This is a genomic window from Modicisalibacter tunisiensis, from assembly GCF_020148005.1.
Lineage (GTDB): Bacteria > Pseudomonadota > Gammaproteobacteria > Pseudomonadales > Halomonadaceae > Modicisalibacter > Modicisalibacter tunisiensis.
Window position 1 is genome coordinate 2,121,875 of the sequence record NZ_JAGXFD010000001.1, and the last position, 57,232, is coordinate 2,179,106.

The following is a 57,232-nucleotide window of genomic DNA, read 5'->3' on the forward strand; positions in this document are numbered from 1 at the left end:
GCATGCGCACGCCGAGCCGGTGCAGGGCCTGGCCGAGCTCCAGGCCGATCACTCCGGGGCCGAAGACCGCCACCGACTCGGGCAGCGTCTCCCACTCGAAGAGGTCGTCGCTGGTCACCAGCCGGTCGCCGGCGGCCTCGAAGAGGCCGGGATACTTCGGCCGGGAGCCGCTGGCGATGATGACTCGCCGCGCGATGACCCGGGTATGGTCGTCGACCTGCAGGGTGTCGGGAGCGACGAAGCGGGCATGGCCCCGCAGCCGGTCGGTGTCGGGGATGCCGTCGATCGATTCGATGACGAGGCCCACGAAGCGGTCGCGCTCGCGGCGGACCCGGTCCATCACCGCCCGGCCGTCGACCTGCACCTCGCCGGTCACGTTGATGCCGAAGGGGGCGGTGTGACGGGCCTGATGGGCCGCCTCGGCGGCGGCGATCAGCAGCTTGGAGGGCATGCAGCCGACCCGCGCACAGGTGGTCCCGTAGGGGCCGCCCTCGATCAGCAGCACGGAATCGGTGTGGGCTCGGGCGGCGCGATAGGCGCCGAGGCCGGCACTGCCGGCCCCGATGATGGCAACGTCGACGTGGCGTGTCTCCATGAGGCGTCATTCCTCCCATGTTCGATGACAAGATAGCGTGTTGTGGCCAGCAGTGCCGGTACGCCGGACAGGCGAAGGGACACCCCCTTGTCTGCGCGATGTGCCGCCACCATTGTAGGTATCAGGCAAGGTCAGTATGTCGGGAGCACTGTCGCCAGGAAATTCGATTGATTGAAAATTCCTGATAATCATTTTCGATGGTTGGGGTGGTGACGCGAGGGCCATCCCGAAAGAGGAGGTCTCCATGGATGCTCGAGAGTATCTCGCCAGGCAGGGCGTGAGCCTGGACCGCGAGGAGGATCGCCCCAATACCCTGGAGGAGCTGGCCTGGGAGCGGGCGCGCCAGGCCGGGGCGCAGCGGCCGCGTACCGGCACGCCCCACGACTGGGAAGACTGGGAGCGTTACCATGACCAGCTGGCCGGCGACGCGGACCGGCTGGCCCGCAAGATCGACCCGGCGGCGCACGGGCGCGGCGCTCGCGATGCCGCGGCGCCCCGGGACGACGAGGGCACCGGCAACGGCGCCTGATCACCAAGGAAAGGAAACAGGGGAAAACGCATGGACGTGATTCGCATCATTCTGGCCATCATTCTGCCGCCGGTCGGGGTGTTCCTGCAGGTCGGTTTCGGTCTGCACTTCTGGCTGAACATCCTGCTGACGCTGCTGGGCTACATCCCCGGCATCGTGCATGCCGTCTGGATCATCGCCCGGCGCTGACGGCCGGACAACGCAAGACCCCGGCGCCGCAAGGCACCGGGGTCTGAATGGCGGATTCGACTCGACCTCGTGTCCGCGTCAGTAGGGCGCGACACTCATGCTGGAACCACTGCCGACCAGCTTGACCCGCTGACCGACCTGCCAGTTGCGGTCGGCCTTCTGGACCACCACGACCGTGTCGCCGCTGTCGCGCCGCACTTCCAGTTCGTAGGCATTGACCTGATTGGCGCGGTCCTCGATCTTCTTGCCGGCCACGCTGCCGCCGATCGCGCCGGCAGCGGTCGCGATCTGCTTGCCGGAGCCGCCACCGATCTGATTGCCGAGCAGGCCGCCAATGACCGCACCGCCGACCCCGCCGATGAGACCGCTGCCCTGGTCGTCCGCCTGGATACGCACGGGGCGGACCGAGACGATGGTGCCGTAGGTGACGGTCTGGCCGGTCTTGGCCTGGCTGCCCCGATAGACGTCGCCGGAATAGAGGTCACTGTTGGCGCAGCCGCCCAGAGTCAGAAGGCCCAGCGCCAGTACAGGCAGGTAACGCGTCAGCTTCATTGCCAGTTCTCCCTCTCGTTTTAAAAACACTGTTTGATAACCCAGTCTAGCCGACAACCGCGGGTTTGACCATGACGCCGGATGAGGGTTCAGCGTGTGACCAGTGTAGCCGGGCGCCCGGGTGGCAACGCAAGCGCGGGGAGGCCGTGGCCTCCCCGCGGGGCATTGCGGTGCGCGGCGGTGCGATCAGCCGAACTGGTTCATGGTATTGGCCTGGCCGCCGGCCTTCAGGGCCCCCTCGCCGGAGAAGTACTCCTTGTGGTCATCGCCGAGGTTGGAGCCGGCCATGTCCTGGTGCTTGACGCAGGCCAGGCCCTGGCGGATCTCCTGGCGCTGCACGCCGGTCACGTAGGCCAGCATACCCTCTTCGCCGAAATAGCCGCGCGCCAGGTTATCGGTGGACAGTGCCGCGGTGTGGTAGGTGGGCAGGGTGATCAGGTGATGGAAGATGCCGGCTTCCCGTGATCCCTTGCGCTGGAAGTCGCGGGTCCACTCGTCGGCCAGCTCGGCCAGCGGGGTGTCGTCGTACTCGGCACTCATCAGCTGGCCGCGATCGTAGGCCGAGAGGTCCTTGCCTTCCTGCTCCCAAGCGTCGAACACTTGCTGGCGGAAGTTGAGCGTCCAGTTGAACGACGGCGAGTTGTTGTAGACCAGCTTGGCATCCGGCACCACCTCGCGGATACGCTCGACCATGCCCGCGATCTGGCCCACATGGGGTTTTTCGGTCTCGATCCACAGCAGGTCGGCGCCGTTTTGCAGGGCGGTGATGCAGTCGAGCACCACCCGGTCCTCGCCGGTGTCGGGGCGGAAACGATACAGGCCGTTGGCCAGTCGCAGCGGCTTGCGCAGTTCACCGTCGATCTTGATCACGGTGTCGCCCTCGTCGATATCCTCGGCGCTGGCCACCGGCACGGTGTTGAGGAAGCTGTTGTACTGCCAGGCTAGATCGCCGGGTTCCTGGCTGACCGGTATCTTCTGGGTCAGGCCGGCGCCCAGGGAGTCGGTACGGGCGACGATCACGCCGTCCTCCACGCCCAGTTCGAGGAAGGCATAGCGCACCGCATTGAGCTTGGCGATGAAGTCCTCGTGGGGCACCGTGACCTTGCCGTCCTGGTGGCCGCACTGCTTGGCATCGGAGACCTGGTTCTCGATCTGGATGCAGCAGGCGCCGGCCTCGATCATGCGCCTGGCCAGCAGGTAGGTGGCCTCTTCATTGCCGAACCCGGCGTCGATATCGGCGATGATCGGCACCACGTGGGTCTCGAAGCTGTCGATGCGCTCCTGTGCGGCCTTGGCGGCGACCTCGTCGCCCTTGGCGCGGGCGGCATCGAGCTCGCGGAACAGATGACCGAGTTCGCGGGCGTCCGCCTGGCGCAGGAAGGTGTAGAGCTCCTCGATCAGTGCCGGCACGGCGGTCTTCTCGTGCATCGACTGGTCGGGCAGGGGGCCGAACTGGCTGCGCATGGCGGCGACCATCCAGCCCGAGAGGTAGAGGTAGCGCTTGGCGGTGGTGCCGTGGTGGCGCTTGACGGCGAGCATCTTCTGCTGGCCGATGAAGCCGTGCCAGCACCCCAGCGACTGGGTGTAGCGGCTGGGGTCGGCATCGTACTCGGCCATGTCGCGGCGCATGACGCCCGCCGTGTAGCGGGCGATGTCCAGCCCCGTGCGGAAGCGGTTCTGCAGCCGCATGCGGGTGGCGTACTCGGGGTTGATGTTGTCCCACTTGCCGCCCTGCTGGTCGCGCAGCTGGCTGAACGTGGTGAGCGTGTCCTGATAGCGGGTCATGGCGCATCCTCGTCAGTGGTGGCCTTGCGGCCTGTCGTGGTGAGTCGCGGTGGCGTCGGGGCCATATGCTGCAGTCGCGAGATTCGCAGTGGCTTTTCGGCGATGATGCCTTGCCGTGCTGGGAATCATGGCGGCGATTCACGACAGGATTTCGGTGACGATCGTTCACTACATGGTGGCTGTAAAACGATCGTTTTAACCCTGTCTTGCAATGCAATATGGCCCACAACCACGGGGCTCAACAATCATCACTTGGGGTAAGCGCGGGTTGTAGCATGACTACAGAATCGCGCGAATCGCACGATTTCTGTAGTCGATTTTCGCGGGTGGGGAAAACCGTCGTAAAATCAGTCGCTCAGCACCAGGCGCATATTGCGGTGCAAAATGCCGGCGTCGAGGAAGGTGCCGCCGTAGGCCTCGAAACCCAGGCGGCGATAGAAGTCCAGCGCCTGGGTCTGGGCGGCGAGTTCGACGTGGGCATGGCCCTGGTCGCGGGCGGCGCGGATGGCCTCGCGCATCAGTGCCAGGCCGATGCCTCGCCCGCGGGCGTCGGGGAGCACGGCGACGCGCCCCACGTGGCCGTCGGGCAGCAGGCGGGCGGTGCCCACGGGCGTGCCGTCGAGCCGGGCGAGCAGGTGCAGGCACTCCGGGTCACGCCCGTCCCACTCCTCGTCCTCGGGCACCGCCTGCTCGTCGATGAACACCCGTCGGCGGATGTCGCCGGCCGGTGGCCCCAGGCGCTGCCAGTCGCCGCGTTCGATATGCAGGGTCGGCTCGTTCATGCGTCCTCCGCGTCGTCTGCCGCCTCGTCCGGCCAGACCAGGCTGCCGCGATCGAGCAGGCCGGTCACGATCCCGACCGCCTCGGGGAAGGCCAGCAGCTCAGCGTCGAGCGGGGCGTCGCCGGCGAGGTGGCGGGCCAGGCGGGCGTCGCAGGTGACGGCGTCGCCGTCGACGAACAGGGTGGCGCGGCCCGCGTCGTGGTCCCGGCAGGCGAAGCGCGAGCCCGGGGTGCGCTCGAGCGTGAGACCGGCGTGTAGTGCCGCGACAAGGGTGTCACCGTCCGCCGGTACCTCGGCGGCGATCGGGTGGTCCGGGTACTTGGGCTGGGTCATCGCCCGGCCGAACCACTGAAGCAGCTGCGCCGGATCATCCAGGGTCTCGAGGATCAGGGTGCGCATGCGGGCCAGTGCCGCATCGTCGATCTCGCCGGGATGGGCCGCCGGCGTCAGGTCCGGGTCCGCGTAGCGCAGCGAGTCGGGCAGCTGCTCGCCGAGATAGTCGGCGAACGAGGTAATCGACTCGTCGGCCGACAGCGCCCGGAAGCCCACCGAGTAGGTCATGCAGTCCGCGGATTCGCTGACCCCGTGGTGGGCGATGCCGGGGGGCAGGTAGAGCATGTCGCCGGGTTCCAGGCGCCAGTCCTGACCGGGCTCGACCGTGAAGCGCTCGAGGATCTTGAGGTCGATGCCCTCGAGGATCGGCGCGTCGTCGCCCGCCACGCCACCGAGCTGCCAGCGGCGGACCCCGCTACCCTGGAGCAGAAAGACGTCATACTGATCGACATGCGGGCCCACGCTGCCGCCGGGTGGGGCGTAGCTGACCATGACATCGTCGAGCCGCCAGCGCGGCAGAAAGTGGAACTGCGCGAGCAGGTCGTTGACCTCGGGCACGTAGTGATCCACCGCCTGCACCAGCAAGGTCCAGTCCCGCTCGGGAAGGCGGGCGAAGGTGGCGTCATCGAAGGGGCCGTGGCTGACCTGCCAGGGGCCGTCGGGGCCGTGCTCCTCGACCAGGCGTGACTCGACGCCTTCCTCGCAGGCCAGGCCGGCCAGTTCCTCGGGGGCGAGTGGCGAGACGAAGTCGGGCAGGGCGCCGCGAATCAGCAGCGGCTTCTTCTGCCAGTACTCGCGCAGGAAGTCGCGGGCCGAGCGGCCACCGAGCAGGGTGAGCGGAGTGTCGTCGGGGGACATGGGTACCACCTCTTGACGAAATACTGAAGTCGCGGGACGGGATTGGTGGCTTCGAGTCGCGGCTTTTCCGGCAACAGGCCTGTACGAGGGCGCTGTGAACCCTTCCTTGGGCGCTACTTTTTCCATCCTTGGAAAAAGACCCTCTTCAGGCCTATTCCCGGCGCCGCTTACCGTACTGGCGCTAGGCGCTTACAGCTGGCGCGCCTGCTCCGCGGCATTGCCCACGTAGGTGGCCGGCGAGAGCGCCTTGAGCTCGGCCTTGACCGTTTCGGGCAGTTCCAGCGTGTCGATGAAGGCGGCGAAGCCGGCCTGATCGATGCGCTTGCCGCGGGTCAGTTCCTTGAGCTTCTCGTAGGGCTTCTCGATGCCGTAGCGGCGCATCACCGTCTGGATCGGTTCGGCCAGCACTTCCCAGCTGTTGTCGAGGTCCTCGGCCAGGCGGGCCGGATTGGCCTCGAGCTTGCCGACGCCCTTGAGGGTCGCCTGGTAGGCGATCAGCCCGTAGGCCAGGCCGACGCCCAGGTTGCGCAGCACCGTGGAGTCGGTGAGGTCGCGCTGCCAGCGCGAGATCGGCAGCTTCTGCGCCAGGTGGGTGAGCAGGGCGTTGGCCAGCCCCAGGTTGCCTTCGGAGTTCTCGAAGTCGATGGGGTTGACCTTGTGCGGCATGGTCGAGGAGCCGATCTCGCCGGCGATGGTCTTCTGCTTGAAGTAGCCCAGCGAGATGTAGCCCCAGACGTCGCGGTCGAAGTCGATGAGGATGGTGTTGAAGCGGCAGATGGCGTCGAACAGCTCGGCGATGTAGTCGTGGGGCTCGATCTGGGTGGTGTAGGGGTTGAAGCTCAGCCCCAGGCCCTCGACGAACAGGCGCGCGTTCTGCGCCCAGTCGATCTCCGGGTAGGTCGCCAGGTGGGCATTGTAGTTGCCCACCGCGCCGTTGATCTTGCCGAGGATCTCGGCGGCCTCGATCTGACGAAGCTGGCGGCGCAGCCGGTAGGCGACGTTGGCCATCTCCTTGCCCAGGGTGGTGGGGCTGGCGGTCTGGCCGTGGGTGCGCGAGAGCATGGGTTGCTCGGCGTGCTCGTGAGCCAGGCGCTCGACGGCGGCGACCACATCGCGCAGGGTCGGCAGCAGGGCGTCGAGGCCGTCGCGCAGCATCACCCCGTAGGAGAGGTTGTTGATGTCCTCGCTGGTGCAGGCGAAGTGGATGAACTCGGTGACCGCGTGCAGTTCGGGAACCCCGGCGACCTGCTCCTTGAGGAAGTACTCCACTGCCTTGACGTCATGGTTGGTGGTGCGCTCGATCTCCTTGATGCGCTCGGCATCGGCGACCGAGAATTCGCTGACGAGCCGGCCGAGAAAGGCCGTGGCCTCGGCCGACAGGGGCGGGACCTCGACGATCTGCGGGTGCGCGGCGAGGCGCTCCAGCCAGCGGACCTCGACGGTGACGCGGGCGCGGATCAGGCCGAATTCACTGAAATGCTCGCGCAGCGGCTCGGCCTTGGAGGCATAGCGGCCGTCGACGGGGGAAAGGGCGGTGAGCGGAGAGAGCTGCATGGTATCGTCCGGTATCTCGGGGCGCCGTGGCGGCGGCGCCAAACGGTTGGCGAAAAGGCGTGTTCAGCGCCACTGCTCCAGGGCCTTGCGCATGGCGCCGCGCTGGAACAGCAGCTTCCAGCGGCGGCCGCCCTGCTGGTGCCAGAGCAGGGCGAAGCGGATGCCGGAGAGCAGGGCGGTGCGGACGCGCTCGGGCATCATCCGCTGCTGCAACAGGCTGGGCTCGCCCTGGACCACGATGCGCTGGCGGAAGGTCGAGATGGTGTCCTGATAGAGCTCGCCGAGGCTGGCCACCACGTTCTCGTGGGTCTCGCCGAAGTGCTCGGCCTGCCCCTGGATGCGGGTCAGCCGCTCGCCCAGGGTGTCTAGCATGGCGTCCTGCTGGCGCAGCTTCTGCATCAGCATCAGCAGCGTGAAGCCGTAGCGCAGCACGTTGGGGTCGGTGCGCTGGCGAGCGACGATGGCCTCGAGCACGTCCAGCCCCAGGCGCAGGTTGTTGGGGTGGCCGCCGTAGATGGCCTCGAAGGAGGCGGGGTTGGTATCCAGCGTGGCCCGCAGCTGGGTGTCCCAGGCCCGCGCGTCGCACTGCCCCTGACGGGCCAGCTGGTCGACCAGGGCGGCGGCCTGGAAGACCCCGGCCAGGGCCAGGGTCTGTCGTGACACGGGGTCGTCGGGGGCCGTGTGGATCGGGGTGGCGTTCATGCGGCCAGCGTCTCCCGTTGCCAGGTGTCGCGAATCACGCCGCCGCCGAGGCAGACGTCGTCGTCGTAGAGCACCAGCGACTGGCCCGGCGTCACCGCGCGCTGCGGCTCGTCGAAGTGAACCTCCACGCCGCCATCGTCGCGGGTGCGCATGCGGCAGGGCACGTCGGTCTGGCGGTAGCGGGTCTTGGCGGTGAGGCGTGCCTCGGCGGCCGGTGGCTGCCCGGCGATCCAGTCCATCGCCTCGGTGACCAGCGCATCGCTGTACAGCAGCGGATGGTGCTTGCCCTGGACCACGATCAGCACGTTGCGCTCGAGGTCCTTGTCGGCGACGTACCAGGGCGCGTCCGGATAGTCGGCCAGCCCGCCGATGCCCAGCCCCTGGCGCTGGCCGAGGGTGTAGTACATCAGCCCCATGTGCTCGCCGATGTCGTCGCCCTCGGGGGTCTCGATGCGTCCCGGCTGGGCCGGCAGGTACTGCTGCAGGAAGTCGCGGAAGCGGCGCTCGCCGATGAAGCAGATGCCGGTGGAATCCTTCTTGCGCGCGGTGACCAGGTCATGGCGCTCGGCGAGCTCGCGCACCCGGGGCTTTTCCAGCTCGCCGACCGGGAACAGGGTGCGGGCGATCGCGGCCTCGGGCACGGCGTGCAGGAAATAGCTCTGGTCCTTGTTGGCATCGAGTCCCTTGAGCAGGCGCGCCCGACCGTCGCGCTCGCCGCGGCGCACGTAGTGGCCGGTGGCGATCGCCTCGGCACCCAGCATCTCGGCGTATTCGAGAAACACCTTGAACTTGATCTCGCGGTTGCACAGCACATCCGGGTTGGGGGTGCGCCCGGCGCGATACTCGGCGAGGAAGTGCTCGAAGACGTTGTCCCAGTACTCGGCGGCGAAATTGGCGGTGTGCAGGGGGATGCCCAGCTTGTCGCACACCGCCTGGGCGTCCGCCAGGTCTTCCTTCGCGGTGCAGTATTCGGTGCCGTCGTCCTCGTCCCAGTTCTTCATGAACAGGCCCTCGACCCGATAGCCCTGTTCGAGCAGCAACAGGGCCGAGACGGAGGAGTCGACACCGCCGGACATGCCGACGATGACCTTGCCGGTGGCTGAAGGCGCCGTAGCTTGGGGCATAACGTCCCTCGAGTGGAACAGGGGTGAATCGCAGTGGCGCGGATTATACCCGAAACCGGACGCGGGCTTCGAGCGTCAGCCTTCGTGGATGACCGACAGCGGGAAGCGCCGCCCCGCGCGATAGTCGCGGATCCGGGTGAGCACCAGCGGGCTGCGCAGGCGCCCCTCCTGCGCCAGGGACTCGATCTCCTCGGGACGCAGCCAGTGCGCGCCGAGGATGCCGTGGTCGAGCGGTGTCGTGTGCGCGGCCCGGGGCCGGGCGATGAAGCCGTGGCTGTGAAAGACCAGGCCGTCGGCGGCGGTGAAGATGTAAAGCCCCAGATAAGCGGTGATGGCCACGTCCCAGGCGGTTTCCTCGCGGGTCTCGCGACGTGCGGCCTCGATCAGGCGCTCGCCCGGCTCCAGGTGGCCGGCGGGCTGGTTGAACTGGCTGGCCGGGCCGCCGCGGTCCTCCTCCACCAGCAGGAAGCGGTCATCATGGGGGATCACCGTGGCGACGGTGACACGCGGGGACCAGCGGCTCATGAGCGCGACCTCCGGCGGCGTGTGCCCGGGGCACGCTTGCCCGGGGCACGCGACCGCGGCGCCGCCGGGGCATGCAGGACCTCCCGGCGCCACTGTCCCGGTGCCAGGCCGTCGAGCCGCCAGGGGCCGATCGCCACGCGGATCAGGCGCAGGGTGGGGTGGCCGACATGGGCCGTCATGCGGCGGACCTGACGGTTGCGGCCTTCCTCGATGGTCAGTTCGAGCCAGTGGGTGGGGATGCCGGCGCGATGGCGGATCGGCGGGTCGCGCGGTGGCACCTCCGGCGCGGCGAGCCGCTTCACCCGGGCCGGGCGCGTGGGGCCGTCATTGAGGGTCACGCCGCGGCGCAGGGCCTCGAGGGCATCGTCGTCCGGCGTCCCCTCGACCTGGACCCAGTAGGTCTTGGGCTGCTTGTGGCGCGGGTGGCTGATGCGCTGGATCAGCGCGCCGTCGTCGGTGAGCAGCAGCAGGCCCTCGGAGTCGTAGTCGAGCCGGCCGGCGGCATAGATGCCGGGCACATCGATGGCCTCGGCCAGGGTCGCCCGGCCGCGCGCGTCGGTGAACTGCGAGAGCATGTGGTAGGGCTTGTGCAACAGGTAAAGATCGCTCATGGCGGGGGCGGCTCGTTGCTCGGAGATTGTCGACATTGTTCATGCGGACCCGGGCCGACGCTGTTATACTGCGGCCCGACCGCAGGGGTACCAGCGTCTAACCGTGAACCAGGGCATCCCCCGGGCGCCCGCTCGCCGGGATGGACCAAGCGCCTGCGCGGCTACCCAGTTTACCGCAATCGGGCCGGCAGCTCGCCGGTGATGTCGGGGCTGCCGGCCCGGTTGGCAGTGACGCCGATTTCTTGCAATCGCAGCGAAACAGAGAGGTTAACGCAACGATGTCCAAATCGCCGAAGATCATCTATACGCTCACCGACGAGGCCCCGGCACTGGCGACCCATTCCCTGTTGCCGATCATCGACGCCTTCACCGATCCGGCCGGCATCGACGTGGAGACGCGCGACATCTCTCTGGCGGGGCGCATCATTTCCCTGTTCCCCGAGTATCTCACCGATGAACAGCGCATCGCCGACGACCTGGCCGAGCTGGGTGAGCTGACCAAGACGCCGGAAGCCAACATCATCAAGCTGCCCAACATCAGTGCTTCCGTGCCGCAGCTCAAGGCCGCCATCAAGGAGCTGCAGTCTCAGGGCTACAAGCTGCCCGACTACCCGGAAGAGCCCGGCAACGACACCGAGCGCGACATCAAGGCGCGCTACGATCGTGTCAAGGGCAGCGCGGTCAACCCGGTGCTGCGTGAGGGCAACTCCGATCGCCGTGCGCCGCAGTCGGTCAAGAACTTCGCCCGCAAGTATCCGCACCGCCTGGGCGAGTGGAGCGCCGACTCGCGTTCCCACGTGGCTCACATGAGCGACGGTGACTTCTACGGCAGCGAGACGTCCGCGGTCATGGAGAGCGCCGGCAGCGTCAAGATCGCGCTTCACGGCGCCGACGGCAGCGTCAAGGTGCTCAAGGAGGCCGTGCCGGTGCTGGCCGGTGAAGTGATCGACGCTGCGGTGATGAGCCGTCAGGCGCTGCGTCGCTTCGTCGCCGAGGCCATCGAGGATGCCAAGTCGCAGGACGTGCTGTTCTCGCTGCACCTCAAGGCGACCATGATGAAGGTCTCCGATCCGATCATGTTCGGCATCGTGGTCTCCGAGTTCTACAAGGAGGTGCTGGCCAAGTACGCCGACGATCTCAAGCAGGTCGGCTTCGACCCCAACAACGGCATCGGCGATCTCTACGCCACCATCCAGTCGCTGGCCGAGGACAAGCGCCAGGCCATCGAGTCCGACATCCAGGCGTTGTACGCCGAGCGTCCGTCACTGGCGATGGTCAACTCGCACAAGGGCATCACCAACCTGCACGTGCCCTCTGATGTGATCATCGATGCCTCGATGCCGGCGATGATCCGCGATTCCGGCAAGATGTGGGGCGCCGACGACGCCCTGCACGACACCAAGGCGGTGATCCCCGACCGCTGCTACGCCGGCATCTATCAGGTGGTGATCGAGGACTGCAAGAAGAATGGTGCCTTCGATCCGACCACCATGGGCAGCGTGCCCAACGTCGGCCTGATGGCCCAGAAGGCCGAGGAGTACGGTTCTCACGACAAGACCTTCCATATCCCGGCCGCCGGCACCGTGCGCGTCACCGACGCCCAGGACAATGTGGTCTTCGAGCACAGGGTCGAGGAGGGCGACATCTGGCGCATGTGCCAGACCAAGGACGCCCCGATTCAGGACTGGGTCAAGCTGGCCGTGGCGCGTGCCCGCGACAGCCAGACGCCGGCGGTGTTCTGGCTCGATGCCAACCGGGGGCACGACGCCCAGCTGATCGAGAAGGTCGAGCGTTATCTGAAGGATCACGACACCGACGGCCTGGATATCCGCATCATGACTCCCGAAGACGCCATGCGCTTCTCGCTGGAGCGGATCCGTGCCGGCAAGGACACCATCTCCGTGACCGGCAACGTGCTGCGTGATTACCTGACCGACCTGTTCCCGATCATGGAGCTGGGTACCAGCGCCAAGATGCTCTCCATCGTGCCGCTGATGAACGGCGGTGGCCTGTTCGAGACCGGGGCGGGCGGCAGCGCGCCCAAGCACGTCCAGCAGTTCCTGGAAGAGAACCACCTGCGCTGGGATTCGCTGGGCGAGTTCCTGGCCCTGGCCGCCTCGCTCGAGCATCTGGGCAAGACCTTCGACAATGCCCGGGCGCGGGTGCTGGCCAAGGCGCTGGACCAGGCCAACGGCGAGTTCCTCGACAGCAACAAGTCGCCCTCGCGCAAGGTCGGCGAGATCGACAATCGCGGCAGCCACTTCTACCTGGCGCTCTACTGGGCCAAGGCCGTGGCCGCCCAGAATGACGACGCCGAGCTCAAGGCTCAGTTCGCCGAGCTGGCCCGTAAGCTCGAGGAAAACGAGGACGCCATCCTGGCCGAGCTCAACGGCGTGCAGGGTCAGCCGGTGGATATCCGCGGCTACTATCATCCCGACTACGCACTGACCAGCCAGGCCATGCGTCCCAGCAAGACGCTCAACGACGCCCTGGGTGTCGTCAAGGACTGAGTCTTCGCTGGCTGAGCATCCCGAATCCCCGCTCGCTCGGCGAGCGGGGTTTTTTTGTTGCCCCCCTTGCAAGGTGACGGTTGCGGACGCATCTTGCAGGGAACCCCGAAGCCGTGGCCGCGTCTCATGTTCATGGAGCACGCGCCCTGCTTTCGGCTTGTACAGATGGATTCTGGCTCTTATGTTCAATAGAGACGAGACAATGTCGATGACCGCGGTGGCGTCATGGCTCGCGACAGGAAAGGAGGGGCTTGTGCCGATCCCGGGAGCGGCGATTACCGCCGGGATGACGCGACCGCCGGGCCCCGAGGAGGAGGGCGAAGGCGAGCTCGCCACCCGCCCGGCGGAGCCGAAGCTCGAGGAGCCGCCGCGCTACAAGGTGGTGCTCCACAACGACGATTACACGCCCATGGAATTCGTCGTCGAGGTGCTGCAGACCTTCTTCTACATGGACCATGAGAAAGCCGTGCAGATCATGATGGCGGTCCATACCCAGGGCAAGGCGACCTGCGGCATCTATACCCGCGACATCGCGGAGACCAAGAGCCACCAGGTCAACGAATACGCGCGAGAATGCCAGCATCCACTGCTGTGCGACATCGACAGGGCCGACTGACGCCTGGCAACGTGACAGTCAGGGGTTGCGAAAGACTCCAAAGTGCCCGATTGTGAAAGTGCCGACGATGCCCGAGGCGGCGAGAAGGGGACTGCCATGCTGAGCAAAGAACTTGAACTCACCCTGAACACGGCCTTCACGGTGGCGCGCTCCAAGCGGCATGAATTCATGACCGTCGAGCATCTGCTGCTGGCCCTGCTGGACAATGCGTCGGCCGCCGATGTGCTGCGTGCCTGCGGCGCCAGCCTCGACAAGCTGCGTTCCGACCTGCAGGACTTCATCAACTCCACGACGCCGCTGATTCCCGAGGATCAGGAGGATCGCGAGACCCAGCCGACCCTGGGGTTCCAGCGTGTGCTGCAGCGCGCCGTCTTCCACGTGCAGTCCTCCGGCAAGTCCGAGGTCACCGGCGCCAACGTGCTGGTGGCGATCTTCTCCGAGCAGGAAAGCCAGGCCGTCTATTTCCTGAAGCAGCAGAACGTGGCCCGCGTCGATGCGGTCAACTACATAGCCCATGGCATCTCCAAGGTGGCCGGCCACGGACAGAACCCGTCGCCGTCCCAGGAGGCCGAAGAGGGGGAAGAGGGTATGAGCGAAGGCAATGCCCACCCGTTGACCGGCTACGCGACCAACCTCAACGAGCAGGCGCGTCTCGGCAAGATCGACCCCCTGATCGGTCGCGATCACGAACTCGAGCGTACCGTGCAGATCCTGGCGCGGCGGCGCAAGAACAACCCGCTGCTGGTCGGCGAGGCCGGGGTCGGCAAGACGGCGATCGCCGAGGGGCTGGCCAAGCGCATCGTCGAGGAGGACGTGCCCGACGTCATCAGCGATGCCGTGGTCTATGCGCTGGACATGGGCGCGTTGCTGGCCGGCACCAAGTACCGTGGCGACTTCGAGAAGCGCCTCAAGGCGCTGCTCGCCGAGCTCAAGAAGCAGCCCAATGCCATCCTGTTCATCGACGAGATTCATACGGTGATTGGCGCCGGCGCGGCCTCCGGCGGCGTGATGGATGCCTCCAACCTGCTCAAGCCGCTGCTCTCCTCCGGCGAGCTGCGCTGCATCGGGTCGACCACCTTCCAGGAATTCCGCGGCATCTTCGAGAAGGATCGCGCCCTGGCGCGGCGGTTCCAGAAGGTCGATGTGCTCGAGCCCACGGTCGAGGACACCATCCGTATCCTCAAGGGGCTGCGCGGGCGCTTCGAGGAGCACCATCAGCTCAAGTACACCGACGGGGCGCTGGACAGCGCCGTGCGCCTGGCGGACCGCTACATCAACGATCGCCACCTGCCCGACAAGGCGATCGACGTGATCGACGAGGCCGGCGCACATCAGCGCCTGCTGCCGCCCGAGATGCGGGTCGCGACCATCGACACCGAGCAGGTCGAGGCGGTGGTGGCGTCGATCGCGCGGATTCCGCCGAAGAGCGTTTCCTCGTCGGATCGCAAGCTGCTCTCCAACCTGGACCGTGACCTGAAGATGCTGGTCTTCGGTCAGGACGAGGCCATCGACAGCCTGGCGGCGGCGATCAAGCTCTCGCGGGCGGGGCTCAAGTCTCCCGACAAGCCGGTGGGCAGCTTCCTGTTCGCCGGGCCGACCGGGGTCGGCAAGACCGAGGTGGCCCGCCAGCTTGCCCAGCTGATGGGTATCTCGCTGGTGCGCTTCGACATGTCGGAGTACATGGAACGGCACACCGTGTCGCGGCTGATCGGTGCCCCTCCCGGCTACGTCGGCTACGATCAGGGCGGCCTGCTGACCGAGGCGGTCACCAAGCAGCCGCACTGCGTGCTGCTGCTCGACGAGATCGAGAAGGCGCATCCCGAGGTCTTCAACCTGCTGCTGCAGGTGATGGACCATGGCCGCCTGACCGACAACAATGGCCGCGAGGCGGACTTCCGCCACGTGATCCTGATCATGACCTCGAATGCCGGTGCCGAGCAGATTGCCCGTCGCTCGATCGGCTTCCAGACCCAGGATCACTCCACGGACGGCATGGAGATGATTCGCAAGACCTTCACGCCGGAGTTCCGCAACCGCCTGGACGGCATCATCCAGTTCCACGGCCTGGCCCCGGATATCGTGCGCAACGTGGTCGACAAGTTCCTGGTCGAACTGCAGGCCCAGCTCGACGAGAAGCGTGTCCAGCTGGACGTGGACGATGCCGCCAAGGCCTGGCTGGCCGACAAGGGCTACGATCCCGAGATGGGGGCACGGCCGATGGCGCGCGTGATTCAGGAGAAGCTCAAGAAGCCGCTGGCGGAACTCATCCTGTTCGGCGAGCTGGCCGAGCACGGCGGTCTGGTGCACGTCACCGTGGAAGGCGACGAGCTGCATCTGGCCACGGAAGCCGAGGTCGCCTGACGGCGTCGGCTTCCGGCTTCCGGCATCCGGACTAGGGGCCGGCCCTCGGCCCCGGGCCCGCCTTCACGATCCGCGCCTCGTCTTCGGACGGGGCGTTTTTCATGGCGAGTCAGGCGGGGTCATGCATCGGTGTCGGAGAGAATGGCGTACACCGGGTCGCCAGTGCCGGCTGGCCGCGGTCGAGTGGAGTCAGACCACAGAGGCCTGTGGCGCCACGCTGCCGCGGCGACAAGGGGGCGGTGGAGGCGCGTTCAGCGAGAACGGTAGACGATGCGGCCCTTGGAGAGGTCGTAGGGCGTCAGTTCGACCTTGACCTTGTCACCGGTCAGGATACGGATGTAGTTCTTGCGCATCTTGCCGGAAATGTGTGCGGTGACGACATGGCCGTTTTCCAGCTCGACGCGAAACATGGTGTTGGGCAGCGTGTCGACGACGACACCTTCCATTTCGATATGATCTTCTCGTGCCATATAGGCGAACCCTCGATGGTGGACTAGGTCATCACGATGACGTCGTTGGCATGCTGCGACGCCGTCATCGATCAAGATAGCCCGATATTTTGCCGCATGCCGCGCGTCAAGGCAAAGAATCAGCGCTGTCGCCGCGGAATCGCCCGGCGCCAGTGACGGCCATCAAGAAACTCGAGCGGCTGGAAGGCCTGCTTGTAGTTCATCTTCGATGACTCGCGGATCCAGTACCCCAGGTAGACGTGCGCCAGGCCCAGGCGGCGGGCCAGCTCGATCTGGTAAAGGACGGCATGAGTGCCCAGCGAGCGCCGGGCGTATTCGGCATCGGGGTCGAAGAAGGTGTAGATCGCCGACAGGCCGTGACCGAGGGTGTCGATGGCGGCGACACCGAGCAGCTGCCCGTTCAGGCGGAACTCCAGCAGCCGCGCATAGGGATGATCCAGGGTCAGGAAGGTCCGATACTGCTCGTGGCTCGGCGGATACATGTCGCCGTCAGCATGGCGGGTGCGAATGTAGCGCGCATACAGGGCATAGTGTTCGGGGTCGAAGACGGCGGGGCGGTCGTGCCATTCCAGATCCGCGTTGCGCTGCCGGAGCTTGCGCTGCGTGCGGCTGGGGGTGAAGTCGGCCACCGGAATGCGTACCGAGATGCAGGCGCTGCAGCCCTCGCAGTGCGGGCGATAGAGATGGCGCCCGCTGCGCCGGAAGCCGAGCAGCGCCAGCGAATCGTAGACGCCTTGCCCGGGCGATTCCTGAGGATCGAGAAACAGCGTCGTCGCCTCGCGGCCGGGCAGGTAACTGCAGGCATGAGGGACGGTCAGGAAGAAGCGCAGATCCCTGGCCGGCTGTCGCGGCGTGCTACTGCTCACGATCTCGGCCTCCCGAATGGCAGCGAAATGGCGGGGCCAGTGCCCAGGATTCCGCCGGCAGGGCGGCGTATTGCTCAAGATAGTCGATGAATGCTTCGCGGGCGATCTCCCGGGCGCCCAGGCTGGCCAGGTGGGCGGTGTGCATCTGGCAGTCGATCAGACCGCCGCCCTGGGCCTGCAGGTGGTGGGCCAGATGCACCAGGGCGATCTTGGAGGCATCGTTCTCGCGACTGAACATCGATTCGCCGAAGAACATGCGTCCCAGCGCCACCCCGTAGAGGCCGCCGACCAGCTGCCCGTCACGCCAGACTTCCACCGAGTGCGCATGGCCCAGCGCGTGAAGGCGCTGGTAAGCGGCCTGCATGGCGGCGGTGATCCAGGTGCCGTCGGCATCCTCTCGCGGGGCGGCGCAGGCGGTGATGACGTCGGCGAAGCACTGGTCGCGACTGACCGTGAAGCCGCCGTTGCGCAGCCGCTTGGCAAGGCTGCGCCGCACCCGGATCTCCTCGGGAAACAGCACCAGGCGGGGGGTCGGGCACCACCAGAGGATCGGCTGGTCGTCGCTGAACCAGGGAAAGATACCGCGCCGGTAGGCGGCCAGCAGCCACTCGGGGGTGAGGGCGCCGCCGGCGGCCAGCAGACCCGGCGGCGCGTCGAAGGCGTCGGCGATGTCGGGAAACTGCACGGGGGACTCGGCTAGCCAGGGCAACATGAGGTGGCGGGTCTCGTGATCGGGGTGTCGGCGACAAGTGTGCCGCCGCTAACCGCTGCGCTCAATGCCCGGCCGGCCCCCTGTGACCGCCGGGTCTGGCTCGGTATGATGGCGGGCATGGAACGGGGCGGCGCCCGCGGGGCTCGCCGTTGCCGAGGACGGAAAGGGAGAAGGCCTTTTGCGCAAGACATCGTCTGAAGGGCGTCGCCAGAGCGCCGCCCAGGCCCGGGAACGGGCGCGTCGGTTCGGCCTGCGGCTGCAGGGCGCGACGCGGGAGGGCACGGTGATCGTGCTGCTCGCGACGTGCATCTTTCTGCTGCTGGCCCTGTTCAGCTATTCGCCCGCGGATCCCGGCTGGTCGCACAGCGGGCCGGAGCAGGCGGTGAGCAACTGGATGGGGGCCTTCGGTGCCTGGCTGTCCGACGTGCTCTATTCGCTGTTCGGGGCCAGCGCCCTCTGGTGGCCCGGGATGCTGGGCTTCGCCGCCTGGCGCCTGATGCGCCGTCGCGAGGTGCGCCTGGAGTGGGATGCCACGGCGCTGGCGGTGCGGGCCGGCGGGCTGGTGCTGCTGGTCATGGCCACCACCAGCCTCGGGGCGCTGCATTTCTACAACCCGCACAGCGACCTGCCCTATCAGGCCGGCGGCATCCTCGGCGAAGGGCTCTCCGGTGCCCTGACGCCCACGGTAGGGCGGCGCGGCGCCACGCTGGTCGCGCTGGTCGCCTTCCTGGCCGGTTTCCCGCTGTTTTCCGGGCTCTCCTGGCTGACGGTGATGGACGAACTGGGGCTGCGCTTCCATCGCGCCCTGCAGTGGTTGAGCACCCAGTTCGGCCTGGCGCGCGAGGCGCTGCCCCGTCGTCGCGAGAGCGAGGCCACGGGAGACGCCGAGGAGCTCGCGACGGCCGAGCCGGAGGATGACGACGCGATGGCCGACGCCGAACCGGCCCGCCGGTGGTGGCAGCGCCGGCGCGAGGAGCCGGTGCTGGCCGGTGGGCCGCGCCAGGAGCCCAATCTGGGCGACATCGGGGGCGCCTCGGCCGAGTCCGAGCGGCCCACGCAGGCAGCCTCCCGCGAAGACGCCAGCACCGAGATCCCCTGGGATGTCCCCGATCGCACGCCCTCGGCCAGGCAGCCGGGTGCGGCTCAGGCGGCCGACGAGCCGGCTTCGCCGAGCGCCCCCGAGCCGTCGCGCGAGGCCGGGGCTGCCGCCTCGCCACGACAGGCGAGCGATGCGCAGGCGCCAGGCCCCGAGCCGCCGTTGCAAGAGGCGAACGACGAGCCGGAGGCCCGGCCCGAGCCATCGGTGGAGACACGGCGCCGCGAACCCTCGATCAACTTGGAGGCCGCGGCTGCCACCCCGACGCGGCAGGACAATGCCCCACCGGAGCCGGTGCTGCCGGACGACGAGCCGATCATCCCCGCCAGCCTGTCGCGCCCGGTTCGGGATGAGCCACCGGCGACGCCGGCTCACGACCGTGTCGACGCGGCGTCGAAGGACGAATCGATCGCCAGCGTGCGCTCACCGGCGCCGCGCTCCGAGCCGCCGACGCACGATGACCGTCCGGGGCCGGACCCCGAGGCGTCTGCCGAGCCTGCCCCGGACACGCCGCCCGAGGCGCCGGCTGCTCGTGAGCCCGCCGGACGCGCGGCGCACGCGTCCGTCGAAGACGCGGAGACGCATCACCAGGGCGCCCCGACGCGCCAGGCCGAGGCGCCGACGCCGCCTGTCGTGCCGCGCGAGCCTGATACGCGCGAACCCGATGCGCCGGCGCCCGCCACCGGCGAGCCGCGCATCGCCGGTGCGGAGCAGGCCCGGGAAGCCGCCCGGGAGCCGGACGGCCCGGCGCTGTGGACGGTCGAGCATCTGCAGAACCAGCGCCCGGTGCTCGATGACCTGCCGGAGCCGGACGGTGACTTCCCGTCGCTGCGCCTGCTCACGCCGCCGGATCCGCATCAGCCCAACTACACGCCGGAGCAGCTGGCCGACATGGCCGAGCTGCTCGAGACGCGGCTGCGCGAATACGGTGTCAAGGCCGAGGTGGTCGAGACCTGGCCGGGGCCGGTGATCACGCGCTTCGAGATCAAGCCTGCCGCCGGGGTGAAGGTCTCCAAGATCAGCAACCTGGCCAAGGACCTGGCGCGCTCGCTGATGGTCAAGAGCGTGCGGGTGGTGGAGGTGATCCCGGGCCGCCCCACGGTGGGCATCGAGATTCCCAACCCACACCGCGCCATGATCCGCCTGCGCGAGGTGATCGACTCCGACCGCTACCAGCAGGCCGATTCCGCCCTGACCCTGGCGCTGGGCCAGGACATCGGCGGCGGCCCGGTGGTGGCCAACCTGGGCAAGATGCCCCACCTGCTGGTGGCCGGTACCACCGGCTCGGGCAAGTCGGTGGGCGTCAACGCCATGCTGATCTCCATGCTGCTCAAGGCGACCCCGGAAGACGTCCGGATGATCATGGTCGACCCCAAGATGCTCGAGCTGTCGGTCTACGACGGCATCCCGCACCTGCTGGCGCCGGTGGTCACCGACATGAAGGAGGCCGCCAACGGCCTGCGCTGGTGCGTGGCGGAGATGGAGCGCCGCTACAAGCTGATGGCGGCGATGGGGGTGCGCAACATCGCCGGCTTCAACGCCAAGCTCGACGAGGCCGAGCGCGCCGGTGCCCAGGTCGCCGATCCACTGTGGGAACCGCAGCCGTGGCAGATGCACGAACAGCCGCCGGTGCTCGAGAAGCTGCCCTACATCGTGGTGGTGATCGACGAGTTCGCCGACATGTTCATGATCGTCGGCAAGAAGGTCGAGGAGCTGATCGCGCGGCTGGCCCAGAAGGCCCGTGCGGCGGGCATCCACCTGATTCTCGCCACCCAGCGGCCGTCGGTGGATGTGGTCACCGGCCTGATCAAGGCCAACATACCCACGCGGATGGCCTTCCAGGTCTCGTCCAAGGTCGATTCGCGGACCATCCTCGATCAGGGGGGCGCGGAGAACCTGCTCGGCCACGGTGACATGCTCTACCTGCCGGCCGGCGCCGGCATGCCGACCCGTGTCCACGGCGCCTTCGTCGATGACGACGAGGTGCATCGGGTGGTCGAGGACTGGAAGCGTCGCGGCGAGCCGGAGTACATCGAGGAGATCCTCTCCGGCGGCGTCTCCGCCGATGCCCTGACCGGCCTGGAGGCCGAGGGCGGTGGCGACGGCGACGATGCCGAGCAGGACGCGCTCTACGACGAGGCGGTGATGTTCGTCACCGAGTCGCGCCGGGCCTCGATCTCCGCCGTGCAGCGCCGCTTCAAGATCGGCTACAACCGCGCGGCGCGCCTGGTGGAGGCCATGGAGATGGCCGGTGTCGTCTCCACCATGGGGACCAACGGCTCCCGCGAGGTGCTGTCCCCGCGAGCGGGGGGCGACTAGCAGCGCGCCCGCCACCGACGCGGGCGTCTCCCCTGGGAGACGCCCCCCTTCAACCATGCAACCAGCATGAAAGCGCCGGCAGGCCTGCAACCCGCCGGCGTCCATACAGTCCGAGTGACAGGATTCCAGTTGGAACCGTCCAGGGAGACAGAGCACCATGATAGTGAAGAAGACCCTTGCCGTTATCACCATGACCCTGGCCATGCCGCTCGCGGCCCTGGCCAGCGAAGGGGCGGATCGCCTGACCCGCATGCTCGAGCCGCTGCAGACCTTCGAGGCGCGCTTCGAGCAGCAGATCCTCGACGCCAGCGGCGAGCGTCTCCAGGAAGCCCACGGCCAGATGTGGCTCGCGCGTCCCGGCAAGTTCCGCTGGGAGGTGGAGGCTCCCTACCAGCAGGAGGTGATCTCCGACGGCCAGGAGGTGATGCTGCACGACCCCGACCTGGAGCAGGCCACCATCCAGGCCCTGGATCATCGCGTCACCCATACCCCGGCCCTGCTGCTCTCCGGCAGTGCCAGCGACCTGGTCGACAGCTATGACGTGACTCGCCAGCAGCAGGGGGGCGCCGAGACCTTCACCCTGCTGCCCAAGTCGGCGGATACCCTGTTCGAGGAGCTGAAGATGACCTTCCGCGGTGAGCTGCTGACCACCCTGCAGATGACCGACAGCACCGGGCAGCGCACCGCCATCGAGTTTCGCGATGCCACCATGAACCAGGCCATCGACGACAGCCGCTTCGTCTTCGATATCCCCGAGGGCACCGATGTGATCCGCGATACGCAGTAATCCCGGGCTACGCCCGGAGCTGTAAGCTATAAGCTTTCCTGATTACGTACGACGCTCAGCTGTGCTACGAAAGCCATCGAAAAATCCTTAATTTTCAAAAATATATGATCATCACTGCATTGGAGGTGCCGGTCTGGGTCAAAATTCACGATGTGGGTTTTTCTCCGCATGAGCTTGAATCGTAGGCGTTTAGGTGGCAAATCCTCCAGCGTGGTTGAGTTTAATGCGTAATCAGGAAAATGTTGGCACGTCTATCGCGTTCCGGTGAGCTGACGCCGGTATGGGTCCCCACGCCGGAGCAGGAGGCGGTGCGCGACCTGACGCGGGCTCGCTGTGGAACTGCTCGTGAGTGGCATGCGCCTGGTAGCGCTGGATCACCGCCTGCGGTGCCTCGTCCAGGCTGGTCCACCAGCCTTCCAGTTCATAGTCCGGTTCGATCAGCAGCTGGCCATCGCGATCGGCGGTGCGCTCGACCAGGCGCATCACACGCTTGACGACGTATTCGACCTTGTCGTCATCGCGGATTGAGACGGTCTGCGTCCACAGCGCCTGGCGCTTACCCGGGCGCAGCTCCTCCCAGTAGTCCCCGGCCACGGCCAGCCAGGTGGCCAGGTCTTCCTTGGCCGAGCGGCGCGGGTTCCACTTGACGAGATAGTCCAGCACGCGCCCGTCCTCGGCGCAGGCCCGGCGTTGCTGTTCAAGCAGCGCCAGATGCGCCTGGCTGTCGAAGCCGCTGTCCTCACGCAGCAGGAGGGGCTGTTCGGTCAGGCCCTGGGCGCGGGGCAGCACCCGCTCCAGGAAGGCGTTGCTCTCCTTCATGGTGTGCTGCTTGCCGGGACGCAGTTCCAGGCCCAGACACCAGCCTTCATTGCCCAGATAAGCGGCGATCGGGGTGTAGCCATCGACCTTCTGGTAGGTCCGCGAGACGCCTTCCTTCTTGGAGTTGCTGTTGTCCATGACGAAGGTGTCGATGTCCAGGCAGACGTGTGTCGTCTCGGCGGTGATCGGTGCCTTGGCCAGCGACAGCAGCGTCGTGGACCAGGACGCGGTACTCTCCTGAAGCCCTTGGGTGGCGAGCTTCTCCAGGCGTTGGCGCAGCGTCGCCGTGCTGGGCACCTTGTGCAGGTTGAGCAAGTGCTTGAACGATTTGTCCTGACGGAAGTTCTCGATGGCATCGAAGTCACTCATGCCCAGACACAGCAGCCCCAGATAGGCCTTGACGATGTCACTGTTACGCACTCCTTGCGAGATGGGGAAGCGACTGTCGAGGCTGTCGATACCGGCCATCTCGACGCACTGGCCGATGATCGAGAGGCCGGCATGGCTGGTGAGGGTACGACCACTGGCGCGGAACTGGATGTTGGGCATGGTACGCTACGGGTGAAGGGCTGATTTGACGATATTACCATGCAGGTCAGCAGGTTAGGAGCGTTTTTTGGTGCCGGGTTCACGGATTCAGGATTATCTCCAACTATCGTAGTAAAGATAAACGCACAAAACAGTCTATATTGTTTGTTTAGATATTCGGACATGCAGGTCAGCGGGTTAGGAGCGTTTTTTGGTGCCGGGTTCACGGATTCAGGTAGGGTAGATGCTTTCGTTGGAGCATCTTGAGAGAAGACAAAGCATAGGAGCTCAATAATGAACAACAGTGAAGTAACCGAAACGCCCATAAAATGGGTGAAAAAATGGTCTAATGAAGAAATCAAAAATCTAGTGGATCAGGAGATAGGGCTGATTGATCCCCGTATTTATTCAGATCAGGACCTGTATGAAATTGAGCTTGAGAGAGTCTTTGCTCGTTCCTGGCTGCTTCTTGGGCACGAGGGGCATATTCCCAAGGCGGGCGACTATATCACAACCTATATGGCTGAAGATCCTGTCATCGTCGTTCGGCAGAAAGATGGGAGCATCAAGGTCTTCCTGAACCAGTGTCGGCATCGTGGTATGCGAATTGAGCGTTCGGATTTCGGAAACGCAAAATCATTCACCTGTACATATCACGGCTGGGCCTACGATACCGCCGGAAATCTAGTCAACGTCCCCTTCGAGAAAGAAGCCTTTTGTGACAAGAAAGAGGGTGACTGTGGGTTCGACAAGGCCGATTGGGGTCCGCTGCAAGCGCGTGTGGATACCTATAAAGGTTTGATTTTCGCCAACTGGGATGAAGAGGCCCCGGATCTGCTCACCTATTTGAGCGACGCAACCCCCTATATGGATGTAATGCTCGATCGGACCGAGGCGGGTACCGAGGTTATTAGTGGCATGCAGAAAACGGTAATCCCATGTAACTGGAAATTTGCCGCCGAGCAGTTCTGCAGTGATATGTACCACGCAGGCACGATGTCGCATCTGGCGGGCGTGCTGTCCAGCCTTCCGCCCGACGTGGATCTGTCTCAGGTGAAACTGCCGTCAACCGGTAATCAGTTCCGAGCCAAGTGGGGCGGGCACGGAACCGGTTGGTTCAATGATGACTTCGCGCTCCTGCAAGCCATTATGGGGCCTAAGGTGGTTGATTACTGGACCAAAGGGCCTGCAGCTGAGCGCGCTCAGAGCCGTTTGGGGCAAAAGCTTCCCGCTGACCGAATGGTCGCACAGCACATGACAATTTTCCCGACGTGTTCGTTTCTCCCAGGAATCAATACAGTCCGTACTTGGCATCCGCGCGGGCCCCATGAGGTCGAGGTATGGTCCTTCATTGTAGTGGATGCCGATGCACCGGAGGAAATTAAGGAAGAGTATCGCAGGAAGAACATTTTCACCTTCAACCAGGGTGGAACCTATGAGCAGGACGACGGCGAAAACTGGGTAGAGGTTCAACGAGGGTTGCGGGGTCATAAGGCGAGAAGTCAACCCCTCTGTGCTCAGATGGGTGCCGGTGTCCCGAATAAAAACAATCCAGAATTTCCTGGAAAGACCAGCTACGTCTATAGCGAGGAAGCCGCGCGCGGAATGTACCATCACTGGGCTCGCATGATGTCCGAGCCAAGCTGGGAAACGCTGCGGCCATGAGCGATTGAGAACATCGAAGAAAGTAATCGCATTCCCTGTGTCTACTGCGGCTGGGGAATGCGAAAGGTGGCTGAGCCGGCGAAACAAGATCAACTCAGTCTTGGTGGCTATTAATCTGGCCGAATTCCAAAGGCATTGGTCCTAGGTCTGGAGTTGGCTTTGCTTAAACGCTCAATCTTATGTCAGCACCTAATGTAGATAGAAGGAATAAAAAATGACATCTAGTGATCTTACTAAACCGATCGAATGGCCACTGAAGCCCATTGATCATGAGCTTCAACACGCCGTGGAACAATTCTATTACCGCGAGGCCCAGTTGCTTGATTATCAGAAATACGAGGACTGGCTGGCTTTGATGACCGAAGACGTTCGGTACTGGATGCCGATTCGAACCAGCCATATCTCCCGGGATAAGGCCCTGGAGTACATTCCCCCGGGAGGTAACGCCCACTTTGACGAAGACTATGAGAGCTTACGGGCAAGAATTCGTGGGAGACTGTCAGGCCTAAACTGGACCGAGGATCCGCCTTCCCGCAGCCGACACATTGTCAATAACGTGATCGTCCGTCAAACAGAGGATTCTGCCGTGTTGGAGGTTAGTTCCGCGTTCCTTTGTTACAGAAACCGGCTGGAGCGTATGACGGACATATATGTTGGTGAGCGCAGAGATATTTTGCACCGTGTGACCAATGGACTCGGGTTCAAGATTTCCCAGCGAACCATATTACTCGATCAGAGCACGATTACTGCTAATAATCTCAGCCAGTTTTTCTGATTGGTACAAAGCTCTTGTCGTTCACTTATAAAGTAAAGCTCTCATATATGGAGAAAGCTTTATAAGTGAACCTGATCAATTCCTGCCTAAAAGTTGAGTAGCGAACCAAATCAAGTGTTAGGAGACAACGAAATAATGACATTCTCCGTAGTATGTAACGTATCTGACATTCCGGTTGGTGAGGCCCTGAAGGTTGAAGGTAGCGAGGGAGCTATCGCAATTTTCAACGTCGATGGTGAGCTGTTCGCGACACAGGATAGATGTACTCACGGAGATTGGTCCTTATCTGAAGGGGGTTACCTCGAAGGAGACATCGTCGAATGCTCTCTGCATATGGGTAAGTTCTGTGTACGCACGGGCAAGGTAAAAGCGGCACCTCCATGTGATCCGCTCAAAATGTTTCCGTTAAAAATCGAGGGCGATGATGTCCTCGTTGATTTTGACACCGGGTATTATGCGCCATGAGTAAATCAATTGTTATTATTGGCGCCGGGCTTGCCGGGGTAACTGCGGCTCGCTGTCTGCGAACTGAAGGGTATCAGGGGACGATTCACCTAATAGGAGAAGAACCCTGTGGTGCCTATGATCGACCGTGTCTGTCCAAGGAACTCCTGGCGGGAAAAGTGAACGAACCCGCGGCGATCCTGGGGCCTGACTGGAGTAAGTCAGCTAACATAACGCTCCATCTGGCGGAGCGGGTGACTGAAATTGATATCGCAAACCGGCAGGTTCGCTTGCAGTCCGGCGGCCACATTCCCTACGACTATGTGCTCCTGGCAACGGGGTCACGCGCAAGGCGCATCCAGGCTGAGGGCAGCAATCTGCCGGGCATCCATACACTGCGAACATACGAAGATGCCAACAGGCTGAAGGATTCACTGGCAACGGCCAAGTCCCTGGTAATCGTTGGTGGCGGCCTGATCGGATGTGAAGTGGCAACCACCGCTAGCGGTCTTGGTGCCAGCGTCACCATTCTGGAGTGTGGGGACGAACTACTGTTACGTGTTCTGGGCCGTGATACCGGCAAGTGGTGTCGTAACGAATTGGAACGTATTGGCGTTCAGGTCGAACGAAGTGCGCATGCCTTGCGTTTCGAAGGCGACGAACGCGTGCGTGCGGTTGTGTGCACTGATGGTCGACGAATAGAAGCTGACACCGTCCTGGTAAGCATTGGGGCCGAGCCGGCCGATGATCTCGCTCGAACAGCCGGTATTGAATGCCAACCGGGTGGTGGTGTACTCGTCGATGCCACTGGAAAAAGTTCAGATCCCAGCGTGTTCGCAGCTGGGGATGTGGCTGCCTGGCCACTGAGATCGGGTGAGCGGCGCTCACTTGAGACATACCTGAACAGCCAAATAGAGGCGGAAACTGCCGCCCTCGCTATGTTGGGCAAGCCCCAACCCTCGCCTCAGACCCAAACCTCCTGGACTGAAATTGCAGGGCACAGACTCCAGATGGCAGGTGATATTAACGGCCCAGGCGAAATTGTTGTGCGCAATAACGAACAGAGTAGATCCCGTCTGTTGTTCAGGGTCCTGGATAACCGCGTGGAAGCGGCCATAGCCATTGATGATCCGCGAGATTTTTCGATTGCAAGCCGTCTGGTGACGCGAGGTGTTCCTGTTTCCACGCCAGAGTTGGCTGATCCTCAATTCAGTCTGAGGGACTTTTTGAAGGCTAAGGCATAGCGACGCCGAGCGAGATTAATTTTGAAGGTCTACAGGATTTTCAATTAGGAAGCCTATTTATGAAATTACAAGATGAAGTAGTCTTTATTACCGGGGGTGCGTCAGGGTTGGGTCGTGCCCTGGTAGATAGATTCGTTAAGGAAGGTGCCAAGGTCGCAGTTTTCGATAAATCTCCGGATCGAGTTCGCCAGCTGGAGCAAGAGCACGGTAAAGCAGTGGTATCGATTGCCGGTGATGTGCGTTCTTTGGAGGATCTGAAAAGAGCGGCCACCCAATGTGTTGACACGTTTGGAAAAATCGATGTGTTAATACCCAATGCGGGTATATGGGATTACAACATGCCGCTTGTCGATTTACCGGAAGATAATATCGACAAGGCGTTTGATGAATTATTTCAGATTAATGTAAAGGGCTATATTCTCGCTGTAAAGGCTTGCCTGCGGGCTCTCGTTGCCAGTCGTGGCAGCATTATATGTACGATTTCAAATGCGGGCTTTTATCCCAATGGCGGTGGACCTCTATATACGGCTACAAAACACGCGGTTGTCGGCCTGGTACGTGAACTTGCATTTGAGTTGGCACCCTACATACGCGTTAATGGTGTTGGCGTTGGCGGGATGAATACGAGCCTGTCAGGGCCAGGTTCATTAGGTATGAACGAGAAATCCATATCTGAAATCCCGTTGGGGGAAATGTTGGAAAGCGTACTACCAATCGGTCGTATGCCCGATGTTGATGAGTACACAGGGGCTTATGTGTTTTTCGCCACAAGAGGGGATTCCGCACCCGCTACTGGTGCACTGTTAAACTATGACGGTGGCATGGGTGTCCGTGGGCTCTTTTCTGTGGCTGGAGGTAATGACCTCCTTGACAAGCTCAATATCGAATAAATCGAATAAGGAGATATAAATGGGTATCAAAAGCCTGGGCTACATGGGGTTCTCTGTAAGCGATGTGCAAGCGTGGCGCTCCTATCTCACCAAGAAAATCGGATTGATGGAGGTTAATGGCTCTGATGAGAAAGCCTTATTTCGTATGGATTCAAGGGAGTGGCGAATAGCGATAGAAAAAGGTGACTCTGACGACCTCGAGTTTGCAGGCTATGAAGTGGCTGATTCTAAGGCATTGAGGCTAATGACGGAACGGCTACGTGAAGCAGGGGTCCAGGTCAAGACTGGCGACACTGAACTGGCAGAAAAACGTGGCGTGATGGATTTGATCTCATTCAATGATCCATTTGGGATGTCCTTGGAGCTTTACTATGGGGCCACAGAGTTATTTGAGCAGCCTTTTATCTCTAGCGCTGGTGTCAGCGGGTTCGTTACCGGAGAGCAAGGAGCGGGACATTATTTTTATGCGGTTCCAGATATTGAGAAAGGCCTGTCGTTTTACACGGAACTGTTAGGCTTTCAGTTATCCGACGTAATCGACATCGCGATAGGCCCGGATATTACTGTGCGAGGTTATTTCCTTCATTGCAATGGTCGCCACCACACCCTGGCTATCGCCGAGGCTCCGTTACCCAAGAGGGTTCACCATTTCTTGCTGCAAGCCTTGACGCTTGATGATGTAGGTTATGCCTACGACCGACTCGATGGTTCGTCAGACAAATTAACCGACTCTAACCTTCAGGCAGAGGAAAGTGACAACAATACATCTAGCATGATCACTGCGACGATCGGACGTCACGTTAACGACCACATGGTCTCATTTTATGCTGAAACACCATCCGGGTTTGAACTTGAATTTGGCTGGGGTGCTCGTGACGTCGATGATTGTTCCTGGGTGGTGACAAGACACAACCGAACTGCCATGTGGGGGCATAAATCGGTACGAAGAAAATAACAGCTTCTACTAACGGGAATTGGCAGAGATAAAATAAAAATGAAGGAAAAAATAAAAATGAAGGAAAAAATAAAAATAACATCTGTTATAGCTGGCTTGATGATTCCCGCCGGAAATGCCTTGGCGGTCAGCGACGTATTCAGATTTGTTGGGCATGGTCCAATTTCCACGGCGATGGGCGGAGCTGCAACTGCTTATGATGTGGGCGCAGCAGGCATGATGACAAACCCCGCGACTCTCTCTTTGATGGAGCAGGGTTCTGAGATTCATGTGGGTTTCGATGTTGTAATTGCTGACATCTCGGTTAAAGACCAAGCCACTGGGGAGGTCTCCTCCTCCAGAGATCACTCGAAAAACCGAGGCCCATATGCTGCGCCGCAGCTGGCCTATACCTATCGCAATGGCTCCCTGGCGCTTGGTTTTGGTGCCTTTCCTCAAGGTGGGGTAGGGACAGAGTACGGTAATGACGGTTTTCTCTCCCGTGCCACCGGGGGGCTTGATACGGGGCTCGAGTCTTCCAGTCGGCTGCTTACCATGAATATCCCGTTTGCTGCCAGCTATGAGGTTAATGACCAGCTTATAGTAGGGGCCAGCGTGGATGCCCTGTGGCAAGGCCTGAACCTTGAAATGTTGATGGGGGCGGACCAGGTAGGCTCGCTTATGGGGTCTGGTCGTGTGAGTGGGACTATTGTACCTGTGCTCGGAGGTTTGCCTGACTTTCGCGGCGCGCATTTCAGCTTTTCAAGAAACCACCCGGTTGCAAGCGGTGTAGATGCCTGGGGGTTTGGGGGGCGAGTGGGTATGATCTACAAGTACAGCCCGGACACCCGAATAGGGGTTGCTTATTCCATGAAGAGCAATATCGGGGATATGAAGGGTGATGGAGTCCTGACTGCGGTCGATGCTGTTGCCGGACAAATCGCGCTACCTGGAACGGTTAAAATCCGCGATTTTCAAACACCCGCTCAATTGAATCTGGGGATAAGCCACCAGGTTGGTAGCCAGTGGTTGCTGGCGGCTGACCTCTCCCGGATCTTCTGGGAGGATGCAATGAAAGATATCGATGTTGCTTTTGAGGCGGATACTGGCCAAAATATCGATATTCTCCTTCCGCAGAATTATAAAGATCAAACAGCGCTTTCGCTAGGTGCTGCCTATATGACGGGAAAGTGGACGCTGCGAGGCGGTGTCAGATTTGCGACTCAGGCGCTACGCTCAGATACATTACTTGCGGTTATTCCTGCTATTCCTAATACTTTCGGGTCTCTGGGGTTTTCTTATCAATGGTCAAAGGCAAGTAAAGTGGACTTTGCCTGGACCCACTCCTTTGAAGAGACGATGGAGAACTCTAGGCTGCCTAACACTTCTGACCCAATAAGGGCTAAGCATTCCCAAGATAGTTTTGGTTTAGCTTACACTTATAGATTTTAAATTTCCCTCGGCTTGGATAAGAACAAGGAGGTTCTATCGATAGTGTATGTAATTTACTCGAGATACTCCGGATCGAGTTGCATATATCTTCTTTGGGATAGCGGTTGTAAGAATCTATGTGCGCCTTCTGAAACCTAGTGACCCAATATTTCGAAAAATGAGGAATGAGAGATGACGAACCCTGAAATCGGTAAGAGCGTTGTAGCGGCAGGTATCCAAACCAATTACCACGACGTTGGAGAAGGATACCCGGTAATACTGGTTCACGGCTCTGGACCGGGTGTGACGGCATACGCTAATTGGCGACTTAATATTCCCTATCTAAGCCAGTTCTATCGTGTTATTGCGCCCGATATGGTTGGATTTGGCTATACCGAACAACCTGAAGGCTATGAGTTTTCCCTGGATAATTGGGTCCAGCACATCATCGGTGTTATGGACGCTCTGGATATTCAAAAGGCTCACATCGTAGGTAATTCTTTTGGGGGGGGGCTCGCGATTGCTACCGCTCTGAGGTATCCGGAGCGAGTGGGTCGTTTGGTCCTGATGGGCGCAGCTGGCACTAAGTTCAAGCTCACAGAGGGCCTGGATGCAGTCTGGGGTTACCAACCGTCTATAGAGAATATGCGCAAGCTTCTCGATCTCTTCGCTTATGACCGTTCCCTGGTGAGCGATGAATTAGCAGAGGTGCGATATAAAGCAAGTATTCGCCCTGGGGTTCAGGAGTCATTCGCAAGTATGTTCCCTGCCCCACGCCAGCAGTGGCTAGACTCGTTAGCCAGCTCTGACGAAGAGCTTAAAAGTCTTTCCAATGAGGCATTGATTATTCATGGAAGAGAGGATCGGGTTGTCCCGTTATCCAGCAGCTTGCACTTGGCTGAAGTCATAGATCGTGCGCAGTTGCATGTTTTCGGTCGCTGTGGGCATTGGACACAAATTGAACATACAGATCGATTCAACCGTCTCGTAGCTGACTTCTTTAATGAGATCAACGAGTAGTATGCTGAATTTTGTGGGTAGATAGAATCGGGTGCCTTTAATGCAAGCGTTAATAATAATTCGGATTTGTATTGATGCAGTTATTGAAGGCGCCGATTTGAAATCAAATTTCTTCAGGCGAGGAAATGGGGGGGTGAGGAATAAATATGTGTTCTAGTGCCAGTGACAGGATTGCAAAGGAACTTTTTTCTGCGTACCAGAGCTCTACGCCGATACAGAGTATTACGGATCGATATCCAGAGCTAACTGTCCAAGATGCATACCAAATACAGAAACTATTTCTTGCTAAGAGGTTAGCGCTAGGTGAGCGAGTTATTGGAAAAAAAATAGGCGTTACCAGTCAGGCTGTCATGGACATGCTGGGTGTGAATCAACCCGATTTTGGCCAGCTGACGGACCGCATGGTGATCAACCAGGGCGAGTCGATTGCCATGAAATCTCTGATCCAACCGAAAGCGGAAGGTGAAATCGCCTTTGTTCTGAAGCGGGATCTGAACGGTCCCGGTGTCACCGTCGCTGATGTGCTTAGGGCCACCGAAGGTGTGATGGCGTGTTTTGAGATTGTCGATTCACGAATTCGCGACTGGAAGATTCGGATTCAGGACACGATCGCGGATAACGCGTCGTGTGGCGTGTTCGTACTTGGTGATCGCCTGGTGGATCCCCGTAATCTGGACCTGTTCACAACCGGTATGGTGCTGGAAAAAAACGGCCGGATCGTGGGTACGGGCGCAGGTGCAGCCACCATGGGGTCTCCGGCGATTGCGGTTGCCTGGTTGGCCAACACCCTTGGCCAGCTGGGAATGTCGCTGAAGGCCGGTGATGTCATTTTGTCCGGCGCTTTGTCCGCCATGGTGCCGGTCAATGCGGGTGACAATTTGCGGATGACGCTGGCGGGTATTGGAAGCTGCTCCGTGCGATTCGAGTAACTATAAGCAACAGGAAAAATTCATGAGCAAGAAAATCAAGGCAGCGATCATCGGCTCGGGCAACATTGGCAGCGACCTGATGATCAAAATCCTGCGCAATGGCAAGCATATTGAAATGGGCGCCATGGTCGGTATCGACCCGGAATCCGACGGCCTGGCCCGCGCCGCACGTATGGGTGTCGCCATCACCGCCGAAGGCGTGGACGGCCTGGTGAAAATGCCGGAATTTGCCGACATCGACATTGTGTTTGATGCCACCTCCGCCGGCGCCCACCGCCACAACGAAGTGTTCCTGCGGGGCCACAAGGAAAACATCAAGATCATCGACCTGACGCCGGCGGCCATCGGCCCCTACTGCGTACCGGTGGTGAACCTGGAGCAGAACCTGCACGAAGGCAACGTCAACATGGTCACCTGCGGTGGCCAGGCGACAATTCCCATGGTTGCAGCGGTCTCCCGGGTCGCCAAGGTGCACTACGCCGAAATCGTGGCGTCCATTTCATCGAAATCCGCCGGCCCCGGCACCCGCGCCAACATCGATGAGTTCACCGAAACCACCTCCAAGGCCATCGAAGTGGTCGGTGGTGCCCAGAAGGGCAAGGCCATCATCATCCTGAACCCGGCCGAGCCGCCCCTGCTGATGCGCGACACCGTCTACGTGCTCTCCGATGCCGCCGACCAGGCGGAAGTGGAAGCCTCGGTGGAAGAAATGGTCAAGGCCGTCAACAGCTACGTGCCCGGTTATCGCCTCAAGCAGAAAGTGCAGTTCGACGACATCCCCGAAGACCAGCCCATGAACGTCCCGGGCCTGGGCCGCTTCAGCGGTCTAAAGACCTCGATCTTCCTGGAAGTAGAGGGCGCCGCCCATTACCTGCCGGCCTATGCCGGCAATCTGGACATCATGACCTCCGCGGCTCTCGCCACCGCCGAGCGCATCGCCGAATCGCTGGTCAACTGAGGAGGAACGAACAATGACATTCAATCCCGGCAAGAAACTCTACATCTCCGACGTGACCCTGCGGGACGGCAGCCACGCCATCCGTCACCAGTACTCCATCAAGAACGTGCAGGACATTGCACGGGCCCTGGACAAGGCCAAGGTGGATTCCATCGAAGTGGCCCACGGTGACGGCCTGCAGGGCTCCAGCTTCAACTACGGCTTCGGCGCCCACACCGACCTGGAGTGGATCGAAGCGGTATCTGAAGTGATTGAACACGCCAAGATCGCCACCCTGCTGCTGCCCGGCATCGGCACCGTCCACGACCTGGACAACGCCTATAACGCGGGCGCCAGAATCGTACGGGTTGCCACCCATTGCACCGAAGCGGATGTCTCGAAGCAGCACATCGAACACGCAAGAAAGCTGGGCATGGACACCGTGGGCTTTCTGATGATGAGCCACATGCAGACCCCGCAGGGCCTGGCGGAGCAGGCCAAGCTGATGGAAGATTACGGTGCTACCTGCCTCTATGTCGTCGACTCCGGCGGCGCCATGAACATGAACGACATCCGTGACCGCTTCCGGGCGCTAAAAGACGTGCTCAAGCCGGAAACCGAAACCGGCATTCACGCCCACCACAACCTGGCGTTGGGTGTGGCCAACTCCATCGTGGCGGTGGAAGAGGGCTGTGACCGCGTTGACGCCTCCCTGGCCGGCATGGGCGCAGGCGCCGGCAACGCGCCGCTGGAAGTCTGTGTGGCTGCCTTCGACAAGATGGGCTGGGAGCACGGTACCGACCTGTACGCCCTGATGGATGCTGCTGACGACATCGTGCGCCCACTGCAGGACCGCCCGGTGCGCGTTGACCGCGAAACCCTGGCCCTGGGCTACGCCGGTGTGTACTCCAGCTTCCTGCGCCACTCCGAAGTGGCGGCGCAGAAGTACGGCCTGAAGCCCGTGGACATTCTGGTGGAGCTGGGCAAACGCCGCATGGTGGGGGGGCAGGAAGACATGATCGTGGATGTGGCGCTGGATCTGCTGGCCGCCCAAAAGAAGCAGAATGCATGAGCAAGACATTACCTGATTACGCATAAAGCTCAGCCATCCTCAGGAACCGGTACGGCATCGGCGGCGTTCGGGCGGTGGCCGTGAGAAAGCGCGGGATCATGGCCTTGAGGTCATAGCGCCGATTGAAGCGATACTCGAGCTCGGCGGCCAGGTAGTGCGGGGCGTGCTGCCCGCATATGGCATGATAGGTACCGGTGATCGCGTTCTTGAGGTTACCGAGCAGCGTGTTGACCCAGTTGAACTCCGGGTTCGCCACGCTGGCACGCCCACCGCCGGTGATATGGCGCACATGAGGATAGGGAGGCGCATCGAAGGCCCGGAAGCTCCCGAGTCCGTCGCTGCTCACCTGACTGCCAGGCACAACGGCATGTCGGGCATGCGACGGATCCCGGTCAGGGTAAAACCACTCGCTCGGCGCAGCTGAACCCGCTGTGGGTGGCCCTCCTCATTGGTTTGCAAGGCGGCGATGAAGGGGAACTTGTGATCAGCGCCGCGCCCGCGCTTTTCCGGCCGCTCACCGCCCAGGTAGGCGTCATCGATCTCAATCCGCCCTGAGAGCCGCTCACCCTGGTTGCGCTCGTACATGACCTGCAGCAGCTTGTGCTTGAGCTTCCAGGCCGTGTTGTAGCTGACACCGAGCTCCCGGGACAGCTGCAGCGCCGAGATGCCGCTCTTGCGCTGGGTGAGCAGGTAGATCGCCAGGAACCAGGTGGTCAGCGGCAGATGCGTGCCATGGAAGATGGTACCGGCGGTCAGCGAGGTTTGATGATGGCAGCGATGGCATTGGTAGAGCCCACGCGAGAGTTGGCAGAAGGTCGTGTTGCCGCAGTCAGGACAGACGAAGCCCCTCGGCCAGCGATGCCGAAAGAGCGCCTCCCGGCATTGCCCTTCCGTGCCGTACTGACCCAGGAAGGCCGGCAGTGACAGGCCGGGCTGGAACTGGATGGGATTGCGAGCCATGGCATTATCTCCTTGACTGTCCGTATGATTCCAGGATAGACCTAAGCCGGGACAATGGCTGAATAACGTGTGTAATCAGGTAAGCTTTAAGCTGTAAGAGGATCGCCTCCGTGATCTTGCCACGGGGGCGATTCGTTTCAGGCTGTTGACGGCTTACGGCTTACGGCTTACGGCTTACGGCTTACGGCTTACGGCTTTGCGCCGTCGTCCGCCTCGGCATCGAGCTGCTCCCGCCAGGCCATCAGCTGGCCGTAGCGCTTCTCCTGGCCATATTCCGTGGGCGCATAGAAGCGCCGGTGAGGGACGGCAGCCGGCCAGCAGTCATGGCTGCTGCCGGCGGGGTAGCCGTGGGGCTCGTGGTGCGCGTAGCGGTAGCCCTGGCCGTGGCCCAGGGACTCCATCAGCTTCGTCGGAGCGTTGCGCAGGTAGGTCGGCACCTCCAGCTGTGGCTGCTGTGCCACGAAGGCCTTGGCGGCCTTCCAGGCCCGGTCGATGGCGTTGCTCTTGGGGGCCACCGCCAGGTGGATGGCGGCATGGGCGATGGCGCGCTGGCCCTCGTGGTCGCCCAGGCGCAGATAGGCGTCCCAGGCGGCCATCACCAAGGGCAGGGCGCGCGGGTCGGCGTTGCCCACGTCCTCGGAGGCGATGGCGGCCAGGCGCCGGACCACGTCCAGCGGGTCGCCGCCGCCCTGCACGAAACGGGCGATGTAGAGCAGGGCGGCATCGGGGCGCGAGGAGCGCACCGACTTGTGGATCGCCGAGAGCAGGTCGTAGTAGTGATCGCCCTGCTTGTCGAAGGCGCTGGCCTGGTGGCCGAGCACGTCGACCAGCGCCTCGCGGCGCACCACCTCGCCACCTTCGCCATCGGGCTCGGCGAAGTCGCAGGCGGTCTCCAGCAGGCCCAGCGCCCGGCGGGCGTCCCCGGCGGCGGCCCGGGCCAGCAGGGCCAGCACCTCATCATCGACCCGCAGGCGTCGCGCGCCCAGGCCGCGGGCCTCGTCGGCCAGCGCCCGGCGCAGCACCTCGCCCAGCTCCGCCTCGCCGAGTGAGGTCAGCACGTGCACCCGGGCCCGCGAGAGCAGCGCCGAGTTGACCTCGAAGGAGGGGTTCTCGGTGGTGGCGCCGATCAGGGTCAGCAGCCCCGACTCCACATGGGGCAGCAGGGCGTCCTGCTGGCTCTTGTTGAGACGGTGGATCTCGTCGAGAAACAGCAGCGTCGCCTGGCCGTGAGCCTGGCGCGCCCTGGCCCGCTCCACCGCGGCGCGGATCTCCTTGACGCCGGCCATCACCGCCGAGAGGTGCTCCAGTTCGGCGCCGGACTCGGCGGCCAGGATCTCCGCCAGGGTGGTCTTGCCGCTGCCCGGCGGCCCCCAGAGGATCATCGAGCGCACCACGCCGGTCTCGACCATACGGGCCAGGGGGCGGCCGGGGCCTACCAGCGCCTGCTGGCCCACATAGTCGGCCAGGGTGCGGGGCCGCATGCGCCAGGCCAGCGGGGCGCCGTGATCGCTCTCGTCGGCGAAGAGGTCCATGGCAGGTTCCTTACGTTGATCTCGACAGAGGCAGGTCGTGGGACTGGCTGCTAGAGTGGGGAGGTATCATCGCTGGCCAGGCAGTCGATGAACCTCGTCCCCGATGGCGCATCCAATGAAAGCGTGTGCCTACTCCCTACGTCCCTGCAATGATGTCACTACACAGGAGGGCCCGACATGCCCGTGCTGACCCAACTGCGTCTGGATCATGCCAACATGGCTCGCATGTTGCACGTTCTGCAGCTGAAGCATAAGACCCTCGCGGCAGGCGAGCGCCCCAACTTCCAACTGGTGCGCGAGGTGGTGGACTACATCCTGGACTACATGGAAGGCTTCACCCTGCCCCTGGAGCGGCTGTTCAGCGAGCGCCTGGCAGAGCTCGACCCCGGCAGCCGGCCGATGACCGAGCGTCTCGCCGCCGACTATCAGGCGCTGAAGGTCCAGCTGGGCCGCCTCTCCAGCGATATCGACATGATCCTGATGGATGCGGTGATCCCCATGGATCGCTTCGCGGACGACCTCAAGGCGTACCTGGATGCCCACCGCGCCTACCTGCGCGACGAGCGGGAGCTGCTCTTCCCGATGATTCGCGAGCACTTCAACGAACAGGATCTCGATCGCCTCGCCCAGGCGCTTCCCGAGGGTGCCGCGGCCGAGCTGGAGCGCCTCCAGGAGGCCTATCCGGAGCTCTACGCCGAGCTGCGCGAGACGCCCGAACCCGCCTGACCCGGGCTGCCAGCGCGCGCCGGCTGGGGTAGAATGTCGCCTCTCCCAGCCGGTGCCTCGTGATGCCAGACCCCCGACACTCGTCGACGCTCTCCCACCGCCCCGACCGTGATGCCGCCTGCGGCATGGCCGGGGTGTGCCCATGAGCGGCGGACCGATCCTGGTCTTCGACTCCGGGGTGGGGGGGCTCTCCGTGGTGACGGCCCTGCGTCACCAGTTGCCGGAGGCCGCGCTGGCCTACGCCTGCGACAATGCCATGCTCCCCTACGGCCTGCGCGAGGACGACTGGCTGGTGGCGCGCATCCTGCGCGTATGCGAGACCGCCGTTTCGGCCAGCCGCTGCGTGACCCTGGTGGTGGCCTGCAACACCGCCAGCACCCTGGCGCTGGATGCCCTGCGCAGCCGGCTGGCGATCCCCGTGGTCGGCACCGTACCGGCCATCAAGCCCGCCGCGGCCTCCTCGCGCAGCGGCCACTTCGGCGTGCTGGCCACCTCCGCCACGGTGGCGCGTCCCTATACCCTGGGCCTGATCGAGGCCTTCGCCGCCCACTGCCGGGTGACCCGGGTGGCCGCCGATGAGCTGGTCCGCGAGGCCGAACGCTGGCTGGCCGGCGAGGCCCCGGACCCCGCGGTGATCCGCCGGGCCCTGGCGCCGCTGTGGGAGGATCCGCTGCTGGATACCGTGGTGCTCGGCTGCACCCACTTTCCCCTGCTGCGGGACTTCCTGGCCGCCGCTGCCCCCCGCGAGATTGCGTGGATCGACTCCAGCGAGGCCATCGCCCGGCGCACCGCCCAGGTGGCGCGCGGCGTGGCCCCCCGGCGCGGTCCGGGAGAGAGCCATGTCACCGCCCTGGACCCCCGGCTGACCGCGGGCCTTGCCCGCTTCGGCTTTGCCGAGCCGCGACTTCTGGTGCTGGACTGAGCGCAGTCCCCCATCCGTTTCCTGCCATTCCCCGAAGGAGGCTTCTTGGCCATTCCTGTTGTCGACCCCGCCCGCTATGACCAGCAGCTCGAGGCCAAGCGCGAGCGCATCACCCGCGACTTTGCGCGCTTCTCGCCGCCGACCCTCGAGGTCTATCCCTCGCCGCCCAGTCACTACCGCCAGCGCTGCGAGTTCCGGATCTGGCACGAGGGTGACGACCTCTTCTATGCCATGTTCGAGATACAGGAGTCCGAGGCGGGCCCCGAGGAGCCGAAGAAAAAGACGAAGAGGGTGATTCGCCTCGACGAGTACCCGGTGGCCAGCCGTCGTATCAATGAGCTGATGCCGGCCCTGCTCGACGCCATCCGTGACGTTCCCCTGCTGCGCCGCAAGCTCTTCCAGGTGGAGTTCCTCACCACCCTCTCGGGCGAGGCGCTGGTGACCCTGGTCTACCACCGCCCGCTGGACGAGGCCTGGGAGGCCGAGGCGCGCCGCCTCCAGGAGACGCTCGGGGTGATGATCATCGGGCGTGCCCGCAAGCAGCGCCTGGTGCTCGAGCGTGACCACGTCTGGGAGCGCCTGACGGTGGAGGGGCGCGAGTTCGTCTACCAGCAGGTGGAGAACAGCTTCACCCAGCCCAATGCCGAGATCTGCCGCTCGATGCTCGCCTGGGCGCGGGAGGTGACCCGGGGCAGCCAGGCCGGCGACCTGGTGGAGCTCTACTGCGGCAACGGCAACTTCACCGTGGCGCTGGCCGAGAACTTCCGCCGCGTGCTGGCGACCGAGATCTCGCGTACCTCGGTGGCCAGCGCCCGCGAGAACCTCGCCGCCAACGGCCTCGATAACGTCACCGTGGGACGCATGTCGGCCGAGGAGTTCGCCGCGGCCCTCCAGGGCGAGAAGGGCGGCCGGCGGGTGGCCGAGTGGGCCCTGGACGGCTACGACTTCACCACCGTGCTGGTCGACCCGCCCCGCGCCGGACTGGACGAGGCCAGCTGCCGCCAGCTCAGCGGCTATGAGCGCATCGTCTATATTTCATGTAATCCGGATACGCTGGCGGACAACCTGGAGCGACTGACCGAGACTCACGCTATCACCCGTTTCGCGCTGTTCGACCAGTTTCCCTGGACCCACCACTGCGAGTGCGGGGTGCTGCTGGAGCGGCGCGGTTGACCGGGTCGCGGGGCGCGCCTGTCAAGTGGCGATGCCCAACTGTCATGCTCCATGAGCATGTTGGTATCCCGGTGGGGCCGGTGCGGAGAGTGGCGTAAGCTGGCGACACGGCACCCGGGGCGGGCGCCATGTCGAACACTTCCGGTCGCTGTCGCGGCCCAAGGCACGAGGTGAAGGATGCTGAATGTTGCGAACGACGACGCCAGACAGGACTTTCTCAAGCAGCTCTCCGAGCGGTTGAACGCCCGACTCGAGGAGCGCAAGGCGGCGGAGGTGGGCGCCTTCGCTCGCTACTTCTACGCCTCCGTGCCCTTTGATGACCTCGAGGATCGCTGCCTGGACGACCTCTACGGGGCCACCCTGTCGGTCTGGCACTTCCTCCAGCAGTTCGACGCTGCCTCCCCCAAGGTGCGGGTCTTCAATCCCGACTACGAGGAGCACGGCTGGCAGTCGCCCCACACCTTCGTGATGGTGCTGCATGAGGACATGCCCTTCCTGGTCGACTCGGTGCGCATCGAGCTCAACCGGCGCGGCATCACCGTGCATGCCATTCACAATGCCGTGATGGCCGTCGAGCGCGACTCTCATCACGACCTGAAGCGCATCACCGGGACGCGCGCCAAGGATGCCCCGGAATCGCGCGAGTCGATCATGGTCATCGAGATCGATCGGCATTCCGACCCCGAGGTGCTCGCCAGCCTGGAAGACAGCCTGCATGACGTGCTGGGCGACGTGCGTACCGCGGTCGAGGACTTCGAGCCGATGTGCGCCAAGGTCCACGATACGCTCGAGGAGCTCAAGTCGACGCGGCCGAGCCAGGTCGACGCGGCCGACCATGGCGAGGCGATCGCCTTTCTGGAGTGGCTGCTCGAGGACAACTTCACCTTCCTGGGCTACGACGAATACGAGATCGTCGAGACCAAGAAGGGGCAGGACGAGCTGCGCCAGGTCAAGAACAGCGAACTGGGGGTCTTCAAGCTCGACAACCCGCGCTATCGCGAGCGAATCCGCAGCGATCAGGGGGTCGAGGGCGATCACTACGTGCTGATTCCCGAGCTCCTGTCGTTCGCCAAGAGCGCCTACCATTCGCGGGTCCACCGGCCGGCGTACCCCGACTACATCTCCATCGATCGCTACGACGAGTCAGGCAATGTCATCGGCGAGCGGCGCTTCATCGGGCTGTATGCCGCCGTGGTCTACAACGATTCGCCGCGGCACATCCCCGTGCTGCGCCGCAAGATCGATGCGGTGATGGAGGCCTCCGGGGTCAATCCCAAGGGGCACAACGGCAAGCACCTGCTGCAGATTCTCGAGGTCTATCCGCGCGATGACCTCTTCCAGATCGGCACCGACGAGCTGACCCGCACGGCGCTGGGGATCCTCAATATCCGCGAGCGCCGCCGTGTCCGCCTGTTCATCCGCGAGGACCGCTTCGGGCGCTTCTACTCGTGCCTGGTATTCGTGCCCCGCGATGTCTTCTCCACCGATCTTCGCGTGCGCATCCAGGAGCTGCTGTGCGAGGAGCTCGACGCCAGCTTCGGCGACTTCAACACCTACCTGTCGGAGTCGGTGCTGGCACGCATCCAGTTCATCCTGCGCTTCAATGGCGAGTCCGCGGTGGACTACGATCTGCGCAAGCTCGAGCACAAGATCGCGCAGCTGGCGCGCAGCTGGAGCGACGATCTCCACAACGCCCTGATCGAGGGGGTGGGCGAGGAACGTGCCAATCACCTGATGAATCGCTATCGCGATGCCTTCCCCACCAGTTATCGCGATGACTTCACGGCACGCACGGCGGTCTACGATATCCAGCATCTCGACGAGGTCGAGGAGGGCGAGCCGATCTCGGTGAGCCTCTACCGGCTGGTCGAGGAGGACGAGGAGGGCGTCAATCTCAAGCTCTTCCACGGCGACGCGCCGATTCCGCTCTCGGATGTCCTGCCGGTCATGGAGAACCTGGGGCTGCGGGTGCTGGGCGAGCGCCCCTACGGGGTGCACTGCGAGGATCGCGCCTTCTGGATCCACGACTTCACCCTGGAGCACCACGGCCGTGAAGTGGTCAACCTGCAGGACATGCGGGAGACCTTCATCGACGCGCTGCGACGGATCTGGACCGGCGAGGCGGAAAACGACCCGTTCAACCGCCTGGTGATCGGTGCCGGGCTGAACTGGCGCGAGGTGGCGCTGCTGCGGGCCTACGCGCGCTATCTCAAGCAGATTCGTTTCGGCCTGTCGCAGCTCTACATTGCCACCACCCTGGCCAGCTACCCGGCCATCACCCGGGAGCTGGTGCAGCTGTTCGCGCTGCGCTTCGCCCCGCGCCGGCAGGGCAAGGACCTCGACGCCACCATCGACAAGAGCATCGAGCGCCTTAACGGCCTGCTCGACCAGGTGGGCAGCCTCAACGATGACTTGCTGCTGCGCCGCTACATCGAGCTGATCCAGGCGACCCTGCGCACCAACTACTATCAGCGCGACGCCGAGGACGGCTTCAAGGACTACATCTCCTTCAAGCTCGATCCCACGCGGGTGCCGCTGATGCCCAAGCCGCGCCCCCGCTACGAGATCTTCGTCTACTCGCCGCGGGTCGAGGGGGTGCACCTGCGCGGCGGCAAGGTGGCGCGCGGCGGCCTGCGCTGGTCGGATCGCCACGAGGACTTCCGTACCGAGATTCTCGGCCTGGTCAAGGCCCAGCAGGTCAAGAACGCGGTCATCGTGCCGGTGGGCGCCAAGGGGGGCTTCGTCTGCAAGCGCATGCCCGAGAACGCCGACCGGGACGCCGTGCAGAAGGAAGGCATCGCCTGCTACCAGATCTTCATCCGCGCCCTGCTGGATCTGACCGACAACCTCGAGGGCGGCGAGGTGGTACCGCCGAAGGACGTGGTGCGCCACGACGAGGACGATCCCTACCTGGTGGTGGCGGCCGACAAGGGCACGGCGACCTTTTCCGATATCGCCAACGAGATCTCGCTGGAGTACGGCCACTGGCTGGGCGATGCCTTTGCCTCGGGCGGGGCCCACGGCTACGACCACAAGAAGATGGCGATCACCGCCCGCGGGGCCTGGGAGTCGGTCAAGCGCCACTTCCGCGAAATGGGCCTGGATACCCAGAAGGACCCGTTCTCGGTGGTCGGTGTCGGTGACATGGCCGGCGACGTGTTCGGCAACGGCATGCTGCTGTCCGACAGGATTCGCCTGTTGGGCGCCTTCAACCACCTGCATATCTTCGTCGATCCCGATCCCGATCCGACGGCCTCGTTCGCCGAGCGCAAGCGGCTCTTCGAGCAGCCGCGCTCGAGCTGGGAGGACTACGACAGTTCGGTGATCTCCGAGGGGGGCGGTGTCTTCAAGCGCAGCGCCAAGTCGATTCCCATCAGCGATGCGATGAAGCAGGCCTTCGGCATCGAGGCGGACAAGCTCTCGCCCAACGAACTGATCCAGGCGATGCTGCGTGCCCGCGTGGATCTGATCTGGAACGGCGGGATCGGCACCTACGTCAAGTCCAGTGCGGAAACCCACGCCGATGTGGGCGACAAGGCCAACGACGCCCTGCGCATCGACGGCAACGAACTGCACTGCCGGGTCGTCGGCGAGGGCGGCAACCTGGGGCTGACCCAGCGCGGGCGCATGGAGGCGGCGCGGCGCGGGGTCAGGGTCAACACCGACTTCATCGACAACGCCGGCGGGGTCAACTGCTCCGACCACGAGGTCAACATCAAGATCCTGCTCGATGACATCGTGTCCAGCGGCGACATGACCGACAAGCAGCGCAATCAGCTGCTGGCCGACATGACCGAGGAGGTCGCCGGCCTGGTGCTGCGCGACAACTATCGTCAGACCCAGGCGCTGTCGCTCAGCGAGCAGCTGTCCCACGAGGGCCTGGGGCCGTACCGGCGCTTCATCAACGAGCTCGAGGCCGGCGGCCAGCTGGATCGCGAGCTGGAGTTCCTGCCCGACGACGAGTCCCTGCTCGAGCGTTCCAACAACAACGAGGGGCTGACCCTGCCCGAGCTGTCGGTGCTGATCTCCTATGCCAAGAGCACGCTCAAGGGGGACCTGATCGCCTCCGAGGTGCCGGACGATCCCTATATCCAGGCCCACCTGGAGCGTGCCTTCCCGCGGGTGCTGGTCGAGCGTTTCGGCACCGAGATGTATCGCCACCGCCTCAAGCGGGAAATCGTCGCCACCCAGATCGCCAACGACCTGGTCGATCACATGGGCATCGTCTTCGTGCGCCGGCTGATCGACACCACCGGCGCCAGCCGCGCCGAGATCGCCCGGGCCTACGTGATCGCGCGCGACAGCTTCAATCTCGACGGCCTGTGGCAGCAGATCGAGGCGCTCGACAACCGCGTCGACAGCCGCGTGCAGTACCAGATGATGCTCGACCTGATGCGGCTGATGCGGCGTGCCACCCGCTGGTTCCTGCGGCAGCGCAGCTCGCTGTCGGTCACCGAAAGCATCGAGCACTTCGCGCCGCGTCTCACGCAGCTGCAGGAAAGCATCGGCAAGCGCCTGCGCGGCCAGGAGCGCGAGACCTGGGAGGCCCGCCGCGACGAACTGACCGAAGCGCGCGTTCCCAAGGCGCTGGCCAGTATCGTGGCGGCGACCGGCAACCTCTACGCGGGGCTGGGCATCATCGAGGCCGCCAAGCAGACCGGCGAGAAGATCCAGCGGGTCGCCGAACTCTACTACGAGATCGGTCATCGCCTGGAGCTGCCGTGGATGAGCGAGCAGATCGACGCGCTCGACGTGCGCGACAGCTGGCAGGCGCAGGCCCGCGAGACCTTCCGTGACGATCTCGATCGCCAGCAGCTGGCGCTGACGGTCAGCGTGGTCAAGATGGAGGAAGCGCCGCGCGACATCGAGCCCCGCGTCGACCAGTGGCTGACGCGTCATGCCGACCTCCATGATCGCTGGTGCCGCCTGATCAGCGAGGTGCGCAGCGGCAACCAGGGTGGCTATCCGCTGTTTGCCGTGGCGATCCGCGAGCTGGTCGACCTGGCCGACAGTGGTGGCGAAGGCTGACGGCTGAGTCAACCCGCCGACTTGACGAAACCCCGCTCGACGGGGTTTCGTCATGTATGGGGCCGCTCGACGGTCCCCTCATTCCAACCGATGTCAGGAGGCAAGCATGGCCAGCGAGGGATATCACGAGCCGGTGGAAGAACTGAGCGGCGAGACACGCGACTATCATCGCGCCATCGTCTCGCTCATGGAGGAGCTGGAGGCCGTCGACTGGTACAACCAGCGCATCGACGCCTGCCAGGACGCGTCGCTGAAGGCGATCCTGGCGCACAATCGCGACGAGGAGAAGGAGCACGCCGCGATGACGCTCGAGTGGCTGCGGCGGCGCGACAAGACGCTCGATGCCCACCTGCGGGAATTCCTGTTCACCGAGGGCGACATCGCGCACTGAACCCGCTCCGGCCGGTGGCGTTCGACACCGGCCGACGGCGCCGTCCGCGTCGTCGCCCCGGTGGATTTGCGCTATACTCGCGGCCGCTTTTCATGCCGCCCGCCGAGGAGTCCGATGTACCCGCTCGCCCGTCAGATCCTGTTTCGTCTCGACCCGGAAACCGCCCACGGGGTGAGCCTGGCGGCGCTCGATGCGCTGCATCGCTGCCATCTGGACGGCCTGCTGGGCGTCGCCGAGCCGCGGGTCGAGGATCCCGTCACGCTGATGGGGCTGCGCTTTCCCAACCGGGTCGGCCTGGCCGCGGGGCTCGACAAGAACGCCGATCACCTCGAGGCCCTGGGAGCACTGGGCTTCGGCTTCGTCGAGGTGGGCACCGTGACGCCGCGACCGCAGCCGGGCAATCCGCGGCCGCGCCTGTTCCGCCTGCCGAAGGCGGGCGCGATCATCAATCGCATGGGCTTCAACAATGCCGGTGTCGATCACCTGATCGCCAATGTCCGCAGGAGCCGTTACGACGGCGTGATCGGCATCAACATCGGCAAGAACCTCTCCACGCCGGTGGAGCAGGCCGTCGATGATTACCTGACCTGCCTCGAGCGGGTGCACCCCTTCGCGGACTACGTGACCGTCAACATTTCCTCGCCCAACACGCCGGGGCTGCGCGATCTGCAGTTCGGCGAGCATCTCGACGCCCTGCTGGGCAGGCTGCGGGAGGCCGCCACGCGCCAGGACCAGGCGGCAGGGCGGCGGGTGCCGCTGGCCGTGAAGATCGCGCCGGACATGGACGACACCGCCATCGGCCTGGTGGCCGAGGCGCTGGGGCGCAACGGCATCGATGCCGTGGTGGCCACCAACACCACCCTGGCGAGAGAGGCCGTGCAGGGGCTGGCCCATGCCGACGAGGCCGGCGGGCTCTCCGGCGCGCCGGTGCGCGGGATGTCGGATCATGTGGTGCGGGCCCTGCGCCGGCATCTGCCGGAAATGCCGATCATCGGGGTCGGCGGCATCGACAGCGGGGCGGCTGCCCGAGACAAGTGCAAGGCCGGGGCGGACCTGATTCAGCTCTATTCGGGCTTCATCTACCGGGGGCCGGCGCTGATCGGCGAGTGCGCCCGGGCGTTGCGCGACGTTCCGGCGCGGGCGACCGGTGCCGTCGAAATGCCGGCGGGCTCGTGACATACAAGTTCGTGACACACAAAAAGGCCCGCAGGGTTTGCGGGCCTCGGCAGGTAACCGACTGTCTCGGGTGCGCTACTGCATGACCATGGGGTTCTTGTGGATGCCGGCGACACCCGTCATGCCGTCCCATTGATCACCGCGACCCTCACGCCAACCGCTCATCCAGTATTCGCGTAGATTGATGTCCTGGCTGGGGCAATCGTCCCGGGAGCGCCCGGAGAGGCCGGCCTTGTAGCCATGGACATAGGCACGCTGAAAGCGATCACGTTTCTGTCGTTTCATCGGGTAACCTCTTGCATGAGAACCGGATTGTTATTGCGAGTCACTACGCCGGCAGTGGGCCCCGGGCCGACACTGCCGCTGCTCTGGAGACCGCGGACAGAACGCATGCGTTGTCTTAGTAGCTACTAACCTTCTTTCTAGTTGAACAGTGACAAGACTGTCGAGTCGCGTTTTGTCACTGAAATGTTATCGCATTGAAATACAAGGACCCTTCGCACCCATGAGCGATGATCGAGCGGCGTCGTCCCACTCTCGGGGCACCGAACAGGCCGGTTTTGCCAGCTGCCCCTGGGGCATCGAATCCCTGCTGGCGGAGGAATTGAGCGGGCTGGGCGCCACCGTCGCCCGGCAGACCGTGGCCGGCGTCCATTTCACGGCCGACCTGGCCACACTCTATCGCGCCTGTCTGTGGTCGCGGCTGGCCAACCGGGTCGTGCTGCTGCTGGCGCAGGCCACCGAGATCGAGACGCCCGAGGCGCTGCGGGCCTGCATCGCCGAGGTCGACTGGGCGGCACACCTGCCCCCCGGGACGTCGCTGGTGGTGGACTTCCAGGGCCAGTCGCGGGCGATCCGGCATACCCGCTTCGGCGCCCAGACCGTCAAGGACGGCATCGTCGATGCGCTGCAGGCGGCGGGGCGCGAGCGTCCCCGCGTCGAGCATCGCGATCCCGACCTGCGCATCCATGCCCACCTGCATCGCGGTCGCCTGACGGCGGGCATCGACCTGTCGGGGGGCAGCCTGCACCAGCGCGGCTACCGCCGGGATCCGGGGCATGCGCCGCTCAAGGAAAACCTCGCCGCCGCGCTGTTGATCCGCGCCGGCTGGCCGGCCCGTGCCCGCCGCGGCGAGTCGCTGGTCGATCCGATGTGCGGGGCCGGCACGTTGCTGATCGAGGCGGCCATGATCGCTGTCGACCGGGCGCCGGGGCTGGGGCGCTCGCGTTTCGGCTTCGAGCGCTGGGCCGGGCACGATGCCGCGCTGTGGCGCGAGCTCCGACGTGAAGCCGAGGTGCGCGACCGGCTGGGCCGCCGGCGCGTCACGGCGAAACTGTTCGGCAGCGACCGCAGTCCGCCCGCTCTGGCCGCCGCCAGGGCCAATGCCATGCGTGCCGGCATTCCGGCACTCATCGAGTTCAGCGGGGCGGATGCCCGGCACTGGCAGCGCCCGGCGGCCGCCGAGGGGTCGGGCCTGGTGCTCACCAACCCGCCCTACGGCGAGCGCCTCGGCGAACTGCCGGAGCTGGTCACGCTCTACGCCGGGCTGGGCGAGCGGGTCCGCGAGCAGTGCCCGGGCTGGACGCTGGCGCTGTTCACCGGCAACCCCGATCTCGGCCATCGCGTCGGGCTGCGCGCCGAGAAGCAGTATGCCTTCAAGAACGGGCCGCTGGACTGCAAGCTGCTGCTGATGCCGGTGCCCGAGCACGTCGAGGAGGCCGCACCGCCGGCCCGCTCGGCGGGGGCGACGATGTTCGCCAATCGCCTGACCAAGAACCGCAAGCGCCTGGCCAGGTGGCTCAAGCGCAGCGGCGAGTCCTGCTATCGCCTCTACGATGCCGACATGCCGGAGTACGCCCTGGCGGTGGATGTCTACGGCGACCGCGTGCACGTCCAGGAATATGCCCCGCCGCGCTCGGTGGACACCGCCCAGGCCCAGCGGCGACTGATGGAGGCGCTGACCGTGATTCCCGAGGTGCTCGAGGTGTCGCCCGGGGCGGTGTACGTCAAGCAGCGCAGCCGCCAGAGCGGCAAGGCCCAGTACGAGAAGCGCGACGCCAGCGGCGAGCGCTTCCAGGTCAGCGAGGGGCCGGCGCGGCTATGGGTCAACCTGCGCGACTACCTGGATACCGGGCTGTTTCTCGACCACCGGCCGGTGCGCCGGCGGCTGCGCGAGATGGCCGCGGGCCAGCGCTTCCTCAACCTGTTCTGCTACACCGGGGCGGCCACGGTGCAGGCCGCGCTCGGCGGTGCCAGTGAAACCCTGAGCGTGGACCTGTCCAATACCTACCTGGACTGGGCGCGCGACAACCTGGCGCTCAACCGGCTCGATCCGGCCCGTCACCGGGTGGTGCGTGACGACTGCCTGCACTGGCTGGAGACGGCGCAGGGGATGTTCGACCTGATCTTCCTCGACCCGCCGACCTTCTCCAACTCCAAGCGCATGGAGGGCACGCTGGACATCCAGCGCGATCATGCGCGGCTGGTAGAATTGGCCATGGCACGCCTGGCTCCGGGGGGCACGCTGGTATTCTCGAACAATCAGCGCCGCTTCCGGCTCGACGAGGGGCTTGTCGAGCGCCATGCCGTCACCGACATCACCCGGGAGACCTTCGATCCGGACTTTCAGCGCCGCGGCGATCTGCACCATTGTTTCCTGATCCGCCATGCGGCGGCGCCGGCAACCTGACGGGCGTTCGTCGGCAAGCGGGAAGGAGAAGGGGCGGGCCGGCGGGGAAGCGGGTCGATCACTCCAGCAGCGACAGCTGGCGTACGGCGTCGCGGCCCTCGGGGCTGTCGGCGCTGGCCTTCAGCACCTGGCGAAAGCCGCGAGAGCGCTGGATGTGATCGACGTCCTCGAGCCACATCATGGCCTGGTCGTAGCCGTCGGCCAGCTGGTGCCTGAGGCCGCCGAACTGGGTGCCGATCTGGCCCCAGGCGCGGCTGAATATCCAGTCGCCGAACATGTCCTGATGGACATGCACCAGCACGTAGTCATGATGGCTTTCCCAGCGGACGATCACGTTGGCTCCTGCGTCGATGGCGGCTTGTCGCGCTCGGCCGCGCGGCCTAAGATGGCGGGCGGCCCGGGGAGCCATTGTAGCCGCCCGGTGGACGCGAACAAGGAGTCTTCCCCATGCGTATACTCGCCGACCAGAACATTCCGCTCGTCGAGGCCTTCTTCGGCGAGCTGGGCGAGATCACGCGACTCCCGGGGCGGCGGATCGATGCTGCGGCGGTGCGCGATCACGACATCCTGCTGGTGCGCTCCATCACCCGGGTCGACGCCGGCCTGCTGGATGGCTCGCGGGTGAAGTTCGTGGGCACCTGCACGATCGGGACCGACCACGTGGATCAGGCGTACCTGAAGGCGCACGACATCGGCTTCGCCAGTGCGCCCGGCTGCAACGCCGAGTCGGTGGTGGATTACGTGCTCTCGAGCCTGCTGCTGCTGGCCGAGGAGGCCGGCGAAGCGCTCGACGAGCGCACCGTGGGCATCGTCGGGGCCGGCAATGTCGGCAGCCGCCTGGCCAAGCGCCTGAGCGGCATGGACGTTCCTCATCTGATCTGTGATCCGCCGCGAGCCCGTGACGAGGGGCGGGACGATTTCGTCGACCTCGATACCTTGATCGAGCGCTGCGACGTGATCTGCCTGCACACCCCGCTGGTCGACACCGGCGATCATCCCACCCGTCATCTGATGGACGCCCGGCGCATCCGGGCGCTGCGCCCCGGCAGCGTGCTGCTCAACGCCGGGCGAGGCGCCTGTCTGGACAACGCGGCCCTGCACGAGCGGCTGGCGGCCGGCGGTGACCTGCGCTGCGTGCTGGATGTCTGGGAGGACGAGCCGGGCATCGACGAGGCGCTGTTTCCGCTGGTGGACATCGCCACGCCGCACATCGCCGGCCACAGCCTGGACGGCAAGATGCGCGGGACCGAACTGGTCTACCAGGCGGTGATGCACCACTACGGGCTGCCGGTGCGCTGCAAGCTCGGGCAGCTCAAGCCGGACCCGTGGCTGCGCAAGCTGGTGCTGACCGAGTGGGCACCGCCCCGGGAGGCCCTGGCCCTGTGCGTGCGTGCCTGCTACGACGTGCGTCGGGACATGGTGGGCTTCGAGCGCTACCGTCGCCGCTTCGGCATGGCCGAGGGGTTCGACCGCTATCGGGCCGAGTATCCGGTGCGCCGCGAGTTCTCCACCCTGCGGGTCGATCTCAAGAAGAACAACAACGACCTGCGCGAGGCGATCGCCGGTTTCGGCTTCAAGGTCAAGCTGGCCGGCAAGTGATGCCCGCCGGCGCATGAAGGCGTCGCTGGAGTCTGCCCGGACCCGCCACGAAAAGGCCCGCCGACGCGGCGGGCCTGATCCTTCCGATATTCCAGCGCCTACTGCCGGTAGGCGGATTCCTTGAGGGCGCGAATGCGGTCATCCAGTGGCGGATGGCTGGCGAACAGCCGCTCCATCAGCTTGCGGGTCTGGCCGGTGGTGATGGCGAAGGCGGTCAGGGTGTCCGGCATCTGGTCCGGCATCTGGGTCTCGGCCTTGAGTCGTGCCAGAGCGTTGATCATCGCGCCGCTGCCGGCCAGCCGGGCTCCCGCGGCGTCGGCGCGGTATTCGCGGAAGCGCGAGAACCAGGCGACGATCACCGAGGCCACCAGCCCGAAGACGATCTCGGCGACGATCACTACCGCGAAATAGCCGAAGAAGCCCAGTCCCTCGTTGTCGTCACGGCGCAGGAAGCTGTCGATCAACTGGGCGACCACACGGGCGAAGAACATCACGAAGGTGTTGAGCACCCCCTGGATCAGCGCCAGGGTGACCATGTCGCCGTTGGCGACGTGGCCGATCTCGTGGCCCAGCACGGCGCGGACTTCTTCCGGGCGCATGCGGTTGAGCAACCCGCTGGAGACGGCGACCAGCGCGTCGTCCTTGTTCCAGCCGGTGGCGAAGGCGTTGGACTGCTGGGCGGGGAAGATGGCGACGTCGGGCATCTTGATGCCCGCATCCCGGGCCAGTTCGGCGACCGTGTCGAGCAGCCACTTCTCGTTGGCGTCCCGGGGCTGGTCGATGATCTGGGCGCCGGTGCTCATCTTGGCCATCGGCTTGGAGAGAAACAGCGAGATCAGCGAGCCGGCCATGCCGAACACGAAACAGAAGATCAGCAGGCTGTTCATGTTCAGCCCGTTGGCCTGCAGGTAGGGCTCCACGCCCAGCAGGCGCAGGGTGATACTGGCGACCAGCACCACGGCCAGGTTGGTCGCCAGGAACAACAGGATACGCATCATGAGTGTGACCTCGGTCGTCGGAAAGCCGGAAAATTCAGTGTGTTGTCTGGCTCTTAGATACGCGCCGGGGGGCCGGGTTTCAAGCCCTGGCCGAGGAAATTTGTCGACGCGGCGAGCACCATGGTGGCGCTCGCCGGGGCCTCACTGGCGGTAGCGGCCGAGGAAGCGGGCGAAGCGGTCGAGCGCGTCGTCGAGCTGGTCGGCCCAGGGCAGGGTGACGATGCGCACGTGGTCGGGGTCCGGCCAGTTGAAGGCGGTGCCCTGGACCAGCAGGATCTTCTCCTGCAGCAGCAGGTCGAGCACCAGCTGCTGGTCGTCCTGGATGTTGAACACCTCGGGGTCGAGCCGCGGGAAGGCGTAGAGCGCTCCCCTGGGCTTGGTGCAGGACACCCCGGGAATGGCGTTGAGCTTCTCGTAGGTGATGTCGCGCTGGGCCCGCAGGCGGCCGCCGGGCAGCACCAGGTCGTTGATCGACTGGTAGCCGCCGAGCGCGGTCTGGATGGCGTGCTGGGCCGGGACGTTGGCGCACAGGCGCATCGAGGCCAGCATGTTCAGGCCCTGGATGAAGTCCTCGGCGCGCTGCTTGCCCACCTTGCCGGAGAGGATCATCCAGCCGCTGCGAAAGCCCGCGCAGCGGTAGCTCTTCGACAGGCCGTTCATGGTCACCACCAACTGGTCGTCACCGGCCAGCGCGCCGGTGGAGACATGCTCGACGTCGTCGTAGAGGATCTTGTCGTAGATCTCGTCGGAGAACACCACCAGGTCATGGGCGCGGGCGATCGTCAGCAGTTCCTTGACCACCTCGGGCGGGTAGACGGCCCCGGTGGGGTTGTTGGGGTTGATCAGCACGATCGCCCGGGTGTGGCTGGTGACCTTGTCGCGGATGTCGGCCAGGTCCGGCGCCCAGTCGGCCTGCTCGTCGCAACGGTAGTGCACCGGCCGGCCGCCCGAGAGATTGGCCGCCGCCGTCCACAGCGGGTAGTCGGGTGCGGGAATCAGCACCTCATCGCCGTCGTTGAGCAGGGCCTGCATGGCCATCACGATCAGCTCGGAGACCCCGTTGCCGATGAAGATGTCCTCGACGCCGACGCCGGGAATCCCCTTGCGCTGACACTCCTGCATGATCGCCTTGCGCGCCGAATACAGTCCCTTGGAGTCGCAGTAGCCCTGGGCGGTGGGCAGGTTGCGCATCACGTCCTGGAGGATTTCCTCGGGCGCCTCGAAGCCGAACGGGGCGGGGTTGCCGATGTTGAGCTTGAGGATGCGCTGGCCTTCGTCCTCGAGTCGCTTGGCATGATCGAGAACCGGGCCGCGGATGTCGTAGCAGACGTTGTCGAGCTTGTGGGACTTGCGAATCGGGCGGGGCGTGGTGTCCATGAGGCGCGATGATTCCTTGGCGTTGCTGTCTTGGGCGCCGTGGTCCGGTGCGGTTGCGCCGGGGCGGGCGGCGTCGAACAGCATACCCCGGCGTCGCGAACGTGCAAATGGCCGGGGAGAGCGGTTCAGGCCTCGTCAACGGCCTCGATCGGCGGCGGAATATCGTCCGGGGTTTCCAGGGTCAGCCGGCCCAGCTTGCCGTGGCGCAATTCGTGAAGAAGCACTTCGGCGCCGCGGTGCAGGTCGACCTCGCCGCCGGGGCGCAGGCCGCCACGCTTGCGGGCGATCTCGGTGACGATGGCCTGGCCGTCGAAGCCGGCGCGGGCCAGCAGGTCGGGCTGTGGCTCGCCATCGGCCTGGACCGCCTCGGCGCCCTCGGCCGGCGTGTAGGCGGGCAGGGTCTTCAGCTTGAAGCGCTGCGACAGGGCCTCCGGGTAGCGCCGGGCGAGTTCCGCCGCGGCGACGATGGCCACGTCGGTGTACTCGATCGCCGTGTCGCGGATCGCGCCGCTGGCGGCGAGCCGGTAGGCGCTGGCCTGATCCTCGATCTTCGGCCACAGCACGCCCGGCGTATCGGTCAGCGCGATGCGCCCGTCGATGCGGATCTTCTGCTGGCGCTTGGTCACCGCGGGTTCGTTGCCGGTCTTGGCGAGCTTGCGGCCGGCCAGCCCGTTGATCAACGTCGACTTGCCGACGTTGGGGATGCCCATGACCATGACCCGCACGTCACGATCGGCACGCACCTGACCGGCCAGCTCGTGGCAAAGGGCGGGAATGCGCTTGAGCTCGCGGGCCAGGGTGGTGGTTACCGCCAGTGCGCGGGTGTCGGCCTGAGCGTCGAAGTGGGCGACCCATTCGCGGGTGCGCTCGGGGTCGGCCAGGTCGGCGCGCGAGAGGATCTTCAGCACCGGCTTGTGTTCGGTGAGCTCGGCCAGCATGGGATTGGCGCTGGAGTAGGGCAGCCGCGCATCCAGAACCTCGATCACCACGTCGATCTCCGGCAGGGCTTCCTTGATCTGGCGCCGTGCCTTGTTCATGTGTCCCGGATACCAGCCGAGCATCGTTCCCCCTGGAAGGTGTGCATAGAAAACGGGCACCAATCTTAGCAGATCGGCGCCCGGTGCGGGGTTGGTTGCGGTTCATTCGCCGGGGTGGAAGGTCAGCGCCACCGAGTTGATGCAGTAACGCAGCCCGGTGGTTTCCGGCGGACCGTCGGGAAAGACGTGGCCCAGGTGGGCATCGCAGTGGGCGCAGACGATCTCGGTCCGGCGCATGCCGTGGGAGTCGTCGAAATGCTCCTCGACCGAGCCCTTGCCCAGCGGACGATCGAAGCTCGGCCAGCCGCAGCCGGCGTCGAACTTGTGCTCGTTCTCGAACAGGGCGGCGCCGCAGCACACGCAGTGATAGATGCCCTGCTCGTCACTGACCCGGTAGTCGCCGCTGAACGGCGGCTCGGTGCCCTTCTCGCGAGCGACCCGGTACTGCTCGGGCGTCAGCTGGTCGCGCCATTCGGCATCGCTTTTCTGCAGCTTGTTGCGCATCGGCATGCTCCTCTTGCGGTCGGGCGTTACTGCGTCATGAGACTACGAAATGGCGGCTCGGGCCAACCCGGTGAATATCGTGTGCCTGTACCTGCAGGATAGACGCTGCCGTCCGCCCGTGGCGTCAGGGGGGCAACAGGAATCAGCGGAGAGTTGACAGCGGCAGGCGGTCTATTTACTATACGCGCCACCTCGACGAGGCAAGGCACTGCGTCCCATTCGTCTAGTGGTCCAGGACACCGCCCTTTCACGGCGGTAACAGGGGTTCGAACCCCCTATGGGACGCCACTTCCTCTTCGGGTGACAGGCTGGAAATTGCGGGAATAGCTCAGTGGTAGAGCATCGCCTTGCCAAGGCGAGGGTCGCGAGTTCGAATCTCGTTTCCCGCTCCAGAATTGCGTCCCATTCGTCTAGTGGTCCAGGACACCGCCCTTTCACGGCGGTAACAGGGGTTCGAACCCCCTATGGGACGCCACTTCCGGTCTTGTCAGCGGTTGCAGGCTGCGGGAATAGCTCAGTGGTAGAGCATCGCCTTGCCAAGGCGAGGGTCGCGAGTTCGAATCTCGTTTCCCGCTCCAGTTTTTGGGGCAGCAGAAAGTGTGACGAAGGTCGCGAGCCGGAACGCCGGTCCGATCGAATCTCGTTTCCCGCTCCAGATTGCGTCCCATTCGTCTAGTGGTCCAGGACACCGCCCTTTCACGGCGGTAACAGGGGTTCGAACCCCCTATGGGACGCCACCTGCTTGCATCCGACCTTCCTTGAAAAGCGGGAATAGCTCAGTGGTAGAGCATCGCCTTGCCAAGGCGAGGGTCGCGAGTTCGAATCTCGTTTCCCGCTCCAGGATTAATCCTTTCTCGATCCCCGATTCTTCTGCACTTGGCGCCCGGGTGTTTTCCCAGTGGCCCTTGCTCGTGCTCGCCTCGAGTCGAGCGTATGCGCCTGTGCGGCCCATGATATTTCGTTGGCTATTGATTTTTCCCGCAATGGCCGCATGTCAGTAGTTCTTTGTCGCGCCCATGGCGAGGCGTGTTCGTTGATCGTCCGAAACAGGGGTGTTTGATGACAACACCGGCACTGTCCATCCGTGGCCTGACCAAGGTCTATGGCAATGGCTTTCACGCCTTGAAGGGCATCGATCTCGATGTGCCGCAAGGCGATTTCTTCGCCCTGCTGGGCCCGAACGGGGCCGGTAAGTCGACCACGCTGGGCATTGTCTGCTCGCTGGTCCAGAAGACGGCGGGCGAGGTATCCATCTACGGCATCGACATCGACCGGGATTTCGCCAAGGCGAAGTATCATCTCGGCGTGGTGCCCCAGGAGTTCAACTTCTCGCAGTTCGAGAAGGTCGAAGACATCGTGCTGGCCCAGGCCGGCTACTACGGCATGTCGCTGCGCGAGGCCAGGCCACGCTGCGCGCAGCTGCTCAAGGATCTCGGCCTGTGGGACAAGCGCAACGGCCCCGCGCGCATGCTGTCCGGCGGCATGAAGCGGCGGCTGATGATCGCCCGCGCCCTGGTCCATCGCCCGCGCCTGCTGATCCTCGACGAACCGACCGCCGGGGTGGACATCGAGCTGCGGCGCAGCATGTGGGAGTACATGCGGCGCATCAACCGGGAGGAGGGGACCACCATCATCCTCACCACCCACTATCTCGAGGAAGCCGAGAGCCTGTGCCGCAACATCGCCATCATCAATCATGGCGAGATCGTCAAGAACACCTCGGTGCGCGAGCTGCTGACCGAGCTGGACACCGAGACCTTCCTGCTCGACCTGGCCGAGCCGGTGGATCGCGCGCCGGTGATCGAGGGCTTCGAGGTGGAGCGGGTAGAGCGTGCCCAGCTGGCGCTGTCGCTGCGCAAGGGGCAGCAGCTCAATGAGGCCTTCCGGCAGCTGTCCGAGCAGGGCATGAACGTGGTGTCGATGCGCAACCGCGCCAACCGGCTCGAGGAGCTGTTCGTGTCGATGGTGGAGGGCGACAATGCGCGTGCTCGCCAGGCCGAGGCCGGCAACAAGGAGGCCCAGTCATGAATCCGCGTCAGATACTGATTGCGCTGTGGACGCTGGTGGTCAAGGAGGTGCGTCGCTTCACCCGCATCTGGCCGCAGACCCTGCTGCCGCCGTCGATCACCATGACCATGTACTTCATCATCTTCGGCAACCTGATCGGCTCCCGGGTCGGCGAGATGGACGGCTTCAGCTACATGGCCTACATCGTGCCGGGGCTGATCATGATGTCGGTGATCACCAACAGCTATTCCAACGTGGCCTCCTCGTTCTTTTCCAACAAGTTCCAGCGCAGCGTCGAGGAGATGATGGTCTCGCCGATGCCCAGCTGGGTCATACTCGGTGGCTTCGTGCTGGGCGGCATGTCGCGCGGACTGGGCGTCGGCCTGATCGTGACCCTGGTGTCGCTGTTCTTCACCGACCTGACCATCCACCATCCGCTGGTGACGATCGGGGTGGTGACCATGACCGCCGCGCTGTTTTCCATCGGCGGCTTCATCAACGCCCTGCTGGCCAACAAGTTCGACGACATCTCGATCGTGCCGATCTTCGT

48 protein-coding genes, 6 tRNA genes and 2 pseudogenes (2 of these 56 cut by a window edge) are annotated in these 57,232 nt (G+C 64.1%); 34 read left to right on the forward strand and 22 right to left on the reverse strand.

Going from position 1 to position 57,232, the window contains the following annotated elements:
* A protein-coding gene (locus KGQ91_RS09835; RefSeq protein WP_224420918.1) for a dihydrolipoyl dehydrogenase crosses the window boundary here: on the reverse strand, positions 1-595 show its beginning. It extends 875 nt beyond the left edge of the window; only the first 595 of its 1,470 coding nucleotides appear in the window; it begins with the start codon at positions 593-595; its stop codon lies off the left edge, out of view.
* Between the two features lie 244 nt (positions 596-839).
* On the opposite strand from KGQ91_RS09835, the gene KGQ91_RS09840 reads away from it, so the two are divergent.
* Positions 840-1,124 carry a hypothetical protein gene (locus KGQ91_RS09840; protein WP_224420919.1) on the forward strand — a complete coding sequence of 95 codons (285 nt, stop codon included), beginning with the start codon at positions 840-842 and terminating at the stop codon, positions 1,122-1,124.
* 30 nt (positions 1,125-1,154) lie between these two features.
* Entirely contained in the window at positions 1,155-1,313 is a 159-nt protein-coding gene (locus tag KGQ91_RS09845) for a YqaE/Pmp3 family membrane protein (RefSeq protein WP_163647485.1), read from the forward strand.
* Positions 1,314-1,391: 78 nt separating this feature from the next.
* On the opposite strand, the gene KGQ91_RS09850 is transcribed toward KGQ91_RS09845, so the two are convergent.
* The 9 genes from KGQ91_RS09850 to KGQ91_RS09890 form a co-directional block, all read right to left on the reverse strand.
* Positions 1,392-1,859, reverse strand: coding sequence for an outer membrane lipoprotein (locus tag KGQ91_RS09850; protein ID WP_318010296.1), 468 nt, complete (start codon positions 1,857-1,859; stop codon positions 1,392-1,394).
* A gap of 192 nt (positions 1,860-2,051) precedes the next feature.
* On the reverse strand, positions 2,052-3,650 hold the full coding sequence (locus KGQ91_RS09855) for an isocitrate lyase (RefSeq protein ID WP_224420921.1): 1,599 nt from the start codon (positions 3,648-3,650) through the stop codon (positions 2,052-2,054).
* Positions 3,651-3,997: 347 nt separating this feature from the next.
* Positions 3,998-4,432: a GNAT family N-acetyltransferase gene (locus KGQ91_RS09860; protein ID WP_224420922.1), complete on the reverse strand. Its 435-nt coding sequence runs from the start codon at positions 4,430-4,432 to the stop codon at positions 3,998-4,000.
* A complete protein-coding gene (locus tag KGQ91_RS09865) occupies positions 4,429-5,622 on the reverse strand; it encodes a cupin domain-containing protein (protein WP_224420923.1) in 1,194 nt (397 codons plus the stop codon). The genes KGQ91_RS09860 and KGQ91_RS09865 overlap by 4 nt, the downstream gene beginning before the upstream one ends.
* A 189-nt stretch (positions 5,623-5,811) precedes the next feature.
* Positions 5,812-7,176 carry an adenylosuccinate lyase gene (gene purB, locus KGQ91_RS09870; RefSeq protein WP_224420924.1) on the reverse strand — a complete coding sequence of 455 codons (1,365 nt, stop codon included), beginning with the start codon at positions 7,174-7,176 and terminating at the stop codon, positions 5,812-5,814.
* Between the two features lie 63 nt (positions 7,177-7,239).
* Positions 7,240-7,878 (reverse strand): high frequency lysogenization protein HflD, encoded by a 639-nt coding sequence (hflD, locus tag KGQ91_RS09875; protein ID WP_224420925.1) that lies wholly within the window; start codon positions 7,876-7,878, stop codon positions 7,240-7,242.
* Complete coding sequence (gene mnmA / locus KGQ91_RS09880) at positions 7,875-9,002, reverse strand: tRNA 2-thiouridine(34) synthase MnmA (protein ID WP_163647479.1); 1,128 nt, start codon at positions 9,000-9,002, stop codon at positions 7,875-7,877. The genes hflD and mnmA overlap by 4 nt, the downstream gene beginning before the upstream one ends.
* Positions 9,003-9,077: 75 nt before the next feature.
* Complete coding sequence (locus KGQ91_RS09885) at positions 9,078-9,527, reverse strand: NUDIX hydrolase (protein ID WP_224420926.1); 450 nt, start codon at positions 9,525-9,527, stop codon at positions 9,078-9,080.
* Complete coding sequence (locus tag KGQ91_RS09890; RefSeq protein ID WP_224420927.1) at positions 9,524-10,138, reverse strand: pseudouridine synthase; 615 nt, start codon at positions 10,136-10,138, stop codon at positions 9,524-9,526. The genes KGQ91_RS09885 and KGQ91_RS09890 overlap by 4 nt, the downstream gene beginning before the upstream one ends.
* Positions 10,139-10,416: 278 nt before the next feature.
* Here KGQ91_RS09890 and KGQ91_RS09895 point away from each other — a divergent pair, with 278 nt between their 5' ends.
* The 3 genes from KGQ91_RS09895 to clpA all read left to right on the forward strand — a co-directional run bounded on the left by KGQ91_RS09895 (position 10,417) and on the right by clpA (position 15,625).
* Positions 10,417-12,648, forward strand: coding sequence for an NADP-dependent isocitrate dehydrogenase (locus tag KGQ91_RS09895; protein WP_224420928.1), 2,232 nt, complete (start codon positions 10,417-10,419; stop codon positions 12,646-12,648).
* Positions 12,649-12,934: 286 nt separating this feature from the next.
* Positions 12,935-13,264 carry an ATP-dependent Clp protease adapter ClpS gene (gene clpS, locus KGQ91_RS09900; protein ID WP_224421403.1) on the forward strand — a complete coding sequence of 110 codons (330 nt, stop codon included), beginning with the start codon at positions 12,935-12,937 and terminating at the stop codon, positions 13,262-13,264.
* Positions 13,265-13,360: 96 nt separating this feature from the next.
* On the forward strand, positions 13,361-15,625 hold the full coding sequence (clpA, locus tag KGQ91_RS09905; protein ID WP_163647475.1) for an ATP-dependent Clp protease ATP-binding subunit ClpA: 2,265 nt from the start codon (positions 13,361-13,363) through the stop codon (positions 15,623-15,625).
* A 251-nt stretch (positions 15,626-15,876) separates the two neighbouring features.
* On the opposite strand, the gene infA is transcribed toward clpA, so the two are convergent.
* From infA to aat, 3 genes are all read right to left on the reverse strand, one after another.
* Positions 15,877-16,095, reverse strand: a complete 219-nt coding sequence (gene infA, locus KGQ91_RS09910) for a translation initiation factor IF-1 (RefSeq protein WP_013332816.1) — start codon at positions 16,093-16,095, stop codon at positions 15,877-15,879.
* A gap of 119 nt (positions 16,096-16,214) precedes the next feature.
* On the reverse strand, positions 16,215-16,961 hold the full coding sequence (locus tag KGQ91_RS09915; protein WP_224420929.1) for an arginyltransferase: 747 nt from the start codon (positions 16,959-16,961) through the stop codon (positions 16,215-16,217).
* On the reverse strand, positions 16,951-17,673 hold the full coding sequence (aat, locus tag KGQ91_RS09920; RefSeq protein ID WP_224420930.1) for a leucyl/phenylalanyl-tRNA--protein transferase: 723 nt from the start codon (positions 17,671-17,673) through the stop codon (positions 16,951-16,953). The genes KGQ91_RS09915 and aat overlap by 11 nt, the downstream gene beginning before the upstream one ends.
* Positions 17,674-17,851: 178 nt before the next feature.
* Here aat and KGQ91_RS09925 point away from each other — a divergent pair, with 178 nt between their 5' ends.
* Complete coding sequence (locus tag KGQ91_RS09925) at positions 17,852-21,088, forward strand: DNA translocase FtsK (protein ID WP_224420931.1); 3,237 nt, start codon at positions 17,852-17,854, stop codon at positions 21,086-21,088.
* A 157-nt stretch (positions 21,089-21,245) separates the two neighbouring features.
* Positions 21,246-21,875 (forward strand): outer membrane lipoprotein periplasmic chaperone LolA, encoded by a 630-nt coding sequence (lolA, locus tag KGQ91_RS09930; RefSeq protein WP_110068223.1) that lies wholly within the window; start codon positions 21,246-21,248, stop codon positions 21,873-21,875.
* A 327-nt stretch (positions 21,876-22,202) separates the two neighbouring features.
* On the opposite strand, the pseudogene KGQ91_RS09935 reads toward lolA, so the two are convergent.
* Positions 22,203-23,243: pseudogene (locus KGQ91_RS09935) on the reverse strand (IS1380 family transposase); the annotation flags it as partial.
* 273 nt (positions 23,244-23,516) lie between these two features.
* On the opposite strand from KGQ91_RS09935, the gene KGQ91_RS09940 reads away from it, so the two are divergent.
* From KGQ91_RS09940 to dmpG, 11 genes are all read left to right on the forward strand, one after another.
* Positions 23,517-24,887 (forward strand): aromatic ring-hydroxylating dioxygenase subunit alpha, encoded by a 1,371-nt coding sequence (locus tag KGQ91_RS09940; RefSeq protein ID WP_163647471.1) that lies wholly within the window; start codon positions 23,517-23,519, stop codon positions 24,885-24,887.
* 214 nt (positions 24,888-25,101) lie between these two features.
* The gene (locus KGQ91_RS09945) at positions 25,102-25,662 is read left to right on the forward strand and encodes a 3-phenylpropionate/cinnamic acid dioxygenase subunit beta (protein ID WP_163647470.1); all 561 of its coding nucleotides are present in this window, start codon (positions 25,102-25,104) and stop codon (positions 25,660-25,662) included.
* Positions 25,663-25,797: 135 nt separating this feature from the next.
* Positions 25,798-26,127, forward strand: coding sequence for a bifunctional 3-phenylpropionate/cinnamic acid dioxygenase ferredoxin subunit (locus tag KGQ91_RS09950; protein WP_163647469.1), 330 nt, complete (start codon positions 25,798-25,800; stop codon positions 26,125-26,127).
* The gene (locus KGQ91_RS09955) at positions 26,124-27,350 is read left to right on the forward strand and encodes an NAD(P)/FAD-dependent oxidoreductase (protein ID WP_224420932.1); all 1,227 of its coding nucleotides are present in this window, start codon (positions 26,124-26,126) and stop codon (positions 27,348-27,350) included. Before KGQ91_RS09950 ends, KGQ91_RS09955 begins: the two co-directional genes overlap by 4 nt.
* Positions 27,351-27,409: 59 nt before the next feature.
* Positions 27,410-28,240 (forward strand): cis-2,3-dihydrobiphenyl-2,3-diol dehydrogenase, encoded by an 831-nt coding sequence (gene bphB / locus KGQ91_RS09960; RefSeq protein WP_110068218.1) that lies wholly within the window; start codon positions 27,410-27,412, stop codon positions 28,238-28,240.
* A 19-nt stretch (positions 28,241-28,259) separates the two neighbouring features.
* Positions 28,260-29,195, forward strand: a complete 936-nt coding sequence (gene bphC, locus KGQ91_RS09965; protein WP_224420933.1) for a biphenyl-2,3-diol 1,2-dioxygenase — start codon at positions 28,260-28,262, stop codon at positions 29,193-29,195.
* Between the two features lie 57 nt (positions 29,196-29,252).
* Positions 29,253-30,626, forward strand: coding sequence for an OmpP1/FadL family transporter (locus tag KGQ91_RS09970; protein WP_224420934.1), 1,374 nt, complete (start codon positions 29,253-29,255; stop codon positions 30,624-30,626).
* A gap of 171 nt (positions 30,627-30,797) precedes the next feature.
* Positions 30,798-31,625: an alpha/beta fold hydrolase gene (locus KGQ91_RS09975; protein ID WP_224420935.1), complete on the forward strand. Its 828-nt coding sequence runs from the start codon at positions 30,798-30,800 to the stop codon at positions 31,623-31,625.
* Between the two features lie 146 nt (positions 31,626-31,771).
* Positions 31,772-32,554, forward strand: coding sequence for a 2-oxopent-4-enoate hydratase (dmpE, locus tag KGQ91_RS09980; protein ID WP_110068214.1), 783 nt, complete (start codon positions 31,772-31,774; stop codon positions 32,552-32,554).
* A 22-nt stretch (positions 32,555-32,576) separates the two neighbouring features.
* Positions 32,577-33,512, forward strand: a complete 936-nt coding sequence (locus KGQ91_RS09985; protein WP_224415255.1) for an acetaldehyde dehydrogenase (acetylating) — start codon at positions 32,577-32,579, stop codon at positions 33,510-33,512.
* 13 nt (positions 33,513-33,525) lie between these two features.
* Positions 33,526-34,563 (forward strand): 4-hydroxy-2-oxovalerate aldolase, encoded by a 1,038-nt coding sequence (gene dmpG / locus KGQ91_RS09990; protein ID WP_163647461.1) that lies wholly within the window; start codon positions 33,526-33,528, stop codon positions 34,561-34,563.
* Between the two features lie 16 nt (positions 34,564-34,579).
* Here the strand turns inward: dmpG and KGQ91_RS09995 are convergent.
* Both KGQ91_RS09995 and KGQ91_RS10000 read right to left on the reverse strand, forming a co-directional pair.
* Positions 34,580-35,523, reverse strand: a pseudogene (locus tag KGQ91_RS09995) (IS1595 family transposase).
* A 188-nt stretch (positions 35,524-35,711) separates the two neighbouring features.
* The gene (locus KGQ91_RS10000) at positions 35,712-37,055 is read right to left on the reverse strand and encodes a replication-associated recombination protein A (RefSeq protein ID WP_224415254.1); all 1,344 of its coding nucleotides are present in this window, start codon (positions 37,053-37,055) and stop codon (positions 35,712-35,714) included.
* 177 nt (positions 37,056-37,232) lie between these two features.
* On the opposite strand from KGQ91_RS10000, the gene KGQ91_RS10005 reads away from it, so the two are divergent.
* The 6 genes from KGQ91_RS10005 (at position 37,233) to KGQ91_RS10030 (ending at position 46,471) form a co-directional block, all read left to right on the forward strand.
* Positions 37,233-37,781 carry a hemerythrin domain-containing protein gene (locus KGQ91_RS10005; protein WP_169957825.1) on the forward strand — a complete coding sequence of 183 codons (549 nt, stop codon included), beginning with the start codon at positions 37,233-37,235 and terminating at the stop codon, positions 37,779-37,781.
* Between the two features lie 142 nt (positions 37,782-37,923).
* On the forward strand, positions 37,924-38,703 hold the full coding sequence (gene murI / locus KGQ91_RS10010) for a glutamate racemase (protein ID WP_224415253.1): 780 nt from the start codon (positions 37,924-37,926) through the stop codon (positions 38,701-38,703).
* A 45-nt stretch (positions 38,704-38,748) separates the two neighbouring features.
* A complete protein-coding gene (gene trmA / locus KGQ91_RS10015) occupies positions 38,749-39,876 on the forward strand; it encodes a tRNA (uridine(54)-C5)-methyltransferase TrmA (protein ID WP_224415252.1) in 1,128 nt (375 codons plus the stop codon).
* Positions 39,877-40,053: 177 nt separating this feature from the next.
* The gene (locus KGQ91_RS10020; RefSeq protein WP_224415251.1) at positions 40,054-44,904 is read left to right on the forward strand and encodes an NAD-glutamate dehydrogenase; all 4,851 of its coding nucleotides are present in this window, start codon (positions 40,054-40,056) and stop codon (positions 44,902-44,904) included.
* A gap of 106 nt (positions 44,905-45,010) precedes the next feature.
* A complete protein-coding gene (locus tag KGQ91_RS10025; RefSeq protein ID WP_224415250.1) occupies positions 45,011-45,295 on the forward strand; it encodes an encapsulin-associated ferritin-like protein in 285 nt (94 codons plus the stop codon).
* Positions 45,296-45,409: 114 nt separating this feature from the next.
* Positions 45,410-46,471: a quinone-dependent dihydroorotate dehydrogenase gene (locus KGQ91_RS10030; protein ID WP_224415249.1), complete on the forward strand. Its 1,062-nt coding sequence runs from the start codon at positions 45,410-45,412 to the stop codon at positions 46,469-46,471.
* Between the two features lie 75 nt (positions 46,472-46,546).
* Here the strand turns inward: KGQ91_RS10030 and rmf are convergent, their stop codons facing one another.
* On the reverse strand, positions 46,547-46,756 hold the full coding sequence (gene rmf, locus KGQ91_RS10035) for a ribosome modulation factor (protein WP_163647454.1): 210 nt from the start codon (positions 46,754-46,756) through the stop codon (positions 46,547-46,549).
* 220 nt (positions 46,757-46,976) lie between these two features.
* Here rmf and rlmKL point away from each other — a divergent pair, with 220 nt between their 5' ends.
* A complete protein-coding gene (rlmKL, locus tag KGQ91_RS10040) occupies positions 46,977-49,160 on the forward strand; it encodes a bifunctional 23S rRNA (guanine(2069)-N(7))-methyltransferase RlmK/23S rRNA (guanine(2445)-N(2))-methyltransferase RlmL (protein ID WP_224415248.1) in 2,184 nt (727 codons plus the stop codon).
* 58 nt (positions 49,161-49,218) lie between these two features.
* Here rlmKL and KGQ91_RS10045 read toward each other — a convergent pair whose 3' ends face one another.
* On the reverse strand, positions 49,219-49,494 hold the full coding sequence (locus KGQ91_RS10045; protein ID WP_224415247.1) for a hypothetical protein: 276 nt from the start codon (positions 49,492-49,494) through the stop codon (positions 49,219-49,221).
* Between the two features lie 113 nt (positions 49,495-49,607).
* Between KGQ91_RS10045 and pdxB the strand changes: the two genes are divergently transcribed.
* Entirely contained in the window at positions 49,608-50,759 is a 1,152-nt protein-coding gene (gene pdxB, locus KGQ91_RS10050) for a 4-phosphoerythronate dehydrogenase PdxB (RefSeq protein ID WP_163647451.1), read from the forward strand.
* A 98-nt stretch (positions 50,760-50,857) separates the two neighbouring features.
* On the opposite strand, the gene htpX is transcribed toward pdxB, so the two are convergent.
* The 4 genes from htpX to msrB form a co-directional block, all read right to left on the reverse strand.
* Positions 50,858-51,757 carry a protease HtpX gene (gene htpX / locus KGQ91_RS10055; RefSeq protein ID WP_163647450.1) on the reverse strand — a complete coding sequence of 300 codons (900 nt, stop codon included), beginning with the start codon at positions 51,755-51,757 and terminating at the stop codon, positions 50,858-50,860.
* A gap of 141 nt (positions 51,758-51,898) precedes the next feature.
* A complete protein-coding gene (locus KGQ91_RS10060) occupies positions 51,899-53,134 on the reverse strand; it encodes a pyridoxal phosphate-dependent aminotransferase (protein WP_224421404.1) in 1,236 nt (411 codons plus the stop codon).
* A gap of 125 nt (positions 53,135-53,259) precedes the next feature.
* Complete coding sequence (gene ylqF, locus KGQ91_RS10065) at positions 53,260-54,195, reverse strand: ribosome biogenesis GTPase YlqF (RefSeq protein WP_224420936.1); 936 nt, start codon at positions 54,193-54,195, stop codon at positions 53,260-53,262.
* Between the two features lie 78 nt (positions 54,196-54,273).
* Entirely contained in the window at positions 54,274-54,675 is a 402-nt protein-coding gene (gene msrB / locus KGQ91_RS10070) for a peptide-methionine (R)-S-oxide reductase MsrB (RefSeq protein ID WP_163647447.1), read from the reverse strand.
* A 212-nt stretch (positions 54,676-54,887) separates the two neighbouring features.
* Between msrB and KGQ91_RS10075 the strand changes: the two genes are divergently transcribed.
* The 8 genes from KGQ91_RS10075 to KGQ91_RS10110 form a co-directional block, all read left to right on the forward strand.
* Positions 54,888-54,963, forward strand: a tRNA-Glu gene (locus tag KGQ91_RS10075).
* A gap of 29 nt (positions 54,964-54,992) precedes the next feature.
* Positions 54,993-55,067: transfer RNA gene (locus KGQ91_RS10080), tRNA-Gly, on the forward strand.
* 7 nt (positions 55,068-55,074) lie between these two features.
* Positions 55,075-55,150: transfer RNA gene (locus KGQ91_RS10085), tRNA-Glu, on the forward strand.
* Between the two features lie 28 nt (positions 55,151-55,178).
* Positions 55,179-55,253: transfer RNA gene (locus KGQ91_RS10090), tRNA-Gly, on the forward strand.
* 83 nt (positions 55,254-55,336) lie between these two features.
* A tRNA-Glu gene (locus KGQ91_RS10095) sits at positions 55,337-55,412 on the forward strand.
* A gap of 28 nt (positions 55,413-55,440) precedes the next feature.
* A tRNA-Gly gene (locus KGQ91_RS10100) sits at positions 55,441-55,515 on the forward strand.
* Between the two features lie 219 nt (positions 55,516-55,734).
* The gene (locus tag KGQ91_RS10105) at positions 55,735-56,703 is read left to right on the forward strand and encodes an ABC transporter ATP-binding protein (RefSeq protein WP_163650691.1); all 969 of its coding nucleotides are present in this window, start codon (positions 55,735-55,737) and stop codon (positions 56,701-56,703) included.
* A protein-coding gene (locus tag KGQ91_RS10110; protein WP_163650690.1) for an ABC transporter permease crosses the window boundary here: on the forward strand, positions 56,700-57,232 show its 5' portion. 241 nt of this gene lie beyond the right edge of the window; 533 of the gene's 774 nt are visible here — the first part of the coding sequence; its start codon is at positions 56,700-56,702; the stop codon falls past the right edge of the window. Before KGQ91_RS10105 ends, KGQ91_RS10110 begins: the two co-directional genes overlap by 4 nt.

Bases quoted from the DNA above. Each gene is read 5' to 3' on its own strand.
- KGQ91_RS09840 (WP_224420919.1), top strand. From the start codon at position 840: ATGGATGCTCGAGAGTATCTCGCCAGGCAGGGCGTGAGCCTGGACCGC.
- KGQ91_RS09845 (WP_163647485.1), top strand. From the start codon at position 1,155: ATGGACGTGATTCGCATCATTCTGGCCATCATTCTGCCGCCGGTCGGG.
- KGQ91_RS09855 (WP_224420921.1), bottom strand. From the start codon at position 3,650: ATGACCCGCTATCAGGACACGCTCACCACGTTCAGCCAGCTGCGCGAC.
- KGQ91_RS09860 (WP_224420922.1), bottom strand. From the start codon at position 4,432: ATGAACGAGCCGACCCTGCATATCGAACGCGGCGACTGGCAGCGCCTG.
- KGQ91_RS09865 (WP_224420923.1), bottom strand. From the start codon at position 5,622: ATGTCCCCCGACGACACTCCGCTCACCCTGCTCGGTGGCCGCTCGGCC.
- purB (WP_224420924.1), bottom strand. From the start codon at position 7,176: ATGCAGCTCTCTCCGCTCACCGCCCTTTCCCCCGTCGACGGCCGCTAT.
- hflD (WP_224420925.1), bottom strand. From the start codon at position 7,878: ATGAACGCCACCCCGATCCACACGGCCCCCGACGACCCCGTGTCACGA.
- mnmA (WP_163647479.1), bottom strand. From the start codon at position 9,002: ATGCCCCAAGCTACGGCGCCTTCAGCCACCGGCAAGGTCATCGTCGGC.
- KGQ91_RS09885 (WP_224420926.1), bottom strand. From the start codon at position 9,527: ATGAGCCGCTGGTCCCCGCGTGTCACCGTCGCCACGGTGATCCCCCAT.
- KGQ91_RS09890 (WP_224420927.1), bottom strand. From the start codon at position 10,138: ATGAGCGATCTTTACCTGTTGCACAAGCCCTACCACATGCTCTCGCAG.
- KGQ91_RS09895 (WP_224420928.1), top strand. From the start codon at position 10,417: ATGTCCAAATCGCCGAAGATCATCTATACGCTCACCGACGAGGCCCCG.
- clpS (WP_224421403.1), top strand. From the start codon at position 12,935: ATGACGCGACCGCCGGGCCCCGAGGAGGAGGGCGAAGGCGAGCTCGCC.
- clpA (WP_163647475.1), top strand. From the start codon at position 13,361: ATGCTGAGCAAAGAACTTGAACTCACCCTGAACACGGCCTTCACGGTG.
- infA (WP_013332816.1), bottom strand. From the start codon at position 16,095: ATGGCACGAGAAGATCATATCGAAATGGAAGGTGTCGTCGTCGACACG.
- aat (WP_224420930.1), bottom strand. From the start codon at position 17,673: ATGTTGCCCTGGCTAGCCGAGTCCCCCGTGCAGTTTCCCGACATCGCC.
- lolA (WP_110068223.1), top strand. From the start codon at position 21,246: ATGATAGTGAAGAAGACCCTTGCCGTTATCACCATGACCCTGGCCATG.
- KGQ91_RS09940 (WP_163647471.1), top strand. From the start codon at position 23,517: ATGAACAACAGTGAAGTAACCGAAACGCCCATAAAATGGGTGAAAAAA.
- KGQ91_RS09945 (WP_163647470.1), top strand. From the start codon at position 25,102: ATGACATCTAGTGATCTTACTAAACCGATCGAATGGCCACTGAAGCCC.
- KGQ91_RS09950 (WP_163647469.1), top strand. From the start codon at position 25,798: ATGACATTCTCCGTAGTATGTAACGTATCTGACATTCCGGTTGGTGAG.
- KGQ91_RS09955 (WP_224420932.1), top strand. From the start codon at position 26,124: ATGAGTAAATCAATTGTTATTATTGGCGCCGGGCTTGCCGGGGTAACT.
- bphB (WP_110068218.1), top strand. From the start codon at position 27,410: ATGAAATTACAAGATGAAGTAGTCTTTATTACCGGGGGTGCGTCAGGG.
- bphC (WP_224420933.1), top strand. From the start codon at position 28,260: ATGGGTATCAAAAGCCTGGGCTACATGGGGTTCTCTGTAAGCGATGTG.
- KGQ91_RS09970 (WP_224420934.1), top strand. From the start codon at position 29,253: ATGAAGGAAAAAATAAAAATAACATCTGTTATAGCTGGCTTGATGATT.
- KGQ91_RS09975 (WP_224420935.1), top strand. From the start codon at position 30,798: ATGACGAACCCTGAAATCGGTAAGAGCGTTGTAGCGGCAGGTATCCAA.
- dmpE (WP_110068214.1), top strand. From the start codon at position 31,772: ATGTGTTCTAGTGCCAGTGACAGGATTGCAAAGGAACTTTTTTCTGCG.
- KGQ91_RS09985 (WP_224415255.1), top strand. From the start codon at position 32,577: ATGAGCAAGAAAATCAAGGCAGCGATCATCGGCTCGGGCAACATTGGC.
- dmpG (WP_163647461.1), top strand. From the start codon at position 33,526: ATGACATTCAATCCCGGCAAGAAACTCTACATCTCCGACGTGACCCTG.
- KGQ91_RS10000 (WP_224415254.1), bottom strand. From the start codon at position 37,055: ATGGACCTCTTCGCCGACGAGAGCGATCACGGCGCCCCGCTGGCCTGG.
- KGQ91_RS10005 (WP_169957825.1), top strand. From the start codon at position 37,233: ATGCCCGTGCTGACCCAACTGCGTCTGGATCATGCCAACATGGCTCGC.
- murI (WP_224415253.1), top strand. From the start codon at position 37,924: ATGAGCGGCGGACCGATCCTGGTCTTCGACTCCGGGGTGGGGGGGCTC.
- KGQ91_RS10020 (WP_224415251.1), top strand. From the start codon at position 40,054: ATGCTGAATGTTGCGAACGACGACGCCAGACAGGACTTTCTCAAGCAG.
- KGQ91_RS10025 (WP_224415250.1), top strand. From the start codon at position 45,011: ATGGCCAGCGAGGGATATCACGAGCCGGTGGAAGAACTGAGCGGCGAG.
- KGQ91_RS10030 (WP_224415249.1), top strand. From the start codon at position 45,410: ATGTACCCGCTCGCCCGTCAGATCCTGTTTCGTCTCGACCCGGAAACC.
- rmf (WP_163647454.1), bottom strand. From the start codon at position 46,756: ATGAAACGACAGAAACGTGATCGCTTTCAGCGTGCCTATGTCCATGGC.
- rlmKL (WP_224415248.1), top strand. From the start codon at position 46,977: ATGAGCGATGATCGAGCGGCGTCGTCCCACTCTCGGGGCACCGAACAG.
- pdxB (WP_163647451.1), top strand. From the start codon at position 49,608: ATGCGTATACTCGCCGACCAGAACATTCCGCTCGTCGAGGCCTTCTTC.
- htpX (WP_163647450.1), bottom strand. From the start codon at position 51,757: ATGATGCGTATCCTGTTGTTCCTGGCGACCAACCTGGCCGTGGTGCTG.
- KGQ91_RS10060 (WP_224421404.1), bottom strand. From the start codon at position 53,134: ATGGACACCACGCCCCGCCCGATTCGCAAGTCCCACAAGCTCGACAAC.
- ylqF (WP_224420936.1), bottom strand. From the start codon at position 54,195: ATGCTCGGCTGGTATCCGGGACACATGAACAAGGCACGGCGCCAGATC.
- msrB (WP_163647447.1), bottom strand. From the start codon at position 54,675: ATGCGCAACAAGCTGCAGAAAAGCGATGCCGAATGGCGCGACCAGCTG.
- KGQ91_RS10105 (WP_163650691.1), top strand. From the start codon at position 55,735: ATGACAACACCGGCACTGTCCATCCGTGGCCTGACCAAGGTCTATGGC.